At 65.4% G+C, this 57457-nt stretch carries 55 protein-coding genes (1 of these 55 running past the window's edge); 21 read left to right on the forward strand and 34 right to left on the reverse strand.

The window, feature by feature from the left end; genetic code table 11:
* Positions 1-37: 37 nt before the first annotated feature.
* The 9 genes from JGU72_RS21760 to JGU72_RS21800 all read right to left on the reverse strand — a co-directional run bounded on the left by JGU72_RS21760 (position 38) and on the right by JGU72_RS21800 (position 8748).
* Positions 38-220, reverse strand: a complete 183-nt coding sequence (locus JGU72_RS21760) for a rubredoxin (protein WP_199686185.1) — start codon at positions 218-220, stop codon at positions 38-40.
* Complete coding sequence (locus JGU72_RS21765) at positions 217-396, reverse strand: rubredoxin (RefSeq protein WP_199686186.1); 180 nt, start codon at positions 394-396, stop codon at positions 217-219. The genes JGU72_RS21760 and JGU72_RS21765 overlap by 4 nt, the downstream gene beginning before the upstream one ends.
* Positions 393-1568 carry an alkane 1-monooxygenase gene (locus JGU72_RS21770; RefSeq protein WP_199686393.1) on the reverse strand — a complete coding sequence of 392 codons (1176 nt, stop codon included), beginning with the start codon at positions 1566-1568 and terminating at the stop codon, positions 393-395. The genes JGU72_RS21765 and JGU72_RS21770 overlap by 4 nt, the downstream gene beginning before the upstream one ends.
* Before the next feature lie 172 nt (positions 1569-1740).
* Positions 1741-3231 (reverse strand): amino acid permease, encoded by a 1491-nt coding sequence (locus JGU72_RS21775; RefSeq protein WP_199686187.1) that lies wholly within the window; start codon positions 3229-3231, stop codon positions 1741-1743.
* A 98-nt stretch (positions 3232-3329) separates the two neighbouring features.
* Complete coding sequence (locus JGU72_RS21780; RefSeq protein ID WP_199686188.1) at positions 3330-4262, reverse strand: DUF808 domain-containing protein; 933 nt, start codon at positions 4260-4262, stop codon at positions 3330-3332.
* Between the two features lie 115 nt (positions 4263-4377).
* A complete protein-coding gene (gene manA, locus JGU72_RS21785) occupies positions 4378-5628 on the reverse strand; it encodes a mannose-6-phosphate isomerase, class I (protein ID WP_199686189.1) in 1251 nt (416 codons plus the stop codon).
* A complete protein-coding gene (locus JGU72_RS21790; RefSeq protein WP_199686190.1) occupies positions 5628-6773 on the reverse strand; it encodes a tobH protein in 1146 nt (381 codons plus the stop codon). The genes manA and JGU72_RS21790 overlap by 1 nt, the downstream gene beginning before the upstream one ends.
* Positions 6774-6838: 65 nt before the next feature.
* On the reverse strand, positions 6839-8203 hold the full coding sequence (locus JGU72_RS21795; RefSeq protein ID WP_199686191.1) for a phosphomannomutase/phosphoglucomutase: 1365 nt from the start codon (positions 8201-8203) through the stop codon (positions 6839-6841).
* 137 nt (positions 8204-8340) lie between these two features.
* Positions 8341-8748, reverse strand: coding sequence for a DUF3499 domain-containing protein (locus tag JGU72_RS21800; protein WP_199686192.1), 408 nt, complete (start codon positions 8746-8748; stop codon positions 8341-8343).
* 111 nt (positions 8749-8859) lie between these two features.
* Here JGU72_RS21800 and JGU72_RS21805 point away from each other — a divergent pair, with 111 nt between their 5' ends.
* Positions 8860-9348, forward strand: coding sequence for a metallopeptidase family protein (locus JGU72_RS21805; protein ID WP_199686193.1), 489 nt, complete (start codon positions 8860-8862; stop codon positions 9346-9348).
* Positions 9349-9354: 6 nt separating this feature from the next.
* On the opposite strand, the gene JGU72_RS21810 is transcribed toward JGU72_RS21805, so the two are convergent.
* Positions 9355-9636, reverse strand: coding sequence for a WhiB family transcriptional regulator (locus tag JGU72_RS21810; protein WP_307828565.1), 282 nt, complete (start codon positions 9634-9636; stop codon positions 9355-9357).
* Positions 9637-10098: 462 nt separating this feature from the next.
* On the opposite strand from JGU72_RS21810, the gene cofD reads away from it, so the two are divergent.
* The 3 genes from cofD (at position 10099) to JGU72_RS21825 (ending at position 13035) form a co-directional block, all read left to right on the forward strand.
* Positions 10099-11064, forward strand: coding sequence for a 2-phospho-L-lactate transferase (cofD, locus tag JGU72_RS21815; protein ID WP_199686394.1), 966 nt, complete (start codon positions 10099-10101; stop codon positions 11062-11064).
* Positions 11061-12413: a coenzyme F420-0:L-glutamate ligase gene (locus JGU72_RS21820; RefSeq protein ID WP_199686195.1), complete on the forward strand. Its 1353-nt coding sequence runs from the start codon at positions 11061-11063 to the stop codon at positions 12411-12413. The genes cofD and JGU72_RS21820 overlap by 4 nt, the downstream gene beginning before the upstream one ends.
* Before the next feature lie 73 nt (positions 12414-12486).
* Complete coding sequence (locus JGU72_RS21825; RefSeq protein WP_199686196.1) at positions 12487-13035, forward strand: NUDIX hydrolase; 549 nt, start codon at positions 12487-12489, stop codon at positions 13033-13035.
* 8 nt (positions 13036-13043) lie between these two features.
* Here JGU72_RS21825 and manB read toward each other — a convergent pair whose 3' ends face one another.
* The 3 genes from manB to rfbD are packed head-to-tail and all read right to left on the reverse strand — an operon-like array spanning position 13044 to position 15916.
* Positions 13044-14123, reverse strand: coding sequence for a mannose-1-phosphate guanylyltransferase (gene manB / locus JGU72_RS21830; protein ID WP_199686197.1), 1080 nt, complete (start codon positions 14121-14123; stop codon positions 13044-13046).
* Positions 14113-15048, reverse strand: coding sequence for a glycosyltransferase family 2 protein (locus JGU72_RS21835; protein WP_199686198.1), 936 nt, complete (start codon positions 15046-15048; stop codon positions 14113-14115). The genes manB and JGU72_RS21835 overlap by 11 nt, the downstream gene beginning before the upstream one ends.
* 10 nt (positions 15049-15058) lie before the next feature.
* A complete protein-coding gene (gene rfbD, locus JGU72_RS21840; RefSeq protein ID WP_199686199.1) occupies positions 15059-15916 on the reverse strand; it encodes a dTDP-4-dehydrorhamnose reductase in 858 nt (285 codons plus the stop codon).
* A 108-nt stretch (positions 15917-16024) separates the two neighbouring features.
* Here rfbD and JGU72_RS21845 point away from each other — a divergent pair, with 108 nt between their 5' ends.
* Both JGU72_RS21845 and JGU72_RS21850 read left to right on the forward strand, forming a co-directional pair.
* On the forward strand, positions 16025-17503 hold the full coding sequence (locus tag JGU72_RS21845; RefSeq protein ID WP_463315446.1) for an LCP family protein: 1479 nt from the start codon (positions 16025-16027) through the stop codon (positions 17501-17503).
* A complete protein-coding gene (locus tag JGU72_RS21850) occupies positions 17491-18207 on the forward strand; it encodes a TIGR03089 family protein (protein WP_199686200.1) in 717 nt (238 codons plus the stop codon). The genes JGU72_RS21845 and JGU72_RS21850 overlap by 13 nt, the downstream gene beginning before the upstream one ends.
* Here the strand turns inward: JGU72_RS21850 and JGU72_RS21855 are convergent.
* Entirely contained in the window at positions 18204-18581 is a 378-nt protein-coding gene (locus tag JGU72_RS21855; RefSeq protein ID WP_199686201.1) for a hypothetical protein, read from the reverse strand. The two genes, JGU72_RS21850 and JGU72_RS21855, sit on opposite strands and share 4 nt — an antisense overlap.
* Before the next feature lie 180 nt (positions 18582-18761).
* Here JGU72_RS21855 and JGU72_RS21860 point away from each other — a divergent pair, with 180 nt between their 5' ends.
* Entirely contained in the window at positions 18762-19613 is an 852-nt protein-coding gene (locus tag JGU72_RS21860) for a DUF559 domain-containing protein (RefSeq protein WP_199686202.1), read from the forward strand.
* Between the two features lie 28 nt (positions 19614-19641).
* Here the strand turns inward: JGU72_RS21860 and JGU72_RS21865 are convergent, their stop codons facing one another.
* The 4 genes from JGU72_RS21865 to JGU72_RS21880 form a co-directional block, all read right to left on the reverse strand.
* Positions 19642-20802: an acyl-CoA dehydrogenase gene (locus JGU72_RS21865; RefSeq protein ID WP_199686203.1), complete on the reverse strand. Its 1161-nt coding sequence runs from the start codon at positions 20800-20802 to the stop codon at positions 19642-19644.
* 155 nt (positions 20803-20957) lie between these two features.
* On the reverse strand, positions 20958-21566 hold the full coding sequence (locus JGU72_RS21870; protein WP_199686396.1) for a TetR family transcriptional regulator: 609 nt from the start codon (positions 21564-21566) through the stop codon (positions 20958-20960).
* 57 nt (positions 21567-21623) lie between these two features.
* Positions 21624-22133, reverse strand: a complete 510-nt coding sequence (purE, locus tag JGU72_RS21875; protein WP_199686204.1) for a 5-(carboxyamino)imidazole ribonucleotide mutase — start codon at positions 22131-22133, stop codon at positions 21624-21626.
* Positions 22126-23283 (reverse strand): 5-(carboxyamino)imidazole ribonucleotide synthase, encoded by a 1158-nt coding sequence (locus tag JGU72_RS21880; RefSeq protein WP_233532865.1) that lies wholly within the window; start codon positions 23281-23283, stop codon positions 22126-22128. Before JGU72_RS21880 ends, purE begins: the two co-directional genes overlap by 8 nt.
* Before the next feature lie 180 nt (positions 23284-23463).
* Between JGU72_RS21880 and JGU72_RS21885 the strand changes: the two genes are divergently transcribed.
* On the forward strand, positions 23464-24027 hold the full coding sequence (locus tag JGU72_RS21885) for a GtrA family protein (RefSeq protein WP_199686206.1): 564 nt from the start codon (positions 23464-23466) through the stop codon (positions 24025-24027).
* 11 nt (positions 24028-24038) lie between these two features.
* On the opposite strand, the gene JGU72_RS21890 is transcribed toward JGU72_RS21885, so the two are convergent.
* From JGU72_RS21890 to JGU72_RS21905, 4 genes are read right to left on the reverse strand one after another with little or no spacing between them, the layout of a single operon-like run.
* Positions 24039-25343 carry a sensor histidine kinase gene (locus JGU72_RS21890; protein ID WP_199686207.1) on the reverse strand — a complete coding sequence of 435 codons (1305 nt, stop codon included), beginning with the start codon at positions 25341-25343 and terminating at the stop codon, positions 24039-24041.
* Between the two features lie 7 nt (positions 25344-25350).
* Entirely contained in the window at positions 25351-26031 is a 681-nt protein-coding gene (locus JGU72_RS21895) for a response regulator transcription factor (protein WP_199686208.1), read from the reverse strand.
* 20 nt (positions 26032-26051) lie between these two features.
* A complete protein-coding gene (locus JGU72_RS21900; protein ID WP_199686209.1) occupies positions 26052-26648 on the reverse strand; it encodes a PH domain-containing protein in 597 nt (198 codons plus the stop codon).
* A gap of 57 nt (positions 26649-26705) precedes the next feature.
* Positions 26706-27503 carry a biotin--[acetyl-CoA-carboxylase] ligase gene (locus JGU72_RS21905; protein WP_199686210.1) on the reverse strand — a complete coding sequence of 266 codons (798 nt, stop codon included), beginning with the start codon at positions 27501-27503 and terminating at the stop codon, positions 26706-26708.
* A 51-nt stretch (positions 27504-27554) separates the two neighbouring features.
* On the opposite strand from JGU72_RS21905, the gene JGU72_RS21910 reads away from it, so the two are divergent.
* Genes JGU72_RS21910 through JGU72_RS21920 form a run of 3 tightly spaced genes read left to right on the forward strand, consistent with a single transcriptional unit; the run spans position 27555 to position 30150 of the window.
* Positions 27555-29195, forward strand: coding sequence for an acyl-CoA carboxylase subunit beta (locus JGU72_RS21910; protein ID WP_199686211.1), 1641 nt, complete (start codon positions 27555-27557; stop codon positions 29193-29195).
* Entirely contained in the window at positions 29192-29458 is a 267-nt protein-coding gene (locus JGU72_RS21915; protein WP_199686212.1) for an acyl-CoA carboxylase subunit epsilon, read from the forward strand. Before JGU72_RS21910 ends, JGU72_RS21915 begins: the two co-directional genes overlap by 4 nt.
* On the forward strand, positions 29455-30150 hold the full coding sequence (locus tag JGU72_RS21920; protein WP_199686213.1) for a Maf family protein: 696 nt from the start codon (positions 29455-29457) through the stop codon (positions 30148-30150). Before JGU72_RS21915 ends, JGU72_RS21920 begins: the two co-directional genes overlap by 4 nt.
* Here JGU72_RS21920 and JGU72_RS21925 read toward each other — a convergent pair.
* Positions 30116-30772 carry a helix-turn-helix transcriptional regulator gene (locus tag JGU72_RS21925; protein ID WP_199686214.1) on the reverse strand — a complete coding sequence of 219 codons (657 nt, stop codon included), beginning with the start codon at positions 30770-30772 and terminating at the stop codon, positions 30116-30118. The two genes, JGU72_RS21920 and JGU72_RS21925, sit on opposite strands and share 35 nt — an antisense overlap.
* Positions 30773-30992: 220 nt before the next feature.
* Between JGU72_RS21925 and JGU72_RS21930 the strand changes: the two genes are divergently transcribed.
* The 5 genes from JGU72_RS21930 (at position 30993) to JGU72_RS21950 (ending at position 34995) form a co-directional block, all read left to right on the forward strand.
* A complete protein-coding gene (locus tag JGU72_RS21930; protein ID WP_199686215.1) occupies positions 30993-31880 on the forward strand; it encodes a sulfurtransferase in 888 nt (295 codons plus the stop codon).
* 17 nt (positions 31881-31897) lie between these two features.
* A complete protein-coding gene (locus tag JGU72_RS21935) occupies positions 31898-32302 on the forward strand; it encodes a SufE family protein (protein ID WP_199686216.1) in 405 nt (134 codons plus the stop codon).
* 123 nt (positions 32303-32425) lie between these two features.
* On the forward strand, positions 32426-34222 hold the full coding sequence (locus tag JGU72_RS21940; protein WP_199686217.1) for an acetyl/propionyl/methylcrotonyl-CoA carboxylase subunit alpha: 1797 nt from the start codon (positions 32426-32428) through the stop codon (positions 34220-34222).
* Between the two features lie 63 nt (positions 34223-34285).
* Positions 34286-34651: a DUF1707 SHOCT-like domain-containing protein gene (locus tag JGU72_RS21945; protein WP_199686218.1), complete on the forward strand. Its 366-nt coding sequence runs from the start codon at positions 34286-34288 to the stop codon at positions 34649-34651.
* Complete coding sequence (locus tag JGU72_RS21950; RefSeq protein ID WP_199686219.1) at positions 34651-34995, forward strand: hypothetical protein; 345 nt, start codon at positions 34651-34653, stop codon at positions 34993-34995. Before JGU72_RS21945 ends, JGU72_RS21950 begins: the two co-directional genes overlap by 1 nt.
* A gap of 6 nt (positions 34996-35001) precedes the next feature.
* On the opposite strand, the gene JGU72_RS21955 is transcribed toward JGU72_RS21950, so the two are convergent.
* From JGU72_RS21955 to JGU72_RS21980, 6 genes are all read right to left on the reverse strand, one after another.
* A complete protein-coding gene (locus JGU72_RS21955; protein ID WP_199686220.1) occupies positions 35002-36027 on the reverse strand; it encodes a zinc-binding metallopeptidase family protein in 1026 nt (341 codons plus the stop codon).
* Entirely contained in the window at positions 36027-36914 is an 888-nt protein-coding gene (locus JGU72_RS21960; protein ID WP_199686221.1) for a transglutaminase family protein, read from the reverse strand. The genes JGU72_RS21955 and JGU72_RS21960 overlap by 1 nt, the downstream gene beginning before the upstream one ends.
* On the reverse strand, positions 36911-39484 hold the full coding sequence (locus JGU72_RS21965; protein WP_307828553.1) for a circularly permuted type 2 ATP-grasp protein: 2574 nt from the start codon (positions 39482-39484) through the stop codon (positions 36911-36913). The genes JGU72_RS21960 and JGU72_RS21965 overlap by 4 nt, the downstream gene beginning before the upstream one ends.
* Before the next feature lie 81 nt (positions 39485-39565).
* Positions 39566-42907 carry a transglutaminase family protein gene (locus JGU72_RS21970; protein ID WP_199686223.1) on the reverse strand — a complete coding sequence of 1114 codons (3342 nt, stop codon included), beginning with the start codon at positions 42905-42907 and terminating at the stop codon, positions 39566-39568.
* Positions 42908-43003: 96 nt separating this feature from the next.
* Positions 43004-44329, reverse strand: coding sequence for an L-lysine 6-transaminase (gene lat, locus JGU72_RS21975; protein ID WP_199686224.1), 1326 nt, complete (start codon positions 44327-44329; stop codon positions 43004-43006).
* A 66-nt stretch (positions 44330-44395) separates the two neighbouring features.
* On the reverse strand, positions 44396-44905 hold the full coding sequence (locus JGU72_RS21980; protein ID WP_199686225.1) for an Lrp/AsnC family transcriptional regulator: 510 nt from the start codon (positions 44903-44905) through the stop codon (positions 44396-44398).
* A 30-nt stretch (positions 44906-44935) separates the two neighbouring features.
* Between JGU72_RS21980 and hglS the strand changes: the two genes are divergently transcribed.
* Positions 44936-46228 (forward strand): 2-oxoadipate dioxygenase/decarboxylase, encoded by a 1293-nt coding sequence (gene hglS / locus JGU72_RS21985; protein WP_199686226.1) that lies wholly within the window; start codon positions 44936-44938, stop codon positions 46226-46228.
* Positions 46140-47714, forward strand: a complete 1575-nt coding sequence (gene amaB, locus JGU72_RS21990) for an L-piperidine-6-carboxylate dehydrogenase (protein ID WP_374101147.1) — start codon at positions 46140-46142, stop codon at positions 47712-47714. The genes hglS and amaB overlap by 89 nt, the downstream gene beginning before the upstream one ends.
* Here amaB and JGU72_RS21995 read toward each other — a convergent pair.
* The 3 genes from JGU72_RS21995 to JGU72_RS22005 are packed head-to-tail and all read right to left on the reverse strand — an operon-like array spanning position 47693 to position 49351.
* The gene (locus tag JGU72_RS21995; RefSeq protein ID WP_199686228.1) at positions 47693-48262 is read right to left on the reverse strand and encodes a histidine phosphatase family protein; all 570 of its coding nucleotides are present in this window, start codon (positions 48260-48262) and stop codon (positions 47693-47695) included. The genes amaB and JGU72_RS21995 overlap by 22 nt on opposite strands.
* Positions 48259-48672 (reverse strand): VOC family protein, encoded by a 414-nt coding sequence (locus JGU72_RS22000; RefSeq protein WP_199686229.1) that lies wholly within the window; start codon positions 48670-48672, stop codon positions 48259-48261. The genes JGU72_RS21995 and JGU72_RS22000 overlap by 4 nt, the downstream gene beginning before the upstream one ends.
* A gap of 19 nt (positions 48673-48691) precedes the next feature.
* Positions 48692-49351 carry a dienelactone hydrolase family protein gene (locus tag JGU72_RS22005; protein WP_199686230.1) on the reverse strand — a complete coding sequence of 220 codons (660 nt, stop codon included), beginning with the start codon at positions 49349-49351 and terminating at the stop codon, positions 48692-48694.
* A gap of 57 nt (positions 49352-49408) precedes the next feature.
* Between JGU72_RS22005 and JGU72_RS22010 the strand changes: the two genes are divergently transcribed.
* Both JGU72_RS22010 and JGU72_RS22015 read left to right on the forward strand, forming a co-directional pair.
* The gene (locus tag JGU72_RS22010; RefSeq protein ID WP_199686231.1) at positions 49409-53902 is read left to right on the forward strand and encodes an ATP-dependent helicase; all 4494 of its coding nucleotides are present in this window, start codon (positions 49409-49411) and stop codon (positions 53900-53902) included.
* Positions 53903-53909: 7 nt separating this feature from the next.
* Positions 53910-54662, forward strand: coding sequence for an Fpg/Nei family DNA glycosylase (locus JGU72_RS22015; RefSeq protein WP_199686232.1), 753 nt, complete (start codon positions 53910-53912; stop codon positions 54660-54662).
* A 1-nt stretch (position 54663) separates the two neighbouring features.
* Here JGU72_RS22015 and JGU72_RS22020 read toward each other — a convergent pair whose 3' ends face one another.
* Entirely contained in the window at positions 54664-55323 is a 660-nt protein-coding gene (locus JGU72_RS22020; protein ID WP_307828554.1) for a DUF3105 domain-containing protein, read from the reverse strand.
* Between the two features lie 15 nt (positions 55324-55338).
* Positions 55339-57072 carry a glycerol-3-phosphate dehydrogenase/oxidase gene (locus JGU72_RS22025; RefSeq protein WP_199686233.1) on the reverse strand — a complete coding sequence of 578 codons (1734 nt, stop codon included), beginning with the start codon at positions 57070-57072 and terminating at the stop codon, positions 55339-55341.
* An 89-nt stretch (positions 57073-57161) separates the two neighbouring features.
* On the opposite strand from JGU72_RS22025, the gene glpK reads away from it, so the two are divergent.
* Positions 57162-57457, forward strand: the 5' end (the start) of a protein-coding gene (gene glpK, locus JGU72_RS22030) for a glycerol kinase GlpK (RefSeq protein ID WP_199686234.1). The gene runs 1198 nt beyond the window's last position; 296 of the gene's 1494 nt are visible here — the first part of the coding sequence; its start codon is at positions 57162-57164; its stop codon lies beyond the right edge, outside the window.

The following is a 57457-nucleotide window of genomic DNA, read 5'->3' on the forward strand; positions in this document are numbered from 1 at the left end:
GGGAGTCCCTGGACTCGCCAACCGCGCGCGGGTCCGGTCAGGACCTTTCGACCTCGACCATGAAGAAATCGCTCTTGGCGGCGCCGCAGTCGGGGCAGCTCCAGTCGTCGGGAATGTCGTCCCAGCGGGTGCCCGGCTCGATGCCGTCGTCGGGCCAGCCGAGGGCCTCGTCGTACTCGAACCCGCACTGTGCGCACTGGTAAAGCTTGAAGTCGGTCATTTCGTACTCCCTGTCAAATTCGGTTCGAAGTCCACCTTCTCGCGGACTCCGCAGTCGGGACAGCACCAGTCGTCGGGAATCGAATCCCAGGACGTACCAGCGGGGAACCCCTCGTGGGGGGCACCGACCGACTCGTCGTACACGTAGTCGCAGACCGGGCAGCGATACGAGCTCATCGCGTTGTCTCCTCGGTAACTCCGTAGCGAGCGAGGATCTTCGCGCGCTTCTTCGGATCGATATTTGCTTTCGTGATGTCGCCGTCGTAGTGCGCAAGCACCCGCGGGTCCATCACCTTCCGCCAGATCGGCGGGAAGTACGCGATCAGAATCATGCTGGCGTAACCACTGGGCAGATTCGGGGCACCGTCCCAGCTGCGCAACGTCTGGTAGCGACGCGTCGGATACGCGTGATGATCGCTGTGGCGCTGCAGGTGGTAGAGGAAGATGTTGGTCACGATGTGGTCGCTGTTCCAACTGTGCTCCGGCGCCGGACGCTCGTAACGACCGCTCGCCAGCTTCTGCCGGACGAGACCGTAGTGCTCCAGATAGTTCACCGCCTCGAGCAGGCTGAAACCGATCAGTGCCTGCAGCAGCAGATACGGCAGTACTTCGAGGCCGAAGATGGCAGTCAACACACCGAAGAGTGCAACCGACATGAGCCAGGCGCTGAGGACCTCGTTCTTGATCGTCCACGGTCCCTTGCCGAGCCGCTGCAGACGGGTCTTCTCCACGTTCCAGCCGGACTTGAAGCTGCCCGATACCGTGCGTGGCCAGAAGGCCCAGAAGGTCTCGCCGAAACGCGAGCTGGCGGGATCCTCGGGAGTGGCCACGCGGACATGGTGACCGCGGTTGTGCTCGACGTAGAAGTGCCCGTAGAAGGATTGCGCGAGCGCGATCCGGGAAAGCCAGCGCTCCATGTCGACCTTCTTGTGGCCGAGCTCGTGCGCTGTATTGATGCCGATGCCGGCGATCATGCCGACCGTCAGTGCGAGACCGACCTTGTTGATCCAGTTCAATCCGTGGCCGTCGAAGCCGAGCCAGCTGAGGTCGTCTGCCGAGATCAGGTAGCACGCCATCACCAGCGATGCGTACTGGAACGGTAAGTACAGATAGGTCAGGTAGCGGTAGTACCGGTCGTTTTCGAGGTATTCCATGACCTCGTCGGGCGGGTTGTCACCGTCGGGTCCGAAGAAGATGTCCGCAAGCGGAATAAGGATGTAGACGAGCACGGGGCCGAGCCAGACCGGAAGCTGCGCCGCAGTGTGCCAGCCGAGCTGGTTCGGCGCCCAGATCAGGGGTAATCCGATCGTGAACAAACCCGTCGGCGCGAACAGGCCCCACAGCCACATGTAGCGCTTATGGTCTCGCCACGTGGACGGCTCTGGCGCCTGTTCGGCGCGCTGGGGATCGACGTGTGTAGACAACTTTGTCTCCGTTCAGGGTGTGAAGTGAAACACCTTTGCGGTAGACAATACGTCGAACCCTGTCATGTGTCTAGACAAACCATCATATTTGTAAAGGCTATCCGGCCCTATTTCGCTGCCCGAGCACCGAATGCCGCTGCCCGTACGCGAAGTACACGACGAAGCCCAGCGCCATCCAGACGAGGAATCGCAACCACGTTTCGACGGACAGGTTGACCATCAGCCACAGGCATGCCAGCACCGAGAGAATCGGCAGCAACGGAACCAGCGGCACCGTGAAGCCACGGGGCAGATCGGGCCGGGTGCGCCGCAGAATGATCACACCGATCGACACCAGCACGAAGGCGAACAACGTGCCGATGTTGACCATCTCTTCGAGCGTTCCGATCGGCAGGAACCCCGCCATGAGGGCACAGACGACGCCGACGAGGACTGTGATCCGCACGGGAGTTCCGTGCTTGCCGGTGTGAGCCAGGCGCCGCGGCAAAAGTCCATCTCGCGACATTGCGAACAGAACGCGTGTCTGCCCTAGGAACAGGACCATGACGACGGTTGTCAGACCGGCGAGGGCGCCGATGGAGATAATCTTCTGCGCCCACTCGGCGTCGTTGAGCGCGAACGCGGTCGCGAGCGTCGCCTTCTCTCCCGACAGATCCGTGTAGGGCACCATTCCCGTCAGTACGAGCGTCACGGCCACGTACAGCACCGTGACGATCGCAAGTGAGCCGAAGATCCCGCGCGGCAGCGCTTTCTGTGGATTCTTCGTCTCCTCGGCGGTCGTCGCGACCACGTCGAAGCCGATGAAGGCGAAGAAGACGAGGCTTGCAGCAGCGAGGAGCCCATACCAGCCGTAGGTACTGTCACCGGCGCCCGTCAGGAACGAGAACAGCGACTGGTGGATGCCGTCTTTGCCTTCCGACGGCTGCGCGGGCGGAATGTAGGGCGAGTAGTTCTCCGTCTTGATGAACGATGCCCCGACCACGACGACGAAGAGCACAACGCCGACCTTGATCGCCACGACGACGGCCGACACCCGCGACGACAGCTTTGTGCCGGTCGAGATGATCACCGTCAGGACGAGGATGATCAGCACTGCGGCCCAGTCGAATTCGAGCGACCCGATGTTGACCGTTCCCTGCAATGCCGTGAAGACCTCACCGACGTACAACGACCAACCCTTGGCGACGACGGACACCGCGAGCGCGAACTCGAGGGTCAGGTCCCAGCCGATGATCCAGGCGGCAAGTTCGCCGAAGGTTGCGTACGAATACGTGTACGCGCTGCCGGCAACCGGAACCGTCGACGAGAACTCGGCGTAGCACAGTGCAGCGAGGGCGCAGGCCACCGCAGCGAGAACGAACGCCAGTGATACGGACGGGCCTGCGACGTTGCCGGCGGTTCGTGCCGTCAACGTGAAGATGCCCGCACCGATGACGACCGCGACGCCGAAGACCGTGAGATCCCAAGCCGTCAGGTCTTTTTTGAGTTTGGTGTCGGGTTCGTCTGTGTCTTCGATCGATTGCTCGACCGATTTGGTCCGTAACAGCGGGTTCTTCGATGCACTGACGTTCGGTTCGTCGACAGACACGCCCAGCCTCCTTGCTCGGGAACAGTTGCGAGCCTAAAGGTCCAAGATCGTCAAATGTTGGATCGATTCACGATTGGTGCAAAAAAGATCGAAGTCGGTCAATGGGACTTGCGCGGCACGAAGTGCATGATCGCGACGACGATCGCGCCGACCACCAACCCGATCACGGCCGACGCCGCGGTGTTGACCATCCAGCCGAGGACGCTGCCGACGCTGGAGACCGCATCGGCGACCCCTTGCTCCCAGTGGTGGACAACCTCGTACGGCCAGTGCCAGCCGAGTTCGTCGGTGCCGACGAGCAGAATGTGCCCGCCGACCCACAGCATTGCCACGATCCCGACCGTCGCCAGAGTCGCAAGCAATTTCGGCATCGCTCGAACGAGCGCGCTACCGATCCGCTTTGCTCCCGCCGAATCGCGTTTGGTCAGCGCGAGCCCGATGTCGTCCATCTTCACGATGAGCGCGACTACGCCGTACACGAGAACGGTGATCACGATGGCGACGACGATCAAGATGAGCGCGCGCGACACGAACGGCTCGTCGGCGACCTCGTTCAAGGCGATCACCATGATCTCGGCCGACAGGATGAAGTCGGTGCGGACGGCGCCCGCGACGACGGTCTTCTCCTGCTCGGGTCCCTGCGAAGACGACGGACCGGCATCCTCGGGATGGTGACCCGATACCTTCTCCCAAATCTTCTCGGCGCCTTCGTAGCAGAGATACGTACCGCCGAGCATGAGGATCGGCGTCAGCAGCCACGGCACGAACTGGCTGAGGATCAGCGCCGCCGGAAGAATGATCAGCAGCTTGTTGCGCAACGAACCCTTGGCGATCCGGCCGATGATCGACAGCTCGCGCTCGGGGCGCAATCCGTGAACGTACCGCGGTGTCACCGCTGTGTCGTCGACGACCACACCAGCTGCCTTGACGCTTGCCCGACCTGCCGCGGCGCCGACATCGTCGATGCTGGCGGCGGCGAGCCGAGCCAAAGCAGCGATGTCGTCGAGCAGCGCGACTATGCCTCCAGCCACGGTGGCATCCTCCCTGTTGTTGTTCCAGCGAACGAAGCGCAACGAGCCGATTTGCCCACCTTAGGCGATTTGTCCTCGTGAACCGACCATGAATCGAAGTCCAGCAGTCGTCGGATCAGCGTTGCGTGTCGTTGCGAACGTCGAGCACGCCGACCGAGGCACAGAAGACCGCGGCGTTCCCGTCGACGGCCGCAACGCTCACGTCCGGATCGGACGCCGATATCCACGCCGCTGCGCCTCGCGCCAGCGCGAGCGAATCCTCGCCGCAACGCAGGTGCGCCGTGCCGCTCGTACACAGCACGATGCTCGGACCGTCGACCGAAATAGGCTGCGCCCCATTGCTTTCGTGCAGATCGAATCGCGTGAGAACGAATTCCGCGGCGGGTGTGGCGTAGGTCCGAGAACCTTCGCCGTCGACGCTCGCCACAAGCTTGGGCACCCTGACGGGCTCGAAGTCCAAGACGCGCAAGAGCTCGGGCACGTCCACGTGTTTGGGCGTCAAGCCGCCGCGCAGAACGTTGTCGGAGTTGGCCATGACCTCCACAGCGACACCGCGTAGGTAGGCATGCAAATTGCCCGCGTCGAGGAACAGGCCCTCGCCCGGCTCGAGTGTGATCCGGTTCAACAGCAACGACGCCAGGACGCCCGCATCGCCGGGGTAGGTATCGGCCAGCTCGACGGCCGTACGGGCTTCAGCGGCGAACCGCCCGTGGCCCCGGCTGGCGGCCAGGTAGTCCACGCAACCGTCGACCACCTGCGGCAACAACGACTCGAGAGCCTGCGCGGGCAGCGTGATCCACGTCGTGAACAGTGCGCGCAACCCCGACGAATCCGGTTGCCCGGCAAGCAGGCCGATGTACTTGCGTAGGCCCGGTACGGCGAGCGCCTCGAAGAGTTCGATCGTCTCGCGTGGTTCCCGGAAACCCGCAAGCGCTTCGAAGCGCTCGAGGGCGACGACCAACTCCGGCTTGGGGCTGTCGTCGCGATAGTTGCGGACCGGCGAATCGAGCGGCACCCGGGCCCGGTTCTCTCGCGCAAAACCCTCCTTGGCCTGGCGCGCGCTCGGATGAGCCTGCAGGGACAGCGGTTCTTCAGCGGCCAGGACCTTCAGTAGAAACGGCAGTCGGTTGCCGAAATCCGCGACGACCTGCTTACCCAGCTCCCCCTCTGGGTCGGCGGTCAGGACGTCCAGCAGCGAAACCGGGCTGGCGCCGTCGGCAATCAGCTTGGCGGGATCGGCGGGATGTGCGCCGAGCCAGAGCTCGGCTTCCGGGTGGGCGGAAGGCACTGGGCGCCCGCACAGTTCGGCTAGCGCAGTCCTCGAACCCCAGGCGTAGTTACGGACCGCACCCTGCAACAGTTGCACTAGACAGTCTCCGTGTCGTGCCGGCCGACGCTGCCATGTCCGCTGACAAGCGCCAGGTATGCGGCCGCCATCTCCAGCCGCAACGCGAGGACCGCCAGCTGTTCGAGCCCGTTGCTGGACCGGTTGGCCGGCGGCACTTCAGGCCCGGTTTGCTCCAGGTCTGCGATGTCTACTGTCACCAACTGTGCATCCGGCAACGCGGCGATTCGCCGTTCGGCGAGCATCCGGTCGGCTTCCGTGCTCAGCACGAACACACGGACCACATCCCGGGGCGCGGGACCGTCCAGCTGTTCGTCATGGAAGAACGGGTCGTAGTCGACAGCACCGGTCCGCGTTGGCCCGGCCAACTTTCCGGCTGCTGCAAGCACGTCACCCAGATCCGCGGCTGTCGCAACAGATCCCGCTGAACGGAGGAGGACTTCCGACGCATGGCGGGCAAGTTCCGCGGTCGCCGACGCATCACCGGCGAGAACGACATCGCGATTCTGCATTCGGGCGGCCAACGCCTTTGCGGGGTTGTGGAAGACCTCGTTACCCGGACGGTCCCGGGCAGCTTCCGCGTCGAGGACATCGGCGAGCGCATCGAGGTCGGGCATGACCGAACCCGAGCGCGCCTTGTCGACCGCGGTGAGCACGGCGACACCGATCGCGAGGTAGCGCAGCAGCGTGTTGTGATCGGGAACCCGAACCCGCGGGGGAAGTGACGACGCCCGACCGGCACCTGCGGCCCGCAACGGCCCCTCGTCCGGAGCCGCGATGACGACTTCGGCTCCCCTGCGCAGTGCGCGATCCACAGATTCTGTGAGTTTCGGATCGGCGGCGTCGTCACCGGCTACGAGGACAACATCCAGCGGTCCGACCCACGGCGGGGTTTCGCCCAGATGCAGGACAGGTAGACCGGACTGTCCGCCGACCGCCGCGACGAGCAGCGATGCCGCGCGCGATGCCCTGCCCGAACCCGCCACCAGAAGGACACTGCGCGGACGCATATCCGCGAGCCGCACGAGAGCATCTTCGTTGACCGCGGCCGCCGTCGCGCGCACCTGCGCTCCGCCGAGTGCGGCAGCACGAAGTGCGCCGTTCGAATCCGCTGCTACGAGCGAATCGACGTCGTCCAGATCGAGCACCGGAGAGGGAGCGATCATTGCAGTCGCACACCGTCCTTTCACGGTGACCAGAGGCGGCCAGATAGCTGATTCCACTATTGCAGCTACGCGCGGACGATGGTCAGTATCTCGGTCACGAGTGCATGTACTTCCTCGGCAGACCGAGCCTCGACGTTCAAGCGCAGCAAAGGTTCTGTGTTCGACGCGCGCAGATTGAACCACGCCGAGTCCGGCAGGTCCACGGTGACGCCGTCGAGCCGATCGATTCCCGTCGTCCGATCTGCAAACGCGGCGAGCACCGCGTCGGTGCGCTCTGCCGCATCCGCGACTGTCGAGTTGATTTCACCCGAAGCGGCATAAGCCGCATACTGCTCCATCACCGCCGACAGCGGACGCTCCTGCTCGCCGAGCGCGGCGAGAACATGCAGTGCGGCGAGCATCCCGGAGTCGGCACACCAGAAGTCGCGGAAGTAGTAGTGCGCGGAGTGCTCGCCACCGAAGATCGCGCCGCTCTGCGCCATCGTCTCCTTGATGAACGAATGGCCGACCCGGGTACGAACGGGTGTGCCACCCAGCTTCGTCACCAACTCCGGGACCGCACGCGAGGTGATGAGGTTGTGGATGACGGTCGCGCCGGGTTCCTTCGCGAGTTCGCGTTCCGCGACGAGTGCCGTGACCGCCGACGGCGACACCGGTTCACCGCGTTCATCGACGACGAAGCAACGGTCTGCGTCGCCGTCGAACGCGAGCCCGATGTCTGCGCCCGTCCGCCGGACGAAGTCCTGCAGATCGACGAGATTCTTCGGGTCGAGCGGATTCGCCTCATGGTTGGGGAACGTGCCGTCCAACTCGAAGTACAGCGCCTCGATCTGGAACGGCAGCGGTCCGAGCACCGAAGGCACCGTGTGCCCGCCCATGCCGTTGCCCGCGTCGACGGCGACCTTCAGCGGACGAGACTCTGCGAGATCGACCAGCTTTCGCAGATAGGCGGCGTATTCCTCGAGCAGATCCTGCTCGGTCGCGGTACCCGCAGCACCGTCGAACGGCGGCACGCCTTCGATCACTTCCCGCGAAATAGTTGCGAGTCCGGTGTCCTGGCCGACCGGCTTGGCACCCGCGCGGCACAACTTGATGCCGTTGTACTGCGCGGGATTGTGGCTCGCGGTGAACATGGCACCGGGGCAATCGAGATGACCCGATGCGAAGTACAGCTGGTCGGTCGACGCAAGGCCGATATGAACGACGTCGAGGCCCTGCGCAACGACTCCTGCTGCAAATGCCTGCGCGAGTTCGGGTGAGGACGCCCGCATGTCGTAGCCGATCACCACGCGCTGTGCGTCGGCCTTGACCAGTCTCGCGAAAGCCGCACCGACGTCGTGCACGAACTCTGCGTCGATCTGCTCACCGACAAGACCACGAACGTCGTAGGCCTTGATGACGGCATTGACGAGGTCGGCGGAACGTGGCACGGGCGTGGCCCTCCTGCTGTCGCGGCACATTTTGCGAATGCGAATGCGTCGAAGAAACGGTCAGGCGACAGCCTAGTGCCAGCGCTTTGCACGGCGGTGCAGCGCGTCGAAAGTAGCGAAACCGCTGTCGCGAGTCCCTAGGTCGGGTCGGGCAGAACGCGCAGATGCCCGCGGCGACCGGTGCGAGCGGGTGCGCCCTGCGGCGGCGGCACCGGCGTGAACTCGGTGCGCCCACGCGACCTGTCGTCGTGGTTCGAGTGCAGCTCACCGCGCGGAAGTCCGGCTTCCCGAACGGCTTCGGCCAGCGCAACGAGATCGTCTTCGTCCGGCGTGCTCGACGAAAATCCGCCCTCGTGCCGGACCATCGCCCAACCCTTCGGCGCAGACGTGCGGGACGCATGCGTTTCGCAGAGGTCCCAGGAATGCGGCTCGGCGACAGTCGCGAGCGGTCCGACGACAGCGGTCGAGTCGGAATACACGTATGTCAACGTTGCGACGGCGGGGTTCTTGCACCCAGGCCTGCAGCATCGACGGGTAGGTCTCACAACTAGGAGACTAGCGGTCGGTGCTTGGCCGACGAGCCGGGACACACCGGCGCAACAGCAGTGATTGCGCCGGTTGCGCGAAGAGTGGGGTCCACCCGTATTGTCCCCGCTATGGCACGCGCCCGACGTCGACGGCCGGTGACGGCTCGTTCGGTCACCCGGCGAGGTCGTGGCGTGCGCGGCCCCGTTCTCCCCAATTCGGTACCCGCATGGCGAACGCGAGGCGAGAAATTCGATCTCTTGGTGCTCGAGGCATTCGCGCCGGTCGACGCGCGCTGGCACGAGCGGTTGACGAAGCTGGACATCGCTGTCGATGAGGTTCCGAAGATTCGCCCCCGCGATCCGGACACGGTCACCTGGCCACCGGAAGTCGTTGCCGATGGCCCAGTTCCTTTGTCGCGCTTGATTCCTGCGGGAGTCGACCGCCGCGGTGGAGCTACCCGCGCACGAGTCGTCTTGTTTCGCCGGCCCTTGGAGCTGAGGGCGAAACAACCCGAGATTTTGGTAGACCTGCTACACGATGTGCTCGTGCAGCAGGTAGCGACCTACCTCGGGGTCGACCCAGACATCATCGACCCCGGTCTAGCAGAACCGAACTAGCGAGAGCTAGCCGATTCCGCGCTTGAGACGCCTGCGCTCCCTCTCCGACAGACCGCCCCAGATGCCGAAGCGCTCGTCATGGGCAAGCGCGTAATCGAGGCACTCGTCACGCACCTCGCAGCCCATGCAGATTCGCTTGGCCTCACGAGTCGATCCACCCTTTTCAGGGAAGAACGCCTCTGGGTCGGTCTGCGCGCAGAGGGCGCGCTCTTGCCATTGGTCCTCGGCAGCATCTTCGAATGCTTCGAAGCCGTCGACGACGAGGCTGAGCCGGGGACGTTCCGACACCACCTCATGGTCACTGCTGACGCTTAGTGCTGCGCCCGCAATGGAATCGGTCTGCGGCTCGTCGCCGACGCTCGAAGGGATGTCAAAGTCTTCCAGCTGGTAGGCCATCGGTCCGCCTCCTCACCTGTAATAGCGCAGAATTGATAAGACCAGCGAGTCGTGTGACAGGCTGGTCTGGGTTGATGTCGTGCCGAATGTCATCCTCGTTTCCCCTCGAACAAGAACACCTGTTCGAAATTCGGTCCGCTGCAGGCCATCTCGCCTCGCGAACCTGAATGACATACATGTGATTAGACACGCCGAGCGGCGCGAAGGTCAAGCTATCGAGAAAATTGCATTTAGTATCTGTCGCCCCCTCTGCGTCTGTTACCAAATCGTAGCCGAACGGTAGCTGATTCGAACTCGGAAGCGGCGCCACCTAGGCTGCCATGTGTGAGTGAGTCACGAGAATTGAACCGGCCGATCCGCGCGACCGTTCTGGTCGGCGGAGTCGGTGGCGCCCGATTCCTGCAAGGCGTCCGCGAGTTTCTCGGCGATCGCGGCCAGATCACCGCGATCGTCAACGTCGGCGACGACATCTGGCTGCACGGATTGCGCATTTGCCCTGATCTGGATACGTGCATGTACACCCTCGGCGGTGGCATCGACACCGAGCGCGGCTGGGGTCGCATCGGTGAAACCTGGCACGCGAAAGAGGAATTGGCGGCCTACGCGGCCGTACCGGATTGGTTCGGCCTCGGCGACCGCGACATTGCGACGCACCTCATCCGGAGTCAGATGCTGCGCGCCGGATATCCGCTCTCCGCGGTGACCGAAGCACTGTGTGCTCGCTGGAAGCCAGGAGTGACGCTTTTGCCGGCCAGCGACGAACGCAACGAGACCCACGTAGTCGTCACCGACCCCGAATCCGACGACAGTGAGCAGAAACGCGCGATTCATTTTCAAGAGTGGTGGGTCCGCTACCGCGCACAGGTACCGACGCACAGCTTCGCCCACGTCGGCGCCGAGCAATGCAAACCCGCACCCGGCGTGCTCGACGCTATCGGGGATGCAGACATCGTTCTGCTCGCCCCATCGAACCCGGTCGTCAGCATAGGCGCGATTCTCTCGGTGCCCGGCATTCGCGGCGCCTTGCGGACCACGCCCGCCAAGGTAGTAGGCCTCTCCCCCGTCATCGATGGAAAACCGTTGCGCGGCATGGCCGACGAATGCCTGGAAGTCATCGGCGTGGACACGACTGCAGAGGCGATCGGCACGTACTACGGCGCGCGCAGCACTACCGGCATCCTCGACGGCTGGTTGGTGCACTCGACCGATTCCGCCGACATTCCCGGCGTGGCAGTTCGAAGCGTGCCCCTGTTGATGACCGATCCCCCGACGACTGCCGAAATGGTCCGCGAGGCAATGACATTGGCGGGGGTGCTGTGAACGAAGTGCCCGACCACGCCGCGCAGTCCGAGCTACGGATACTGCCCGTGCGCGGACTGCCCGAATTCCGACCGGGCGACGATCTCGCGGAACATATTGCGCGCCAGACACCGTGGCTCATCGACGGCGACATCCTCGTAGTCACGAGCAAGATCGTCTCCAAGGTCGAAGGCCGGATCGTGCCGTCACCGACCGACCCGGACGAGCGTGACGCCGCCCGCCGCCGCTTGGTCGAGCAGGAAGCGGTGCGCGTGCTCGCACGAAAGAACCGCACACTCATCACCGAGAACCGGCTCGGCATCGTGCAGGCCGCGTCCGGCATCGACGGCTCGAACGTCGCGCCCGACGAACTGGCTTTGCTGCCAGTCGATCCCGATGCCAGTGCAGCCGCGCTGCGTGCCGCGCTGCGCGACCGCTTCGGCCTCCAGGTCGGCGTCGTCATCACCGACACGATGGGGCGCGCCTGGCGAAACGGTCAGGTGGATGCGGCGATCGGCTCGGCAGGGATCTCCGTCCTGCACGCTTACGCAGGCAGTATCGACGGGCAGGGCAACGAACTTCAGGTAACCGAGGTGGCGATCGCGGACGAACTCGCCTCGGCAGCGGACCTCGTCAAAGGCAAGCTCGGCGGTGTTCCGGTCGCGGTCGTCCGCGGCCTGCAACACGGCGACGACGGTACCCGCGCGGCGGACCTCATCCGCCGCGGCACCGACGACCTGTTCTGGCTCGGCACCGAAGAAGCACTCGCACAAGGCCGTAACGAAGCGTTACTGCTGCGCCGGTCCGTGCGGTCCTTCAGCTCGGAGCCGGTGGATCCCGAAATCGTGCGCACTTCCGTCGCCGAGGCCCTCACCGCACCGGCGCCACACCACACTCATCCGGTGCGGTTCGTGTGGATCCGTTCCGCGGAGATCCGCGCCCGCTTGCTCGACGCGATGCGCGCGGCATGGCGCGCGGACCTGACCGCCGACGGCCTGCCGGCCGACCGCATCGAACGCCGAATTGCGCGCGGCGACATCCTGTTCCACGCACCCGAGATCATCGTTCCCTTTTGTGTCCCCGACGGCGCGCACAGCTATCCCGACGAGAAGCGCCAGCGCGCCGAGGAGACGATGTTCACCGTCGCGGTCGGCGCCGCTGTCCAAGGTTTGCTGGTTTCTTTGGCCACCAAGGGAATCGGCAGCTGCTGGATCGGATCGACGATCTTCGCGGCCGACGTGGTCCGCAAGGAACTCGACCTGCCTGCAGACTGGCGGCCGCTCGGAGCTGTCGCAATCGGGCACCCACACGAACCGCTGGAGTTGCGTCCGGCCCGCGATCCGGGTTCCGAATTGGTCGAGCTGTGCTGACAACTGCACCCACAGTGAAGGAAAAGCCCCGTATTCCGGGGGTTTTCCTTCCGTCTCCGAACTGCCACACGCGATGAGCGTCACTTCGCTGCACCGGTCGGCTACCGCGGCCGTCGAATCCTGGTCTCCCGCAGCACCATCGGACGAGGCGCTACGCCAGACCCTACTGGCATTCCTCGGCTCGGCACCGCGTGGTTGCCTGCGCGAGCACGTTCCTGGCCACGTCACCGCGTCGTCGCTGGTCCTCGACCACTGCGGGGAACACGTCCTGCTGACTCTGCATCCCCGCGTCGGGCGGTGGATTCAACTCGGCGGGCACTGCGAGGAAACCGACGAGTCCATCGTTGCCGCGGCGTTGCGCGAAGCAACCGAGGAGTCCGGCATGACCGGGCTGCACATCGACCCGGCTCTGCTGTCGGCGCACACGCATGCGATCACATGCTCACTCGGCGTGCCGACTCGCCACCTGGATCTGCGCTTCCTGGTCCGTGCGCCGAAAGGTGCTGTTCCCGTGGCGAGTTCGGAGTCCGACGATCTGCGGTGGTGGCCTGTGGACGCGCTGCCCGATACCGCCGAGGCGGACACGATCGGGCACCTCGTCCGCCTTGCACAGGGACGCTGACGCCGCAGCTACACGTCCGTCGAGAACCGGATCCCGTTGTCCGGGATCTGCACGCCCGGCCACACACGCGCGCCGCGCAGCAATTCGCAGCGCGCACCGATGTCCGCACCGTCACCGATGACCGCGTCGCGGACGAGTGCACGCGGACCGATTCGGGCACCGAAGCCGAGGATCGAACGCTCGACGCGCGCCCCCGCCTCCACCTTGGCACCGTCGAAGAGCACGGCACCGTCGAGGCGCGCGCCGGCCCCGACCTCGGCGCCGCGGCCGACAACCGTTCCGCCGATGAGCAACGCGCCCGGGGCAACACCCGCACCGGGGTGCACCAGCGACTCACCGCGTTGTCCGGGGAGCGCCGGCGACGGCGCGATGCCACGGACCAGATCTGACGAACCCTGGATGAAGTCCTCGGGCGTGCCCATGTCCCGCCAGTACGACGCGTCGACATGACCGAAGATTCGTGCGCCCTCGGTAAGCAGCGCCGGGAAGACCTCACGCTCGACGGAGACCGGACGGCCCGCCGGAATCTTCTCGATGTACTCGCGGCGGAACACGTAGCAACCGGCGTTGATCTGGTCGGTCGGCGGGTCCTGTGTCTTTTCGAGGAACGCCGTCACGCGGCCCTCCTCGTCGGTCGGCACGCAACCGAACGCACGCGGGTCGCCGACCCGGACGAGGTGCAACGTCACATCCGCGTTGGTCGACTCGTGGGTGTCCAGCACGGCGCCGAGTTCGGTGCCGCCGAGGACGTCACCGTTGAAGACCATGACATTGTCTGCCCGCAGCTTCGGCAGCACGTTGCGGATGCCGCCGCCCGTGCCGAGCGGCTGGGTCTCCGTCACGTACTCGAGCTCCAGTCCGAGGTCGGCGCCATCGCCGAACTGCTCTTCGAAGACCTCGGCCTTGTACGACGTCCCCAGCACCACGTGGGTGATGCCCGCCTCCGCGATCCGCGCGAGCAAGTGGGTCAGAAACGGCAGACCAGCGGTCGGGAGCATCGGCTTGGGCGCCGACAGCGTCAACGGACGCAGCCGTGTGCCCTGTCCACCGACAAGCACGACGGCGTCGGTTCCGGAATTAGCTCCCATGTGCTTCGGTCTCCTTGTGTGATGTGACGCGCGGCTGCAGCTCCGCTCCCAGATTCTGCTCCGTCGCGCGGCTGCGTAACGCCGATCGGACGGCAATTTTGGATCTGACGGCGAGTCCGAGCTTCAAAGCTCCCCGCAGCGGCGCCTGCCACGGGCGGGGATGCCTGTCCGCCTGGAAGCGGTACGCGCTCTCGTGATGGGCGGGCAACATCAGCTCGGGGTTACGCCCGGCTGCGTGGCCCTTCGTGTGGACGACCTCGGCAGTCGGCACGTAGACGTTGTGCCAGCCGGCCTTCGTCAAGCGGTCGCCGAGGTCGACGTCTTCCATGTACATGAAGTAGCGGGAGTCGAAGCCGTTGACCGAATCGAAGGCGGCCCGGCGCAGCAGCAGGCACGAACCGGACAGCCAGCCGACCGCTCGCTCGTCGCGGGGCGAGTTCTCTCGGCGGTAGGCCCGAGTCCACGGGTTGCCCGGCCACACCGACCCGAGGATCGCGTGGCCCGCGCCCGACGCGAGGCCCGGCACCTGACGCGCAGAGGGATATACGGTGCCGTCCGGCTCGCGAATCAGCGGCCCCAGCGAACCTGCGCGCGGCCAGCGCCGCGCTGCGGCCAGCAACTCGTCAAGGGCGTTCGGGCCCCACTCGACGTCGGGATTCACGACGACCACGAACTCGATCGAGTCGTCGACCTCCGCCACCGCTCGATTGATAGCCCCGCCGTAGCCGATATTGGCACCGATATCGAGCAGCCGAACGTGGTCGTACGCCCGCGCCACAGCCTCGGGCGCGCCATCCGTCGAGCCGTTGTCGGCCAGGATGACCTGGGGTTTCTCTACCGTTGCTCCCGCAAGCGACTCGATGAAACGCTGCAAATGCTCGCCGGGAGAGTAGGTCACCGTCACGACGGCCAGCTGCGAACTCACGTCGGCAAGCCTAACGTCCGATTTCGCCCCGTTCCGACAAAGCGGCTTGCAGACCCTCGCGCCACTGTGGCAATGGCAACAATCCGGCACCGACCCACGCGGCGTCCGACAGCACCGAATAGGCGGGCCTCGGCGCCGGCCGGACGAATTGTTCGCTGGTGCAGGGCTTTACCCGGTCGGGATCGGCACCGACCGACTCGAAGACCGCACGGGCAAGCTCGTACCAGCTGGCCTGGCCGCCGTTCGTGAGGTGCATTACGTTCGGCGCCTCGGGGCGGTCCACGAGGTCCAGCAATCCTTCGGCAAGGTGCCCGGAGTAGGTCGGCGAACCGATCTGATCGACGACGACGTCGATCGTCTCGCGCTCGGATTCGAGCCGGATCATCGTGGTGACGAAATCCGTCCCCGCACCCGTGTAGACCCAGGCGGTGCGCACGATCTGCGCGGTCGGCAGGGCGTCGAGAACGGCCTGCTCCCCCGCGAGCTTCGAGCGGCCGTAGACCGTTTTGGGGGCCGGTGGGTCCGCGGGTTCGTAGGGAGCGTCGGACGTTCCGGCGAATACGTAGTCCGTCGAAATGTGGATCAGCCGTGCGCCGACCTCGGCGCAGACCTCGGCAAGCAGGCGCGGACCTGCCTCGTTGAGGGCGAATGCCGCCGCCTCTTCGCTCTCCGCGCGATCGACCGCCGTATACGCCGCGCAGTTGATCACCACGCTGCCCGGTGTGATGCCGGCACGGACCGAACGTGGGTCGGTGATATCGAATTCCGCCGAGTTGTGGCCGACGGCGGCGAGCCCGCGTCGTGTGGCGCGCGCCACCAACTGGCGCCCCACCTGCCCCGCCGCACCGGTGACAATCACCTTTTCCATGGTCCAGAGTCTGGCACGCCGAAGAAATCGCTTCAGCCGACCGGCAGCCTCGGCAAAGTAGCCTGGAATCGAATATCGCAAACGTCGGGCTAGCAGAGAGGGGGCCAGGTGGAGCAGGAGCCTGCCGGAGCACGGGTGCTTCGGTTGTACGCCCGGCCTGCCCGTGTGGTCGTTGCGATACTCGCTGTCCTCGCACTGGTGATCACCGGATTTGCTTGGCGCGGAATCGATTCCCTGCGTTCTAGTCTCGCGACCGCTGATGGCCTCGGGCTCGGCGGCGGCAAGGACGGCGCCGTCGACATACTCATGGTCGGCACCGACAGTCGGACCGACGCCCACGGCAACCCGCTGTCCCAGCAAGAACTCGACTCGCTGCGCGCCGGCGAGGAAACCGCGTCGAACACCGACACCATCGTGCTCATTCGAGTGCCCAACGACGGCACGTCGGCGACCGCGATCTCGATTCCACGCGACTCGTACGTCGAAATCCCAGGACTGGGATACCGCAAGATAAACGCGGCATACGGCGAAACAAAGGAGACCAAGCGGCTCGAGCTCGTCAACGCCGGCGAGACCGACGAAGACGCCGACGCGGAATCGACCAAGGCCGGTCGGCAGGCGCTGATCAAGACGGTCGCCGATCTGACAGGCGTCACCGTCGATCACTACGCAGAGGTAGGGCTGCTCGGCTTCGTACTGCTCACCGATGCGGTCGGCGGCGTGGACGTCTGCCTCAACGACTCCGTCGACGAACCGCTGTCGGGTGCCAACTTCCCGGCAGGCAGGCAGACCCTGCACGGCTCGGACGCCCTCAGCTTCGTCCGGCAGCGCCACGACCTCGACCGCGGCGACCTCGACCGCATCGTCCGCCAGCAAGTCTTCATGGCGTCGCTCGTGTCGAAGGTGCTGAGCGCGCAGACACTGAGCAGCCCCACGAAGCTGCAGGAGCTGAGCAACGCGGTCAGCCGCTCGGTCGTCCTCGATTCCGATTGGGACATACTAGGTTTCGCCGAGCAGTTGCAGGACCTATCCGGCGGCCAGGTGAAGTTCGAGACGATTCCGGTCGTCGATCTGAACGGCACCACCGACGCTGGTGAATCGGTGGTGCGGGTCGACCCCTCGTCCGTGGCGGATTACGTGGAAAAACTCGCGGGCGAAGGATCCGATTCGGGTGACACCGGCGTGAACCCGTCGACGATCACTGTGGACGTCGTGAACGACAGCGGCATCGACGGCCTCGCCGGCCGGGTCAGCGACGAACTAGCATCGGCGGGGTACAAGAAGGGCACGATCGGAAACAACTCGGGCACCTCGGTGGACGAAAGCCGGGTGCTCGCGAAAAGTAGTGACGACGAGGGTGCACAGGCGGTCGCGGAGGCGCTCGGCGGCCTGACGGTCGAAGCGGATTCGAGCCTGAGCGCCGGCAAGGTGAAGGTCGTCCTAGCAGCGGACTACTCGGGTCCCGGGGCCAGCGGATCCTCGACGACAACAACGACGACGGAGTCGACCGAACTGACCTCCGCAACACCGGTACCACCCGATCCCCCGATCGACGCGGGCCAGGACGGACCGAAATGCGTGAATTAGCAACCACTCTCACCGAGGCTCTGCTGGACCCGATTCTCGCGCGGGAGCCTTCTGCGCCGCGGATCACCCACTACGACGACGCCACCGGCGCTCGCATCGAACTGTCCGGACTCACGCTCGCGAACTGGGCGGCCAAAACCGCCAACTTCGTGCGAGACGAATTCGTGCTGACGCCGGGCGCCCGGATTGCGGTGTTGCTGCCCGCGCACTGGCAAACTGCTGCGGTGTTGCTCGGTGCCTGGTGGGCCGGCGCGGAAGTCGTGTTGCACGCCGACCCTGACGCCGAACTTGCGCTTGTCACTCCCGATGGACTCGACGCGGTCACCGACGTGCCCGAAGTTGCGGTGCTGTCACTCGACGCGTTCGGCCGGCCGGTGCCAGATCTGCCGATCGGCGTCACCGATTACGCCAGTTCGGTCCGCGTCCATGGCGACCAGTTCCATCCGGGCGGCGCCGGACTGGCACTCGACGGCGCAACGGTCGCCGAAGTCCTCGCGGCCGCCAAGGCATCCGCGGCCGAGCAGGGGTTCGCGCCTGGCGATCGTGTGCTTTCGACAGCGCACTGGTCCACACCGAGCGACCTCATCGCTGGGTTGCTGTCGGTATTCGTGATCGGCGGGTCGTTGGTCCAGGTGACCAACGAAGATCCTGCCACGCGCGGGCGGCGGATCGAGACCGAGCGGGTCGCGAGCCTGCGCGGTTAGCCGGTCGCGCGGTAGCCCCCGTCCGCCAACCCCGCCTCTACCTCGAACTTGTTGCGCGACTTCGGATTACGCATCTCCTCGACCAGATACCGCACGATGAACGAACTGCCGTACCGGCCCCACTGGTCCGCGTGGATCGCCTCGTGCCGAATCGACTTGCGCGCGGTGTGGTTCTTGGTGAGGTAAGCCCCGCCGATGGTTGTACCCGCCCGACCGAACCCAGAGCGCATTCCCGAGCACACGTAGATGCCGTACTCCTCGTCGAACTCCACCTTCGCGCGCCACAACTTCGCCCACCCAAGCGCAATGACGGTGACCACTCTCGACTGCCAGGATCCGCGCGAGGCGCGGCGAAGATTGGTATTGCGCGGCATGGCTAGAGGCTAGCGCCGGACTGGCTGCACACAAATCGGCGAAAGCGCCGGAAACCGGGCAAAAGTCGCGACTTGTGTGCACTGACGCCGGTTATCCCCAAGCGTCGCGTTATCCACAGCTCACTCTGTTTCCCCAGTTCGCGAAATTCGGCTCTCCGTTGGGCGCGAAACGCTTTGGCGATGGACCCCTTCGGAATTCGTACCTACCCCGAGTTGATCGCAAGCGGCGTACCGGGCAGCACAATCCATGACCGCTGCAACCAGGGCATTTACCACCGCTTACTGCCGCAGATCTATTGCCTCGGCGAACCGACTGCTCTCGCCCGCTGCGCCGCGATCACCAAGTGGGTTCCCCGAGCTGTCCTGAGCCACCGGACCGCAGGCTGGCTTCGCGGCATGTTGCCTGAGCCGGCCGTATTCGAAGCCTCGGTTCCGCGATCGACCAGCAAACGCACGCCGAGTTGGCTGAAGCTGTATCGCCGCTCGTTGCGCTCTGAACTCGTGGGCGAGTGCTGGGGCATGCCGACCGTCGAACCCGCGCGAGCGTTGTTCGATTGCGTGTCGGTCATGCCGAAGTTGGAGGCGGGCAGGCTCATCGATGAACAACTGCGCGAACGAGTCGAGCCGTGCCGCTTGCTCGAGCTGTGCGAGCTGGATTCCGGAGTGCACGGTAACCCGGACGCACGGCGGCAGCTGAAGCAGGCCGCACTGCACGCGGCCTACGAACCGGAGCGCTTGTTCGCACGGGCACTCTCCGAAAGACGCTGCCCACTCCCTGCAAACAGGCCGGTGGGCACCTTCTTTTGCGACTTCGTCGACGAGCAATCGAAGACGATCGTCGAGATCGACGGACGCGAATTTCACAGCGAACCCGAGGTCTTCCGTAAAGATCGACGCCGACAGAACTGGATCGTGCTGGAGAAGTGGTTGCTCCTCCGCTACGCGGCTTTCGATGTCTTCAACGAGCTCGATGAGATAGCCGATGAAGCGGTCGCCGTCGTGCGGCGTAGAAGGCGGGCACGTGGTGCCTGACTGCTACGCCGCAACGGCGGTCGAGTGGTTACTTCAGGAGCGCGCGAGACATGACGACTCGCTGAATCTGGTTGGTGCCCTCGTAGATCTGGGTGATCTTCGCGTCGCGCATCATGCGCTCGACCGGGAAGTCGGTGGTGTAGCCGGCGCCACCGAAGAGCTGCACGGCGTCGGTGGTGACCTCCATGGCCACGTCGGAGGCGAAGCACTTCGCGGCCGCGGAGATGAACCCGAGGTTCTTCTCGCCACGCTCTGCGCGCGCCGCGGCCGAGTAGACCATCAGGCGGGCGGCTTCGGTCTTCATCTGCATGTCGGCGATCATGAACTGAACAGCCTGGAAGCTCGAGATCGACTGCCCGAACTGCTTGCGGTCCTTGACGTATGCGATCGCAGCGTCGATGGCGCCCTGTGCGAGACCGACTGCCTGCGCGCCGATTGTCGGGCGGGTGTGGTCGAGCGTCTCGAGTGCGGTCTTGAATCCGGTGCCCTCGGCACCGATCATGCGGTCGCCCGGGATGCGGCAGTTCTCGAAGTACAGCTCGTTGGTTGGCGATCCCTTGATGCCGAGCTTGTGCTCCTTCGGGCCCACGGTGAAGCCTTCGTCATCGAGGTGCACCATGAACGACGAGATGCCGTTGGCGCCACGCTCGGCGTCGGTGACGGCCATGACGGTGAACCACGTCGAGTTGGCGCCGTTGGTGATCCAACACTTGCTGCCGTTGAGGACCCACGAGTCGCCGTCCTTCTTCGCGCGCGTGCGCATGGCGGCGGCATCGGAACCGGCTTCGCGCTCGGACAGCGCGTAGGAGGCCATCGCCTTGCCCTCGGCGAGCGACGGAAGAACCTGCTGCTTGAGTTCCTCGGACCCGTTCAGGATCAGGCCCATGGTGCCGAGCTTGTTCACTGCCGGGATCAAGGAGGACGACCCGCAGACACGCGCAACTTCTTCGATCACGATGCAGGTGGCGACAGAATCGGCGCCCTGACCGCCGTACTCCTCAGGTACGTGAATGGCGTTGAAGCCGGACGCGACGAGCGCGTCGAGCGCCTCCTGTGGGAAGCGTGCGTTCTCGTCCACCTCTTTGGCGTACGGCGCGATTTCCTTCTCCGACAGCGCACGGATGGCTGCGCGCAGCTCGTCGTGTTCCTCGCCGAGCTTGAACAAATCGAAGTCCGGGTTCCCAGCCATGGTTGGCACTCCTCGAATGTGTTGCGGTCCGTAGATCTGATCGACTTATTGCGCCTGACGCGCGGCACTCAGTGCCAGCCTGGCGAAAACTATACCCCATGAACAGGCCAGTAACCGAGAGAGTGCCGTGCCAAATGGTGACACTCAGTGTCAGATCAGTCACTCAAGGCTTTGCGCAACTCATCCGCGACCCGACGAGGCGACATGCCTTTGGAAAACACAGCGACGACGACCTCGTCCGACCCCGGCGCCGTTGTCGAGCCGTCGAAACCCCGGCGAATATCGGACAGCGCATCCCGAACCTGCTCGACAGACGTGGTCACACCGTCGCGCACCATGCGGCGGAGCAGGAAGTTGTGGGTCGCGGTCACGGCAGCGGCGAACTGGACGACTGCGAGATCATCCGCGGCAGGCATTTGGCGGCGCAGGTAGTCGACGAAGAGGCGCTCGTACCGAAACACCGTGACGATCTCGCGGTCGCGCAGCGCCGGTACCTCGTGCACGACCGCATAGCGGCGCTTCGCAATGTCACCCCATTGCGAGAACCCCTCGAAAACGAGCGCAGCGGCTGCGCAGACAGCGTCCCACGGGTCGTCGTGATGGTCGTCGAGATACGCGGATGCCCGCGCCATCAGGATTTCGTGGTCGGCGAAGACCACGTCTTCCTTCGCGCGAAACTGGCGGAAGAAGGTTCGCCGCGAAATGCCTGCCGCTTCGGCGATCTCGCCGACCGTCGTCGCCTCGTACCCCTTCTCGGCGAACATTCGCAGCGCCTCGCCGACGACCGCGAGCCGAAATTGGGCAGCGTCTGTGGGCACGACTCAGCCCAGTAACTTCCGGCGCAGAGCCGCGTCCTTCTCGGCAACCATGGTGGCAAGTCCCTCCTGGAACTTCGCCATCCGGTCGCGCAGCTCGGAATCGGACGTGCCCAGAATCCGCGCGGCGAGCAGCCCCGCATTGCGCGCGCCGCCGATCGACACCGTCGCAACGGGCACACCGGCAGGCATCTGCACGATCGACAGCAGCGAATCCATGCCGTCGAGGTACTTCAACGGAACAGGAACACCGATCACCGGCAATGGCGTCGCCGAAGCGACCATTCCGGGCAGATGCGCGGCGCCGCCTGCTCCGGCAATGATCACCCGCAGACCGCGTTCGGCGGCGTCGCGTGCGTAATCGAGCATGCGCTGCGGGGTGCGATGCGCCGAAACGACACCGACCTCGAAGCGGATGCCGAACTCCGCCAGCGCTTCCGCCGCCGCTTCCATCGTCGGCCAATCGGAGTCACTGCCCATGATCAGTCCGACGAGCGGACCTCCCCCGTCACCCATGCGGTCTCCAATCGTCCGTCCAAACGGCGTGCGAGAGAAAGTGTGCGGCCAATTCGGCCTTGTTGCGGACGGATTCGACATGATCGCCCAGCACGTTCACATGGCCGATCTTGCGCGCGCGCCGTTCGCCTTTGCCGTAGAGATGCACTTTCGCATCGGGAAACCGCGCGAAGACGTGGTGCACGCGCTCGTCCATCGTCATTTCGGGCGCATCTTCGGCACCGAGGATGTTGGCCATGACCGTGACCGGTGCGAGCGGGGCAGTATCGCCAAGCGGGTAGTCGAGGACAGCCCGCAGGTGCTGCTCGAACTGGGAGGTACGGGCACCGTCCATCCCCCAGTGCCCGGAGTTGTGCGGGCGCATCGCCAGTTCGTTGACGAGCAGCGAGCCGTCGTTCGTCTCGAACAGCTCGACAGCCATCACGCCGACCACGCCGAGCCCGAACGCGAGGCGCAGCGCAAGTTCTTCGGCTTCGGTCGCCCGGTCGTCGGGCAGGCCCGGAGCCGGCGCAATGACCACGGCGCACTGCCCGTCGCGTTGAACCGTTTCCACGACCGGCCACGTTGCGCCCTGGCCGAATTGCGAACGCGCAACCATTGCCGAAAGCTCACGGCGCAACGGCACCTTCGCCTCGACCAGCAGTGGCACTCCGTTGCCGAGTTGTTCGTCGACGACGGCCTTCGCCTCGACCGCGTCGCCCGGCATCCATACGCCGCGACCGTCGTAGCCACCACGAATCGCCTTCACGACGACCGGCCAGCCGTGCGACGAACCGAAGTCGACCACGTCGTGCACCGACCGGACCTCCGCGAACGCTGGGACAGCTATGCCCAGTTCCGCGAGGCGACGGCGCATCAGGAGTTTGTCCTGGGCGAAGATCAGCGCCTCCGGCGGCGGGGCAACGTTGACGCCCTCGGCAACGAGCACCTCGAGGTGCTCTGTCGGGACGTGCTCGTGGTCGAAGGTGAACGCGCTGGACCCCACAGCGGCCATGCGCAGCGCGGCGAGATCGAGGTGGCTGCCGAGCACGACGTCGGGGCTGACCCGGGCAGCGGGGTCTGTGGAACTCTCGGCGAGTACCCGTACGCATTGTCCGAGCGCGATCGCCGCCTGATGCGTCATGCGAGCCAACTGACCGCCACCGACCATCGTTACGACGGGCAGTGAAGCGGCGCCGCCGCGCGTACTTCCAAAGTCGGGAGAAGAACGGTTCACAGGTCCCAATGGTGTCATGTGGCGTCGCGGGCTCGGCTCGCGCACCTGTGACGTTGCTGATGATTGCCTCGATAATTGGTCAGCAGCCAGTCGGCTTTCGTACACTCCTTCGTTGTGTCCCTAGTCGACGAGGTGGTCAACCGCGTACCCCAGCCATTCAGGGACATCGCTCTCCGGCATCACGAGCTGATCAAGTTCGCGATCGTCGGCGGAACGACCTTCGTCATCGACTCGGTCATCTTCTACACGCTCAAACTGACCGTCCTCGAAGAGAAGCCAGTCACGGCGAAGATCATCTCTGGTGTCATCGCGGTAATCGCGTCCTACATTCTCAACCGCGAGTGGTCGTTCAAGCACCGCGGCGGGCGCGAGGCCCACCACGAGGCGTTGCTGTTCTTCCTGGTCAGCGGTGTGGGCGTGGTCTTGAGCTTCATTCCGCTCTACATCTCCAGCTATGTCTTCGACCTGCGCCAACCCGACGTCAGCTTCGCGACGGAAAACATCGCGGACTTCGTCAGCGCCTACATCATCGGCAACCTGCTGCAGATGGCGTTCCGGTTCTGGTCGATGCGACGGTGGGTCTTTCCCGAGGAGTTCGCGCACGGCGCGGAAGCCGGTTCGACCGACTTCGAGCCGACACCCGACGATCTCGCCGAAGAGGAGCTGGGTCACTCCTAGCCGGCGACCGGTCAGCGCGGTTCGCCGCTGCGAACCTTCGCCGATTCGTGTGCGGTTGCCAGGAACAGCGCAAACAGCGCCGGCCGCCGTCGTTGCAGTTCCAACCGACCGCCGTCGGCCTCCACCAGCGCCCGCGCCAACGCGAGGCCCACACCTGTCGAGCCTGCACCCGAGAAGCCGCGATCGAAGATATGCGGGGCCAGTTCGTTGCTGACGCCGTCGCCCTCGTCTGCTACTTCGACGCAGATGGTCGGGTCGCGGTCACCGACCCCGCGCGCCATACGGACCGAGACGGTGCACGTCCCGCCGCCGTGCATCAGCGCATTGTCGACGAGAACCGCCACTGCCTCGCGCAGCCGGGACCCCGTGACGGGCGCCCGCAAGCGCCGGTCGCCGCCGACCCGCAAAGTCCTGCCCGCATCGGCGAACGGGCGCTGCCACTCAGCAACAACCGCGTCAAGTTCCTCGACGACCGACAGGGGCAGGTTGCGTGCGGCATCGTCTGTCCGCGATGAGCGGACCAGTTCGTCGATGGCGGCCGTGAGCCGGTCGACCTGTGCCATCGCCTCTTCGGCTTCGTCGACAACCGCGGTGTCCGGATGCGTCGACAGTTCGTCGAGGCGCAGGCGAACCGCGGTCAGGCGACTCCGCAGCTGATGCGAGACGTCCGCGACGAGTGCGCGCTCCCGCTGCAGCCGGATCGCGATCTCTACCGTCGCGGAATCGAGGACGTCGGAGACGCGGTCCAGTTCCGCGATGCCGTGTCTGCGCGGATCGGGCCGGAAGTCGCCTTCCGCCAGTCGAGCCGCCCGTGCGGCGACATCGCGTAACGGGTCGGCCAAACGCCGGGCGGTCACAACGGCGACCGCCGTACCCGCCGCCATGGACGCAAGCACAACGAGGCTGACCGCACCTACCGCCTGCCACTGCCGCGATCGCATTTCGTCCGACGGCACGGAAAGCCGCAGCGAACCGTTCGTGCCCATGGACAGCGATTCGACGAGCGCATTCGGCACTTCGGCAGCGCCGATGTCGGTACGCGACGCACTGTCGGCGGGCGTCGGGTAGACGACGACGAGCTGTCCGCCATCTGGCACAAGGAGCCGGACCGCACTCGTATCCAGCGGACCCTGGACCAGCCCGCCGTCGGTCTCCTGCGCGATGATCTCGTCCGCCATCCGGCTCAACCGGGTGCGCATGTCGTTGCGCGTGATGTCCTCGACCCACAACCAGGCCGTGTACATCAGCGGTATGCCGAGGACCAGCGTCGTCAGTAGAACGACTGCGAGAACCGAGAGCAGGATGCGGCGACGCATGCGCGCGCTAGTCGGTGTTCAGGCGGAAGCCGACGCCGCGCACGGTCGCGATCCGACGCTCTGCCACCGGGCCTTCGTCGCCGATCTTCCGGCGCAGCCATGACATGTGCATGTCGAGTGTCTTCGAGCCACGGAGGTCGAGATCGCCCCACACCTCGCGCAGGATCGTGTCGCGCGAGACAACCTGGCCCGCGCGGTCGAGCAGCACCTTCAACAGCTCGTATTCCTTGTTGGCCAAGATGATCTCGCTGCCGTTCAGCAGCACACGACGCGCGGCGGGTTCGAGCCGCAGACCGCCGACCTCGATCACCGAATCTTCAGCCGGACCGCTCCGCCGCAGCAGTGCGCGGACCCGAGCCATCAACTCCGCCAAGCGAAACGGCTTGCCGACGTAGTCGTCGGCGCCCGCGTCGAGGCCGACCACGAAGTCGACCTCGTCGGTCCGGGCGGTGAGCATCAGGACGGCAAGCTCGGACCCGCGGGCCCGCATCTGCCGGCACACCTCGAGACCGTCCATGCCCGGTAGCCCGAGATCGAGGATCAGGAGGTCGTGATTGCCCTCCAGGGCACGCTCGAGGACCGCGGTTCCGGACTGTTCGACCGTGACCGTGTATCCCTCTCGCCCGAGGGCGCGCGACAGCGGCGCGGCAATGGCTTCGTCGTCTTCTGCCAGGAGAACTGCGGTCACGAGATCAAGCGTACGGGCGCTCACGAACCCCAGGAATTTCTCGGGCCGCCCGGTCCGCCGTCGTCGTAGCCACGCCTGCGACCAGGGTTGTCCGGCCGGCCGTCGTCGTTGCGATCGATCTGCATCGCGTCGAACACCTGGTGGTAGAGCAGGGAGTGGACCTTCTGCACTTTGGGAATGTCGTCGAACTCGAGCGGATCCTCCGACGCCGAGCCGATGATGAGCGTTCCCGTGCCGAGCATGCGGTCGAACAGCCCGTGCCGAAACTGCACACTGGAGATGCGGCCCATGGGAATGTCGATGCCGGTGTGGGTGAGGACGCCGTGCCGAATCAGCACACGTCGATCGGTGACGATGAAATGTGTTGCACGCCAACGAATGAACGGCGGAACTACCCGCCAGGCGACGACACCGACCCAGACGACCGCGATGGCGATCAACGCGATGAGCTTCGGGTTGTCGGATTCCACCTTGTTCTGGACCAGTCCCAACGCGAACCCGGCCAGCGCTGTGATCAGGACAAATGTCACTGCGGGCCAGAACAGCATCTTCCAATGTGGGTGCCGATGCAGAAGCAGTTGCTCGTCGCCCGCCAACGCGTCTTCGGGGTATCCCATGGTGTGGACAGTACCGCTAACCAGTGCTGCCCAAGAGCTTTCGAGCGGCGCCCGTACTCACGCCTGGGCCCGCAGATGGGTGACGTCACCCGCCGATACGGGGGTGCCGTCGATGAGCAGCCGACCGGTCTCGTCGACGTCGACAGCGATGCCGGTGATGACGTCGCCACCCGGGAGGTCCGCACGGACGCGCGCACCCAACGTGACACAGCGCTCTCGATAGGCCTTCGCCAAATCGGCCGTCGACCAGCCCGACTTCTCCCAGGTACTCAGCCGGGAAGCCAATTCGCGGGTCAGCGCACGGACCAGCGTCGTGCGGTCGGTGACCTCTGCACCGGCCAGCAACAGAGACGTCGCCTCCGGGACCGGCAGTTCCTCTTCCCGCAACGTGACGTTGATTCCGATTCCGATGACAACCGAGGGGTCCGGACCGGGCTTCGCAACCTCGACGAGGATGCCGCCGAACTTGCGCCCGTCGATCAGAATGTCGTTGGGCCACTTGAGCTTTGCTTCGACCTTTGCAGCCGCCGAGACCGCGTCGACCACGGCTATGCCCGTGACGAGCGGCAGCCAGCCGAGATCTTCCGGTGCGATACCCGGCATCTGCACCAGCACCGACATCGCGATCTGGGCCTGCGGCGGGCTGACCCAGGTCCGCGAATGCCGGCCACGCCCGCTCGACTGATATTCCGCGACAAGGACCGTGCGGTCGGAATCGGGCTTGCCAGCCCGGGCGAGCAGGTCGGCATTCGTCGAACCGGTCTCGTCGACGAGTTCGAGGCGGGCGAAGAACGGATCGAGTCCACGTCGCAGCTCCGCGAGATTCAGCGGCGGGCGCGCCAGATCGGAGTACATGAGACGACACTACTCGAGGCGCCCTCATCTTCTGCGTTAAGCTGACTCCTCATGACCAGTGTTCAGCAGAAGCCTTCACCAGAGGCGGAGTCGAAACCCGACATCCACACGACCGCGGGCAAGCTCGCCAACCTACGGGAACGCCTCGAAGAGGCGAAACATCCCAGTGGTGAAGCCGCCGTCGAGAAGGTGCACGCCAAGGGCAAGCTGACTGCACGCGAACGCATCCTTGCACTCGTCGACGACGGTTCGTTCGTCGAAATGGACGCACTGGCCCGCCACCGGAGTGTGAACTTCGGGCAGGCAGACAACCGCCCGCTCGGCGATGGCGTTGTCACCGGCTTCGGCACCGTCGACGGCCGCGACGTCTGTATTTTCAGCCAGGACGTCACCGTCTTCGGCGGCAGCCTCGGCGAGGTCTACGGCGAGAAGATCGTCAAGGTCATGGACCTCGCGGTCAAGACCGGTCGCCCGCTGATCGGCATCAACGAAGGCGCGGGCGCCCGGATCCAGGAAGGCGTCGTATCGCTCGGCCTGTACGGCGAGATCTTCCTGCGCAACGTGCAGGCCTCCGGCGTCATCCCGCAGATCTCGCTGATCATGGGCGCCGCGGCCGGCGGCCACGTCTACTCCCCCGCGCTTACCGACTTCGTCGTGATGGTCGACCAGACCAGCCAGATGTTCGTCACCGGACCCGACGTCATCAAGTCGGTCACGGGTGAAGAAGTGACGATGGAAGACCTCGGCGGTGCACACACCCACATGGTCAAATCCGGCGTCGCGCATTACGTTGCCTCCGGCGAGCAGGATGCCCTCGACTACGTCCGGGACCTGCTCAGCTACCTGCCGAGCAACAACCGGGCCGAGGCGCCGCGCTTCGCACCGACCGACCCGATCTCCGGCACGATCGAAGACTCCCTCACCGAGGAAGACCTCGAGCTGGACACGCTGATCCCGGACTCCCCCAACCAGCCCTACGACATGCACGAGGTCATTCGCCGGATCCTCGACGACGACGAGTTCCTCGAGGTCCAGGCCGAGCGCGCGATGAACATCATCGTCGGCTTCGGTCGGGTCGACGGCCGGTCCGTGGGCATCGTCGCCAACCAGCCGACCCAGTTCGCCGGCTGCCTCGATATCGATGCCTCCGAAAAGGCCGCCCGGTTCGTCCGCACCTGCGACGCCTTCAACGTTCCGATCATCACTCTGGTCGACGTGCCGGGCTTCCTGCCGGGTACCGGTCAGGAATACAACGGAATCATCCGCCGCGGCGCGAAACTGCTCTACGCGTACGGCGAGGCAACCGTCGGCAAGATCACGGTCATCACCCGCAAGGCCTACGGCGGTGCGTACGACGTCATGGGCTCCAAGCACATGGGTGCCGACGTCAACCTTGCCTGGCCCACCGCTCAGATCGCCGTGATGGGCGCGTCCGGCGCGGTCGGCTTCGTCTACCGCAAGCGCCTGCTCGAAGCCGCGAAGAACGGTGAAGACGTCGACGCCCTGCGCTTGCAGCTGCAGAACGAATACGAGGACACCCTGGTGAACCCGTACGTCGCAGCAGAGCGTGGCTATGTCGACGCCGTCATCCCGCCGTCGCACACTCGTGGCCAGATCGTCAACGCGCTGCGGCTACTCGAGCGCAAAATGGTGTCGCTGCCGCCGAAGAAGCACGGAAACATCCCCCTATGAGCGAAGAAGCCGTAAGCGAAGCCGACCTGGTCGTTCCCGATGGTGCCCCGGCGAGTCCGGTGATCCAGGTGCTCAAGGGTTCACCCGACGACGACGAAATCGCTGCTCTGGTAGCGATCTTCACCGCCGCTGCCGGTTCCGGACCCGGCCCTTCGGGACCGAAGGGACCGCCCGACATGTGGGGCACGCCGTCGCTCATGCACCGCGGTTCGCCGACGTTCGCGCCGTACGCGTTCCCGCACCTGTCCCACCTGCGGGATTGACGACGCTGATTCTCGCGTCGGCCTCGCCGGCGCGACTGTCGGTATTGCGCAGCGCCGGAATCGATCCGGTTGTGCGCGTATCGGATGTCGACGAGGACGCGGTCGCCGACTTGCTCCCCACCGATACACCGCCGCAGAACGTGGTCGTTGCGTTGGCGACCGCGAAGGCGCGCGCGGTGGCAGGCGAATTGAGTCAGGGGCTCGACGGCGTGTGCTGGCTCGAAGGGGCCGATGCCTTCGACAGCGTGGTCGTCGGCTGCGATTCGATGCTCCACATCGACGGGCGCCTGCAGGGCAAGCCACTCACGGTCGATACCGCTCGCGAGCGGTGGGCGACCATGGCCGGCAGGCACGGCGATCTGCTCACCGGCCATTGCGTGCTGCGACTGCGCGACGGGCAGGTCGTCGCGTCGGCATCCGCCTGTTCGTCGACCACGGTGTATTTCGGTACGCCGTCGCCCGACGACCTGAACGCCTACCTGGAATCCGGCGAACCGCTACAGGTTGCCGGCGCGTTCACACTCGACGGGCTCGGCGGCTGGTTCGTCGACCGGATCGACGGCGATCCGTCGAGCGTCATCGGAATCGGCTTGCCCCTGCTGCGCCGACTGCTGACCGAAGTCGACGTGACGATCGCACAGCTCTGGGACCGCCCGGTCAGGTCGTCGACAGCGCCCGAGTCGCCGAGCTGAGGCGAGCGAGACAGAGCTCCGGCTCGACGAACGGGTGCAAGCTCGCCGTGAACTGTCCCGGCTTGCTCGCGCGGTCCAGTACTTCCCGCATGAGGCCGAGGTGCACGCCGCAGACGACCTCGGAATGCGTCCGAGCCAGATCACGCAGTGGGCAGGCGGTCAGCCTGATGGTCGCCGAATCCGCATGGGGCGGGTCGTCGACGGACCGGTCGGGCGCGAAGCCGAGTTCTGCAAGTAGGTTCGTCGCAACGTCTTTCGCGTCCGAAAGCGTCTCGATCGGCCGCATGCTGTCGTCCATCTTCGCCGCCCAGGCACGCCCAGCGGTGACCGAGGCGTCGAGCCGCACCCGCGGGTCCGCGCCGAGCTGGTCCGCGAGGACCTGAGCCAGTTCCTGATACCCGACCGTTCGGGCGACCGCCGTGTAACCGATGCGTGGCCGGCCACGGCCGCGCGGGGGTTGCTGGATCTGACAGACGAGAGATTCCTTGACGAGCACCTCGAGATGGAACCGGACCGTCGTCACGTGCTGACCGGTCTCCGCGGCCAGTTCCCGGGCATCCATCGGCTCGCTCGCACGCTTGAGGATCGCAAGCAAACGGCGTCGCGGCCAAGAGTCGGACAACGAGGCCCCCTTTCGTCACGAACTTTAACGGACCGTCGTTCCGGTAAAACGGCTGATGGAGTAACAGGTTGGCAACACGGCAGCGTCCTGAGCCGGGCCGAGTGGAGTTCGAGGCCCGCCCTCCGGGGCAGAAACTCCTCCGCGCGCAAACAAGCCGAGCGGTGCGAGACAGGACACCCAGTACGATCGGGTTGCTCGGTCCCCCTAGGTAGGAGCTCACGTGCCAGTCGAGGCAGACCCACACATCGCGTTGCAGACCTACGCCCATCCCGGGCGGCTGGTGACGACGGAATGGTTGTCGTCGAAGCTCGGTGACCCGAAGGTGAAGATCGTCGAGTCCGACGAGGATGTGCTGCTCTACGACGTCGGCCACATTCCGGGGGCGGTGAAGGTCGATTGGCATGTCGATCTCAACGATCCCGTGACGCGCGACTACATCGACGGCGAGAAGTTCGCAGAGTTGATGAGCCGCAAGGGAATTACGCGCGACGACACCGTCGTGATCTACGGCGACAAGAGCAACTGGTGGGCTGCCTACGCGCTGTGGGTGTTCACGCTCTTCGGGCACGAGGATGTCCGGTTGCTCGACGGCGGACGCGATGCGTGGATGGCGGAGGACCGCGAGACGAGCTTCGATGTGCCGGTGACGACGCCGACCGACTACCCGGTCGTGGAGCGAAACGACGCACCGATCCGCGCGTTCCGCGAGGACGTGGTCGACCACCTCGGCAAGGGACCCCTGATCGACGTGCGCTCGCCTGCCGAGTACACCGGTGAGCGCACGCACATGCCCGACTACCCGGAGGAAGGCGCGCTTCGCGGCGGCCATATTCCGACCGCGGTCAGCATTCCGTGGGCGAAGGCGGCGGCGTCGGACAGTCGCTTCCGGACCAGGCCCGAGCTGCAGGAAATCTACGGCGAGTTCGGCACCGACGACGACGTGATCGCGTACTGCCGGATCGGCGAGCGGTCGAGCCACACGTGGTTCGTCCTGACGCACCTGCTCGGTTTCACGAACGTCCGCAACTACGACGGTTCGTGGACGGAGTGGGGTAACGCGGTTCGGGTGCCGATTACGAAAGGCGCCGAACCCGGCACCGCGCCCTGAAAGGGACACTTGTGAGCATGCCCCCCGCGCTTGCCGAGATCGTCGACGACTTCGCAGCCGTCGACGGTCAGGACAAGCTTGCACTTCTCCTCGAGTTCAGTCGCGAGCTGCCGGATCTGCCCGCCGAGCTCGAGACCGCGGCGATGGAACCAGTGCCCGAGTGCCAGTCACCGCTGTTTCTCTCGGTCGACTCGTCCGACCGTGCGCACGTCCGGTTGCATTTCAGCGCGCCGCCCGAGGCACCGACCACCCGCGGGTTCGCGTCGATCCTGCACCAAGGCCTCGACGGGTCGACCGCGGACGACATTCTGGCGGTTCCCGACGACTTCTACACAGCGCTCGGACTCGCCGACTCCATCAGCCCGCTACGCCTGCGTGGCATGTCCGCGATGCTCACCCGGATCAAGCGGCACTTACGCTGACGTACCCGAAAGCTACTGGCCAGTAAGCCGAAGCGGTCTCAGACGGCGTACGAACGTGGCATACACTCCGTTGGGTGCGCGGGCAGTTTGCCGCGCAAGTAGACCGCGACAACAGGAGGCTCAGTGCCCAGTCATGCCAGCGCGCACATTACGAAGGTGCTTGTAGCGAACCGTGGCGAGATTGCCGTCCGCGTCATCAGGGCAGCGAAAGATGCCGGCCTGACCAGCGTTGCGGTGTACGCCGAACCGGACGCCGATGCACCGTTCGTGCGCTTGGCCGACGAGGCATTTGCGCTGGGTGGACAGACCTCGGCCGAGTCCTACCTGGTGTTCGACAAGATCCTCGATGCCGCGAAGAAGTCGGGTGCCGACGCGATCCACCCGGGCTATGGCTTCCTCTCGGAGAACGCGGACTTCGCGCAAGCGGTCATCGACGCGGGTCTGATTTGGATCGGACCGTCGCCGCAGTCGATTCGCGATCTGGGTGACAAGGTCACCGCCCGCCACATTGCCGAGCGTGCGAAGGCGCCGATGGCGGCCGGCACCAAGGACCCGGTGAAGAACGCCGACGAGGTCGTCGCGTTCGCGAAGGAATACGGCGTTCCCGTTGCCATCAAGGCAGCCTTCGGTGGTGGTGGCCGCGGCATGAAGGTCGCCCACACGATCGAGGAGATTCCCGAGCTGTTCGATTCGGCCACCCGTGAGGCCGTCGCCGCTTTCGGTCGTGGTGAGTGCTTCGTCGAGCAGTACCTCGACAAGGCTCGCCACGTCGAGGCCCAGGTGATCGCCGACCAGCACGGCAACGTCGTCGTCGCCGGTACGCGCGATTGTTCACTGCAGCGCCGGTTCCAGAAGCTGGTCGAAGAAGCACCCGCCCCGTTCCTGACGGACAAGCAGCGCGCCGCCATCCACGCATCGGCCAAAGCGATCTGCCGGGAAGCTAATTACTACGGCGCCGGCACGGTCGAGTACCTCGTCCAGGGCGACACAGTGTCCTTCCTCGAGGTCAACACCCGCCTTCAGGTCGAGCATCCGGTCACCGAAGAAACAGCGGGCATCGACCTCGTACGCCAGCAGTTCCTGATCGCCAACGGCGAAGAACTCACGATCAAGGAAGACCCGACACCGCGCGGGCACTCGTTCGAGTTCCGGATCAACGGCGAGGACGCCGGTCGTGGCTTCCTCCCGGCGCCCGGACCGGTCGTCAAGTTCATTGCGCCGTCGGGTCCCGGCGTCCGCGTCGACTCGGGTGTCGAGTCGGGCAGCGTCATCGGCGGTCAGTTCGACTCGATGCTCGCGAAATTGATCATCACCGGCGCAACCCGCGACGAGGCTCTGCAGCGCGCGCGTCGCGCACTCGACGAGTTCACGGTCGAGGGCCTTGCGACAGTCATCCCCTTCCACCGCCACATCGTGTCGAACCCCGCGTTCATCGGTGACGGCGAGTCGTTCGACATCTACACGAAGTGGATCGAGAACGACTGGGAGAACACGATCGAGCCCTACACGGCCACTCCGGTCGACGAGGACGGCGAAGAGGCTCTGCCGCGCCAGCAGGTCGTCGTCGAGGTCGGTGGCCGCCGCGTCGAGGTTTCGCTGCCGGGCCAATTCTCGCTCAGCGGCGGTGGCGGCAGTTCGGCCAACGGCGTGGTCCGCAAGAAGCCGAAGCCGCGCAAACGTGGTGGCGCCGCAGGTGGCGCTGCGTCCGGTGATGCTGTGACCGCCCCGATGCAGGGCACAGTCGTCAAGGTTGCCGTGTCCGAGGGCCAGGAAGTCGCCGCAGGCGATCTGATCGTGGTTCTCGAGGCAATGAAGATGGAGAATCCGGTCAACGCGCACAAGGCGGGTGTCGTCACCGGCCTCACGGTCGAGCCCGGTGCTGCGATCACGCAGGGAACTGTTCTCGCAGAACTGAAGTGACCCTGCGCGCGGTAAGGGAGTCTATGGACTACCTAACCGCGCACGGCTCGCTAGGCTTGGTTCATGGCTGACGTACCCGATATTCGAGTCGGAACCGAAGAACGCGAACAGGCGCTCACCCGGCTCAGCGAGCACTTCAGCGCAGGCCGGTTGAGCGTCGCCGAGTTCGACGAGCGCAGTGGGCAGATCGCAGCCGCGACTACGCGACGTCAGATCGACGCGGTCTTCACCGATCTGCCGGACGCCATACCGGACTCAGAGACGCCGGAGAAGAAGCAACCCAAGTGGGACTGGTTCGGCGCGGTGATCGCGGCAACGCCGATCATCGCGGTCGTTCTGTTCTTCGTGCTCGGCAGTTGGCTCTGGTTTCTGCTGATTCCAGTGGTGCCTGCCGTCCTCGAAGGTGGCCGAAGGGCAATCAAGAGCTGATGGACGCAGTCGAGATCAACGCCGGCGGCTGGTATTTGCGCGCGCTGCGCAGCGACGAGCGAGTCGACGATCGGCCGGCATTGGCCGACGGCAATATCGACGATCCCGACTACGTCGCCACCCGCGCGCGGCAATGGGCCGACGACACCCGCTATTCCTGGGCGGTGTGCCAGCCCAACACCGGGGAACTCCTCGCCGAGGTAGGTCTCATCCCCCACGCCGACAACGTCGCCGACCTCGTCGGGTGGGCGCGCGCCGGCCACGAGGACGCGCTCACGACCGGTTCCGAAGCTGTCCGACGGTTCGCCGAGGGCGCGCTGGGATTCAAGGTCGTCGCAAAATAGCGACCCTCAGGTCGCGCTTGTGACCAGACGGTAGACGAAACGCATCTTCTCCAGCACAGCCGCGGGGAGAACGAACGGATACAGGTCGGGACGGCCCATCGATCGGTTGAGCTGGTTCAGCGCCCATGACAGCGGCAGCCATTCCTCGATGATCCGGTCGAAGCCGGAAGCGCCGAGGAGCTGATGATCCAGCGCGACGCCCGACCGCGCGAAGCCGAACGCCGCGGCGGTATCGACCGTGTCGCGGATGTGCAGGTAGTGCGCAAAGGTTTCGGCCCAGTCCTCCGACGGATGCATCGTCGCGTACGACGAGACAAACGTTCGTTCCCAACCTGCGGGTGCGCCCTCGCGGTAGTGCCTGTCGAGCGCATCCTGATACGACGAATCCGGGTCACCGAACAACGACTCGAACTCGGCACGAGTGTCGGCGTTCCCGACAAGGATGCCGAAATAGTAGTGCCCGATCTCGTGGCGGAAATGCCCGAGCACGGTGCGATACGGCTCTGCCATCTCGACGCGGAGCTGCTCGCGATGCACGTCGTCGCTTTCGGCGAGGTCGAGCGTGATGACGCCGTTGAAATGGCCCGTCATCACTTTCTCGCGCCGACTCGACAGCAGGTCGAACGCCAGGCCCGTTACCGTGTCCTGTTCGCGCCCGATGATCGGCAGACCCAGCTCGACCAGTTCGAAGATCAGTCGGCGCTTGGCGCCTTCGGCGTCCGCGAATGCGTCGAGTGCGGCCTTGTCCGTGTCGGACGGTCTGGTCCGAGTCAACGTGCACGACTCGCACAACCCCACCTCGTCCGATGTCTCGACCACCCAGTTGCACCGCGCCAGATGCAGGTTCTTGCACAGCCGGTATTGCGACGAATCGACGACGCCCGATGTCTCGACATCCCCCTCCGGATCGCGTCCGATCACCACCAACGTGCGCTGTGCGAGCGAAAAGCCGAGTCGGCTTCTGCAACTCAGGCACAGGGAGTTCTCGAACGTGAGCTGCTGTCCGCAGTGTGGGCAGCCGAAATCTCGCATCAAACCTCCGGTAATGGCGCGACGTCGACCGACACCGCGATCGTGCTCTTTTTCGCGTCCGTGTAGATCACACCTCGCAGTGGCGGGACGTCGGCGTAATCGCGTCCCCAGGCAACCGTGATGTAGCGCTCGTCCGCAAATTGGTCGTTCGTCGGGTCGAATGCGAGCCAGTCGGCAGTTTCCGAACCGGGCAGCCACACCGCCGCCCAGGCGTGAGTCGCATCGGCGCCGACCATGCGTTCCCGGCCCGGCGGCGGATCGGTCGCGAGATAGCCGGAAACGTACCGTGCCGCGAGACCCTGGCTGCGCAGGCAGGCGATGGCCACTCGCGCGAAGTCCTGGCAGACCCCTGACCGCTCCCGAAGCACCTCGTCCACCTGCGTCGATACCGTCGTCGAACCGGATTCGTAGGTGAAGTCGGTGTAGATCCGGTGGGTGAGTTCTGCGACGACCTCGCCGATCGGCCGGCCCGGCGTGAAAGTTGGAGCTGCATATTCATGGACCGCGTCGGTGATCTCGGGCGGCAGCAGATCGAGAACGAACTCGACGGCTGTCGCACCGAGTAATGGATTCACTCGCGGCCGGGCCGATTCCCACGGCCGTGCCTGTGCGCCGGCGCCGTCGCTCGGGCGCTCGACCTCGACGGTGGATTCGCCTGTCACCACAAGCTTTTGGTGCGCTGTCACCACGTGGAAGAAGACGTCGGAATTGCCGTAGACGTCGTGGCCCGACGACTGGTCGGACGGAGTTGGTACGACCGTGACTGCGTGGTCGAGGACCCGCTGGGTCGGCAAATCTCGAGGCGTCAGGAAGCCGCGACCGTAGGACGACGACACTGAGTCCGAGTAGCCGTAGGTCGTTCGATGGGTGACGCGGTAGCGCCTCATGGCATACGCCTGACGATGGTTGCGCCCCACAGCGGCTGCATACCGGTCGGCACCGCCATCTTTTCGGTGAGGATGTCGGACAGTTCCCGCAGCGACGCGTGTACGCCGTCGAGCAACTCCTGCAACTCGGTCCGCCGACCAGTCGAATCGGCTTCCTCGAGATCGCTCGGATCTGCGCGCCGCAGTCGTGCGCCGACCTCCTCGACCAGCCGTTCCGCTTTGCTGGACCCTGACGCGTCGGGTAGCGCACGCAGGTTGGCCCGGAGCTTGTCGAGCTGGTAGACGAGGGAGCGCGGGTTGCCGCCGTCGAACAGCAACAGCTGTGCCACTGCGCCGACCCGGACCTTGCCACGGTTGCGCCTGCGATAGGTCACCGACGACTCGGTCGCCGAAAGCACCGATTCGATGATGGCGCGCTCGGCGCTCGGCGGTTGGACGGTGGCCAACGTCGACGAGAGCAGCTTGGTCAGCTGCAGGCCGCGTTCGATTCGCTTACCGATGTCGGTCAGGTACCAACCGGCGTCGTGGACCATCGATTCTGCCGAGAGACCGGAGAGGGCGAGCATCCCACCGAGAATCGTCCGCTGCGCGTCTGCAAGGACGAGCGGGTCTTCGCTTCTGGCGGCTTCTGCGAGCGCGCGGTCGAGGCCGCTGAACACCGACCACGTGTCGTTCGACAACTGATCCCGGACCGCTCGCGAGGCTTGCTGCAATCGATCCACCGATTGTGCGAGCGAGCCGGCCCGCCTGAGGTCGATGGTCAGCACCCGCTGCTGGTTGTCGAATTCCTCGACGCCGAACGTCACGGGTCCGGAGGCAGCCGACGCGGCGATGGCGCCGAAAAGCACAGGTAGGCAATCGCTTCCACCACGACCCGGACGGTAGCGGTAGTCGGCGACCTTGTCCCTGACCGCGTTGAGGAGGCGCGCGGTGTGTTCGGCGCGCTCGCCGTAGCGGCCGATCCAGTACAGGTCGTCGAGGACACGAGGCGACGTGACCGGTTCAGCGGTCGGACCGAGATCGGGGAACGCCTCGGGCAGCGTCAGCGCACTCGGCGAACCCGCTTCGGCAGGGGTCACACGTTCTGCCGGGCGTACCCACACGTCCTTCGCGGAGGTCGAGACGATCGCACCGTCGCGGCCACGGTGCGAAATAACGGCGCCGAGACCGCCGTTGAGCGCGGCGTAGCCACCGCGTTGCGCCACGGAGAACATGCGGAACTGCACTGGTGCCGAGCTGATTGCGGACCCGGCTTCGATCGGAGCCGACGAGTGCTCGGGTAGTTCTACCCCGACCCAGAGGTGCGGCGCGGCAGCGATGCGCGCGCCGAGGTCGTCGCGCTGCTGCGTCGTGAGCGCCGCACCGAGAATGCCTGGACCACCGGTCACCCGCTCGAGCACCAGCGAGTCGAGCCGCGACAGGACATGCGACAGCTCGCTCGGATCGCCTGCCCAGTAGCGCGGCACGGACGGCAGCGCCAGGTCCTCGTCGAGCAATTCGCGACAGAGCCGGGGCAAAAGGCGTGGCAGTCCTGGGTTTTCGAGGACACCGCTGCCAAGTGTGTTGACGACGGTCACCGCGCCGCGCCGCATGACTTCCACAAGACCGACCACGCCCAACCTGGAATCGGGCCGCAGATCCAGTGGGTCGGAGAAGACCGCGTCGACACGGCGAAGGACGACGTCGACGCGTGCCAGCGTGCCGAGCGACCGCATCCACAACCGCCCCTCGCGCACGACGAGGTCCGCGCTTTCGACCAGCGGGAATCCGAGCACTGTCGCCAGATGCGCCTGGTCGAAAGCCGTTTCGGAGTGTGCGCCCGGACTGAGGACGACGACGACGGGGTCCTCGACGGCTTCGGGTGCCGCGTCGATGAGCGCGAGGCGCATGGCCTGCGCAAAACCGGACAGCGGCAGTGGCCGAACGTCGGCAAACACTGTGGGCAACGCACGCGAGATGACGCGGCGATCGGCGAGCGCGTATCCGACGCCCGACGGTGCCTGCGTCCGGTCGGCGACGACCCGGAACGAGCCGTCGGCGCCACGTGCCACATCGGCACCGTGCAGGAACAGCTGATGCCGGGCAGGAACCGAGATACCGTGTGCCGCACGGACATAACCTGGGTCGGCATAGATCAGTTCGGGCGGTACGAGTCCGCGCCGAATCGTGTGCAGCGGTCCGTAGATGTCGGCAAGCAGCGCGTCGAGCAACCGCGACCGCTGCACAAGGCCGGCCTCGAGTGGTGCCCAATCCGTGGCAGACAGCACAAGAGGTAGCGAGTCGAGCAGCCACTGACTCGGCGCTGTGACCGGCGTGCCGTCGTCGGCCTCGCTGACCTCGTTGTACGTAATCCCGTCGTTCTCCACCAGCTGGTGGACGCGAGCCCGCAACGGAGACAGAGCAATGGGACCCGTCGACTCGGCGAGCTCACGCCATTGCTCGCGCACGTGACCGTCGGCGTCGAGCAGTTCGTCGTAGCGCGCCTGTACGCCCGCCGCGCCGGACTCCAGCGCGGCAGGAGCCAGCGTCGAGCGGTACGCGCTGATGACATCCTCGAGAACGCTACTCACCAAATATGCGACACCCCGAAGGCCGTCATCCTCCCGTCAGCGACAAACAGAACCTGCGAGATGATTATCGAACGCCACGCGTCAACGCAGCACCGAGTTCACTCGCCGAAGGTCAAGGATGCCAGGCGCACCGATATCCGTAGCGATTCGGGCTCGCATTTCCAGCAGCCGATCCGTGTCGATCGCACCCGTCGAGAAACCGTTTTCGTCGAAACGCCTGCTCCGGCGTGACTCGGCCGCGACGGCATTGATCGGCGGACCCTCGTAGGACCGTCCGCCCGGATGCACGACGTGGTAAGTGCAGCCGCCACGCGACTGACCGCGTGCGAGGTCCACGAGATCGAAGACCAACGGGCTGTGCACCTCGATGCTCGGGTGCAGTGCGCTCGGGGGCTGCCAGGCCCGATACCGGATACCCGCCACCTGGACGTCGGCAGTGCCCGTCTCCTGCAGCGGCACCGGGATACCGTTGACGGTCAGCGCATACCGCCCGCGATCCGCACCGACGACGCGTACCTGCAATCGCTCGACCGACGAGTCGACGTACCGCGCGGTTCCCGTCCCGGTTGCCTCTTCGCCGAGCACGTTCCACGGTTCGATAGCACCGCGGAGTTCGATCTCGACGCCGTTGCGCACAACCGTTCCGATGCGCGGGAAGCGGAACTCGGTGAACGGGTCGAGCCAGCTGGTGTCGAAGTCGATGCCGAAATCACGAAGATCCGCCGCAACATCGGCAATATCCGCGATCACGTAGTGCGGCAACAGGTATCGCCCATGCAGATTCGCGCCGTGCCTGATCAGCGGTGCGCGCAGCGGCCGCTCCCAGAATCGTGCGACGAGTGCGCGCACGAGCAGCGATTGCACCATTGCCATCTGCTGGTGCGGCGGCATCTCGAAGCCGCGCAGTTCGAGGAGACCCAGCCGGCCACGCGCAGAATCCGGGCTGTAGAGCTTGTCTATGCAGAACTCGGCGCGGTGGGTGTTTCCGGTGAGGTCGGTAAGCAGGTGCCGCAACGCGCGGTCGACCAGCCACGGCTGCGCTTCGTCGCTGTCGGCGGTCAGCCGGTCGATCTCGGCGAACGCGATCTCGAGTTCGTAGAGCGATTCCTGCCGGCCTTCGTCCACTCGCGGTGCCTGGGACGTCGGACCGATGAACCTGCCCGAGAACAGGTACGACAACGACGGGTGGCGCTGCCAGTAGGTCAGCAGGGACACCAGCAGGTCGGGCCGCCGCAAAAGAGGCGAATTCTTGGGCGTGACGCCACCCAACGTGATGTGGTTGCCGCCGCCCGTGCCGCCGTGGGTGCCGTCGTGATCGAAGGACTCGGTGCTCAGCCGAACGAGCCTGGCCTGCTCGTACAGCGTCTCGAGCAAAGCTGCCTGCTCCGCGAACGAGGCCGTCGGCTGCACGTTCACCTCGATCACGCCGGGATCGGGGGTGACGCTCAGGCTTTGTAGCCGTGGATCGCTCGGCGGACCGTAGCCCTCGATGACGACCGGCGTTCCGGCGTCGGACGCCGCGAGTTCGATCTGGCCGAGCAGTTCGGCGAACGATTCCAGGTCCGGCAACGGCGGCATGAAGACGTACAGGATGCCATCGCGCACTTCCGCGACGAGTGCCGTCGTCGGAACGAAGTTGTCAGGTTCGGTTACTGCAGCTGTGGACAGCGCGGGGACCGCCTTGGCCGCGAGCGGCAGCGGATCTTTGTCGATCGTCGGATCGGACTCGAAGTCCGGCTCCGGCGGGTCCCACGAGATCGAGTCGAGCGGCAAGCGCAAGCCGGCGGGAGAATCGCCGTCCAGCAACACGATTCGACCGCGGCGCAATCGCCAATCCGCGCTCTCCCAGGCATCGCCGGCTTCGCTGCGATTAATCGGCACGACGAACGCAATGGGCTCAGCGACCGGCGTCTCGTACGCCTGCAGCAGCCGCTCGCGGGCAGCGACAGTGTCCGATTCAGGTTCGAGGTCGGGTGTCGTCGAACGTTCGATCGGCGCGCCGGCAGGCATTCGCAGCGCGGTATGCAACCTGCCGACGGCGTCCTCGTACGCGGGCCTGACCTGGCTGAGCGGCAAACCGAGTTGCGCGGCAACAGATTCGGCGAGCTCCTGGGCGTCGTGTGTGGACGCCGGTTGGGGACGGCGCCCCCACGGGTCGGCGAGTAGCTTCTCGTCGGTCCAGAGGGCCTCGCCGTCGGTGCGCCAGTAGATCCCGATCTGCCAGCGCGGCAGGGGTTCACCCGGATACCACTTGCCCTGGCTGCGCTGCACGTACCCCTGCGGTGCATAGATTCGCTTGAGCCGCTCGGCCAGTGCGCTCGCGCGCTCGCGCTTCTGCGGTCCGTCGGCCGCAGTCGTCCACTCGGCCGCTTCCTGGTCGTCGATCGAGACGAAGGTGGGTTCGCCACCCATCGTCAATCGCACATCGCCGTCTTCGAGGCGCTTGTCGACCGTCGCGCCGAGCGCGGTGATGGACGTCCACTGCTTTTCCGTGTACGGCAGGGTGACGCGCGGGTCCTCGTGGATCCGTCGGACGGTGTTGGAAAAGTCCAGCGTCGCTGTGCATTTACCCGTCGCGCCAGTGATCGGCGCGGCCGAGGCGGGATGCGGTGTGGCGGCGAGCGGGATGTGCCCCTCCCCCGCGAACAGCCCGGACGTGGGGTCGAGGCCGACCCAGCCTGCGCCGGGAAGGTACACCTCGGTCCAGGCGTGCAGATCGGTGAAATCCGCCGCGGGTCCGGACGGCCCGTCCAGCGCGGGGGTATCGGACGTCAACTGCACCAGGTAGCCCGACACGAAGCGCGCCGCGAGACCGTACTCCCGCAGGATCGACACGAGCAGCCACGCCGAATCCCGGCAGGAACCGATCCCGGAGGTCAAGGTGTGGTCCGGCGTCTGCACTCCGGCTTCGAGGCGGACGTTGTACGCGACGTCAGCGAGGACGGCATTGTTCAGTTCGACAAGGAAGTCGATGGTCCGCACACCGGCGGCAACGTCGCGTTTCTTCACCCACTCGCGCACGACCGGGCCCGGTCCACCGCCGCCTTCGGACATCTCGTCGACCGGCCGGAGGTAGGACTCGAGGTCCGCGGCAAGTTCGGGCGTATAGGCGAACCCGAAGTATTCGGCATAGTCCTCGACGAAGAAGTCCAGCGGATTGATCGACTCCATGTCGGCGATCAAACCGACCGTTATGGACAGCGACCGAGTCCGTTCCGGAAACACCAACCGCGCCATGAAATTTCCGAAGGCATCCTGCTGCCAGTTCAGAAAGTGCTCCGCGGGTTCCACCTGCAACGAGAACGCCTCGATCGGCGTGCGCGAGTGTGGGGCCGGCCGCAGCCGAACCACGTGCGGGTAGATCTCGACCAGCTGATCGAACTCATAGCTGGTGCGATGCTCCAGCGCGACCTTGATGCCCATACGCGTCGCCCTTCCCGTCGATGTGAGAGAACAAACGCTACAGCCGTTGCGGGGTTCCGGCAGGCCGACAGGGGGTGACGTCGACCGGCGATGCAGCTATTGTTCCCGCGCGAGCACGCGGTCCAAAGCGTCGACGGCGATGTCGAGCTCGTCGACGGTGACGGTGAGGGCCGGGCGGAATCGGATGCCCCGATCGCCGGTTCCGAGAATCAGAACCCGCTCGTCGGTGCGAAGTGCATTGACAATCCGATCACGCAGTTGCGTGGACGACAACGATACGGCACACATCAGGCCGCGCCCGCGCGCGTCCGAGACTGCGTCATGGCGAGACTCCAGCCACCGCAGCCTGTTCTGCAGGTGCTCGCCGAGAACTGCGGCCCGCGCGATCAGACCGTCGCGTTCGATGACCTCGAGGATCCGGCGCGAGCGCACCATGTCCGTGAGGTTGCCGCCCCACGTCGAATTCAGTCGCGAACCGACGTGAAAGACGTTGTCTGCGATCTCGTCCACTCGCCGGCCCGCCATGATCCCGCAGACCTGCGTCTTCTTTCCGAAGGCGACGATGTCGGGCACGACAACACCCAGCTGCTGATAGGCCCACGTGGTACCGGTCAGGCCGACGCCGGTCTGCACCTCGTCGAACACGAACAACGCGTCGTGTTCGTCGCACAACGCGCGCATCGAAGCGAAGAACTCGGGCCGGAAGTGATGATCGCCGCCCTCACCCTGAATCGGCTCGGCGATGAAGCATGCGATGTCGTGCGGATGAGCGGCGAACGCCGCGCGGGCCTGCGCCAGCGCGTGGGCCTCTGCCTCCTCGACGTCGCGTCCCGGTAGCAGATACGGCGCTTCGATGCGCGGCCAATCGAACTTCGGATACCGCGCAACCTTGTTGGGGTCGGTGTTCGTCAGGGACATCGTGTATCCGGTTCGGCCGTGGAAAGCCTCGGTCAGGTGCAGCACCTTGGTGCCGAGTTCGGCATCGAGCCCGTGCGCAGCGTTCCAGCGGCTCTTCCAGTCGAATGCGACCTTCAGGGCGTTCTCGACGGCAAGTCCACCGCCATCGATGAAGAACAGGTGCGGCAACCGCGGATCGCCGAGCACGCGCGCGAACGTATCGACGAAGCGAGCCATCGGCACGGTGTAGATATCCGAGTTGCTCGGTTTGTTCACCGCGGCGGCCGAAAGTTCGCGCATGAAGACCTCGTCGTCGGCCAGCGCCGGATGGTTCATACCGAGCGCTGACGACGCGAAGAAACTGAACATGTCCAGGTAGGTCGTGCCGTCACGGTGATCGACGAGGTGCGAGCCACAGGATCTGTCGAGGTCGAGGATGAGATCGAACCCATCGACGAGCATGTGCGTCGACAACACTCGGCGCACGTGTTCGGCAGTGATGCCAGGCTGAAGTACTGCGGTCATATCCCGAGGGTACGGGCAATCTTGTCGGCGTGACAGCGACAAATCAGTAAATATTCCGTTACGCGGCTAACGCTCGTAGAATGTTTGCAGGATGATGGTGCTTCGGGTGTTGACGTTGGCCGTCTGCCGAATCTCGTGCAGCAACTGCTCGAGATGGCGCGGCGACGACACCCGGACCATCAGGACATAGCTGTCGTCACCCGCGACCGAATGGCAGGACTCGATCGCCGCGATGTGCTGGAGGCGATTGGGGGCATCGTCGGGCTGCGACGGATCGAGAGGAGTGATCGCGACAAATGCCGACAGCATCTGACCGAGCGCTTCGGGGTCGACATGGGCCGTGTATCCCCGGATCACTCCGCGCGCTTCCAGGCGACGCACCCGCGACTGCACAGCCGAAACAGACAGACTCGCCTTCTCCGCGAGGTTCGACAAAGTCGCCCGTCCGTCCGCGACGAGCTCGCGAATCAGCAACCTGTCGACCTCGTCGATCACCAATCGTGGCGACTCGGCTCGCGCATTGTTCGACCGCGAAGCGAGCGGACCCCCGAGAACCGGCCGTGGTGTTTCTGCCATCAAGGAAGGCTAGCTCAGTGGTGGCCATCCATGGCTGAAACTTGGGAGCTGCGCGCCCGATTTTCAAGATCACTCTCGCGCATGTACGCCGCCGAAGTCCCCGCCTACTCGACGCTCGTCGAGGTGACGAACCTCGTCAATCAGGACTTCGCCCGTGCCCATCCGGAGCAGGCCGAGCGCCTGGGCTCGACAGCTCGGGTGAGCGCGGAGCGCCACGGCGCGATCCGCGTCGGAACGCCCGACGAGCTTGCGCAGGTCACAGCCATTTTTGCGGCGTTCGGGATGCTGCCGGTCGGGTTCTACGATCTTCGCGAGGCCACCACACCGGTTCCGGTCGTGTCCACGGCTTTCCGCCCGACCGATCCCGGCGAACTGGCCCGCAACCCGTTCCGGGTCTTCACGTCGATGCTCGCGACAGGCGATCGGCGCTTCTTCGACCCCGACCTCGCCGGCCGAATCGACCGTTTCCTGGCACGACGCTCATTGTTTGCTCCAGAGCTGCTGGAGCGTGCCCGGAAGGCGATCAGGGACCGTGGAGCGACCGAAGCGGACGCGTCACGCCTGGTCGAATTGGCGACCACCGCGTTCGAATTGTCCACGGCCGCGATCGACCACGCGTGGTACGCAGAACTCGCGGCAATCTCCGACGTCGCAGCCGATATTGCCGGCGTGGACAGCACCCACATCAACCACCTGACCCCCCGGGTCCTCGATATCGACGAGCTCTACCGCCGGATGACCGACCGTAAAATCGCGATGATCGACCGCATCCAGGGGCCACCCCGGCTCGTGGGTCCGGACGTGCTGCTTCGCCAGACGTCGTTTCGCGCGCTCGCAGAACCCCGGCGGTTCCGGCACCCGGACGGATCGGTGCGCGCGGGGAGCCTGCGTGTGCGCTTCGGCGAGGTGGAAGCGCGCGGCGTCGCCCTCACCCCGAAGGGTCGCGCCCGCTACGACGAGCTGGTGGCCGACAACGCGGACCACGCCACGTGGAATCGGAACTTCCCTTCCGAGTCCGCCCTTGCCGAGAACGAGCTCGCATATTTCACGTATCGACCGGCGCGCGGGAAACTCGTCGCAGAGCCCATCGTCTACGAGGATTTCCTACCGGCCTCGGCCGCCGGCATATTTCAGTCGAACCTGACCTCGACGGGCAGATCCAGAGTCGACGTGGGCGAGTCTCCGGACTACAGCCGCGAATGGCTCTCCGCCGCAATAGGCTTCGACGTCGCAGATCCGTTCGAGCTCTACCGTTCCCAGCAGGAAGCCACACGTCGCGCAGCGACGAAACAACTCGGGAGGTCCAGTGTCGACACTCGCTAGGCGGGCAGCTGACGCCCTCGCCCGGATCGGAGCGAACGTCCCCGATTCCGGCGATCTGCCGGCACGGTCGCCGATCACCGGCGAAGTGCTGTGTCTGGTCGAGGCGTCCAACACCGCAGCCGTCGATGCCGCGATTACCGCTGCCCACAACGCTTTCCGGAATTGGCGGACGGTCCCGGCGCCGGTGCGCGCGGCGGTTGTCCGCCGCCTGGGCGGGCTTCTCGCCGAACACAAGGACGACCTCGCCGAACTCGTGACCCTCGAAGCCGGAAAGATCACGTCCGAGGCACGCGGCGAAGTGCAGGAGATGATCGACGTCTGCGAGTTCGCGGTCGGTCTGTCCCGCCAGTTGTACGGCAAGACAATGACTTCGGAACGGCCCGGCCACCGGCTCATGGAAACGTGGCACCCGCTCGGCGTGGTCGGCGTGATCTCCGCGTTCAACTTCCCCGTCGCCGTCTGGTCCTGGAACACGGCGATAGCACTGGTCTGTGGCGACACTGTGGTCTGGAAACCCTCGGAGGCAACGACATTGACAGCGATCGCGTGCACCGCGCTGCTTCGGCGCGCATGCGCCGACGAGGGCGCCGACCCCGATGTGCACCAGCTCGTGCTCGGTGCGGCTCCGGTCGGTGAGCAGTTAGTGGAGGACTCCAGGGTCGCGTTGCTCAGCGCCACAGGCTCGGTCCGCATGGGCCGTACCGTTGCGCCGCGAGTCGCGGCACGCTTCGGCCGCTGCCTGCTCGAACTCGGCGGCAACAACGGTGCAATCGTCACTCCGTCCGCCGATCTCGACCTCGCTGTCCGCGGCATCGTCTTCGCCGCCGCCGGGACCGCTGGGCAACGCTGCACGACTCTGCGGCGGGTCATCGTCCACGAATCGGTCGCCGACGAGCTGGTCGAGCGCATTGCGAATGCGTACAGGCAACTCCGCGTCGGCAATCCATTCGACGAGGGAGTGCTGGTCGGCCCGCTGATCAGCAGCGACGCGTATGCGGCAATGGCGGGCGCGCTGGAGAAGGCCGGTTCGGACGGCGGCGAATTGATCTGCGGCGGAGACCGAATCGACGTCGAAGGCGACTATTCCTTCTACGTCACCCCGGCGGTGGTCAGAATGCGCGCGCAAACTTCCGTCGTTCGCGAGGAGACGTTCGCGCCAATCCTGTACATCCTCACCTACAACGATTTCGATTCTGCCATCGAATTGCACAACGCAGTGCCACAGGGTCTTTCATCCGCGATCTTCACCACCGACGTGCGCGAGGCCGAGCGCTTCATCGCGGCTGACGGCTCGGATTGTGGAATCGCGAACGTCAACATCGGCACGTCCGGCGCCGAGATCGGCGGCGCGTTCGGCGGCGAGAAGGAAACCGGCGGCGGTCGCGAATCGGGATCGGACTCGTGGAAGGCGTACATGCGCCGCGCGACCAACACGATCAATTACTCGAATCAGCTGCCGCTGGCTCAGGGCGTCAACTTCGGGTAGTCGTAGCCGGTCTGCCGCAACATCCAGCGGCCGCGCCAGTGCAGCCGTGTGATGCCGAGTGGTGCAACATCGATGCGCCAGAACGATTCCGGCGGAGAATCGAGCGTGACCAGCACGGCTGCACGGACGACGGCGGGGTGGGTGACGGCCAGCGTGCTCACCGGCGACTCGGTAATTCCGTTCAGCCACTGCCTGACTCGTTCGATCAGCGCCACGATCGATTCGCCGCCGTGCGGTGCTGCCGCAGGCTCGGTGAGCCACACGGCCAGTTTTTCCTGCGGCACGTCGTCCATGCGTTCGCCACGCCACGCCGCGTAGTCGAGGTCGCGCAATGCGGCGTCGACCGTCGGCGTAAGACCCAGTGCCGCAGCGGTTTGCGCGGTCCGCGCTTCGGGCGCAACGAGGACCCGGTCCGCCGTCATGACCGCACATCTCTCGACTTCGCGCCTGCCGACGCCGTTCAGCGGCTCGTCTGCGGGAAACCTGGCTTCGCGCGTCGCGTCGGTCGCCGCGTGGCTGACCAGCGCGAGCCGGAGCACAGCGCTCAAGGTCGGGACGTGATCTGCTGGACTGCCCAGCCGTTTCCGTCGGGGTCGACGAACGGCAGGAAGCCGACGTTGTTCAGATCCGCATCGTCGGGCGCGGGCGTGAAACCACCCGGACCCGCAATCTGCACTTCCCCGACTTCCACACCACGCGAAAGCAATTCCGCACGCGCGGCCCGAACATCGTTGACGACGAGCTGCAAGCCCTGCTGCGAGCCGGGAACCATTTGATTGACGCCCTTGCCGACGACGATCGAACACCCCGAACCGGGCGGCGTGAGCTGAACGAAGCGGAGGTCCGCACTGATCTCCGTGTCGTGGTCCACGTTGAAACCCAGCTTCTCCGCGTAGAACGCCTTCGCGCGATCCACGTCGGAGACCGGAACGATTACGACTTCGAGTGTCCAGTTCATGGTTTCCGAACCTAGTGGGTTACGGCTCGAGGTGCGTCCGGAAGAAGGAGAAGACGCGCGCGAACGCGTCGTCCGTCGCCTCTTCGTTGTAGCCGAAACCAACGATGCGCGCGAGGCCCTGTGCCGGCATGACATTCGCGAAGCTGTGCCCTACGCCGGGATAGACCTTGATGTCGTTCTCGATCCCGCGCCGATCGAGCGACTTTCGCAGTCGCGCCGCATTGCCGGGGTTCAGCGGATCGCGGGCGCCGAAGCTCGCGACGACCGGGCAGGCACCCTCTACGAGCGTGTCGTACATGGGAAGTACCGACGGATAGAAGGGAGCGGCCGCGTCGAAACCCTTCGGCGCGACGAGAAGCGCGAATCCGCCGCCCAGACAGAACCCGACGACACCGACCTTGCCCGAGCAATCCGGGTGTTCCGCGAGTGTCCGGCGAGCGGCGAGAATGTCGCCGACGGCCTCGTTGTCCTGTGCGACGACTTCCCGGACGACCGCTCTGATGCACTTGGCGGGGCTGCGGCCGGCAAAGAGGCTCGGCGCCGTCGCCAAGAATCCGTTGTCGGCGAACCGCCGGGTGATGTTCTTGATGTCCGAACTCACACCGAGCGCATCGTGCAGAACCACCACACCAGGCCACGGACCCGTGCCTGCAGGCTTTTCCAGAACCACATTGTTCATGATGCGAGGCTAACCCGCCGGGCTTGGAAGTGTGTCGGTGGGCAGGGGCAGTATGAAGTGGTGCAGTTCTCACCGCCCACTCGTGCCTGGTTCGACGGCGCCTTCACGGCACCGACGGCCGCGCAGTTGGGTGCGTGGGATTCGATCGCTGCAGGCATGCACACGCTGGTCGTGGCGCCGACCGGGTCCGGCAAGACGTTGTCGGCATTTCTCTGGGCCATCGATCAGCTCGCGACGCACGGGAGTTCGGGCAAGACCAAAGTCTTGTATGTGTCGCCACTGAAGGCGCTCGCGGTCGATGTCGAGCGCAACCTGCGGTCGCCGCTCGTCGGTATCACTCAGACGGCGAAGCGGATGGGCCTGGAACCGCCGGAGATCTCGGTCGGGGTGCGCTCGGGCGATACGACACCTGCCGACAGGCGCCGGCTCATCACCAAACCGCCCGACATCCTGATCACGACCCCGGAGTCGCTGTTCCTGATGCTCACGTCGTCGGCTCGGGAGACTCTGGACGAGGTCGAGACGGTGATCGTCGACGAGGTCCACGCTGTCGCGGCAACAAAGCGCGGGGCCCACCTGGCGTTGTCACTGGAACGTCTGGACGGGCGCTTGGCGAAACCCGCCCAGCGCATCGGGCTGTCGGCGACAGTCCGCCCGCGCGAGGAGATCGGCCGTTTCCTGGCAGGCTCCGCGCCTATCACGATCGTCGCTCCCCCTGCACCCAAGACTTTCGATCTCTCGGTGGTCGTGCCGATTCCGGACATGACCGAGCTCGGTGTGTCGGCGACCGGCGATACTGCAGATGCGGGCTCCATCTGGCCGCACGTCGAGGAGAAGATCGTCGATCTCGTGCTCGAGCATCGTTCGTCGATCGTGTTCGCCAACTCCCGACGGCTGTCGGAGCGCCTCACCGCGCGACTCAACGAGATCTACGCCGAGCGAAACGGCGAAGGCGTATCGACGGAGCACAAACCGCCGTCGTTGATCGGTGCCTCGTCCGAGGTGATCCACGGAGCCGAAGCGTTGCTCGCGCGTGCGCACCATGGTTCCGTGAGCAAGGATCAGCGCGCACTGATCGAAGACGATCTGAAGTCGGGACGCCTGCGCTGCGTCGTCGCGACGAGCAGCCTCGAACTCGGAATCGACATGGGTGCAGTCGATTTGGTTATTCAGGTCGAGGCCCCACCCTCGGTGTCGAGCGGACTGCAGCGGGTCGGGCGAGCCGGTCACCAAGTCGGCGAAATTTCGCGCGGTGTGCTGTTTCCGAAGCATCGCACCGACGTCATCCGCTGCACCGTCACCGCGATGCGTATGACCGCAGGCGAGATCGAGCATATGAAGGTGCCACCCAATCCGTTGGACATTCTCGCTCAGCAGACCGTCGCGGCCTGCGCCCTGGAGCCGATCGATGCCGCGGACTGGTTCGATGCCGTACGCCGAACGGGCAACTTTGCGACGCTTCCCCGTTCGGCCTACGAATCGATCCTCGACCTCCTTTCCGGGCGCTACCCTTCCGACGAATTCGCAGAGCTGCGGCCGCGACTGGTGTGGGACCGCGACGCGGGAACACTCACGGGCCGGCCCGGTTCGCAACGACTTGCCGTCACCTCGGGCGGCGCGATCCCGGACCGCGGACTCTTCGCGGTGTACATGGTCGGCGAAAAGCATTCGCGCGTCGGCGAACTCGACGAAGAGATGGTGTACGAGTCCCGCGTCGGCGACGTATTCGCCTTGGGCGCAACGAGTTGGCGCATCGAGGAGATCACGTTCGACCGCGTGCTCGTCAGTCCGGCGTACGGGCAGCCCGGCCGGCTGCCGTTCTGGCACGGTGACGGTGTCGGCCGCCCCGCCGAACTCGGTGAGGCGCTCGGCGGCTTCTTGCGCCAGGCCTCCTCGACAGAGCGCCCCGAGGTCGAAGAGCGTTGCCGGACCGCTGGTCTCGACGAGTACGCCATCGGCAATCTGTTCACGCTCGTCGACGAGCAGAAGTCCGCGACAGGGCAGGTACCAACTGATCGAACCCTGGTTGTCGAGCGGTTCAAAGACGAACTCGGCGATTGGCGGCTCGTGCTGCACTCGCCCTATGGGCTTCCCGTTCATGCGCCCTGGGCGCTGGCAGTCGGTGCACGTCTGCAGCAACGCCATGGAATCGATGTCGCGCCGCAAGCCAGCGACGACGGCATCATCGTCCGATTGCCGGATACCGAGGACCAGCCGCCCGGCGCTGAGCTGTTCGTGTTCGAGCACGACGAGATCGACGACGTGGTCACCGAGCAGGTCGCTGGGTCGGCGCTTTTCGCTTCGCGGTTCCGCGAATGTGCCGCACGCGCCCTGCTGCTGCCGCGCCGCGATCCTGGGAAACGGTCGCCCCTCTGGCAACAGCGCCAGCGCTCGGCCCAACTCCTGGACGTCGCGCGGAAGTATCCGACGTTCCCGATCCTCCTGGAGACGGTCCGCGAGTGCCTGCAGGATGTATACGACCTGCCGGCGCTGCGAGAGTTGTTCGTGCGCATGGCCCGTCGGCAGGTGCGGATCGTGGAGGTCGAGACAGCATCGCCCTCGCCGTTCGCGAACTCGCTGCTGTTCGACTACGTCGGCGCCTTCATGTACGAGGGCGACAGTCCGCTCGCCGAACGGCGCGCGGCGGCACTCTCGCTCGACTCGACTCTGCTCGCCGAGTTGCTCGGCCGCGTCGAACTACGAGAACTGTTGGACGCCAAGGTCATCGAGCAAACGGAGCTGGAGTTGCAGCGCCTCGTCGATGAGCGGAAAGCGCGGGACATCGAGGGCGTAGCAGACCTGCTTCGACTGCTCGGCCCGCTGACGACCGACGAAGTGCAACAGCGGGCACAGTGCGATGCGCAGGAGGTGCTGACCGAACTCGTCGCGGCGCGGCGCGCACTGGAGGTCTCGTTCGGCGGGAGCTCGTGGTGGATCGCGATCGAAGATGCAAGCCGCATGCGCGACGCGCTCGGCGTCCCACTGCCGATCGGTACACCGACTGCCTTCGTCGAACCGGTCGCCGACCCCTTCGGCGACTTGGTCGCCCGCTTCGCCCGTACACACGGACCCTTCACGACGGCGCAGGTCGCGGACCGATTCTCGGTCGGCGTTGCCGTAGCCGGTGCGGTACTGCGCCGGTTGGCCTCAGAAAAACGTGTGGTCGAAGGTGAGTTTCGGCCGGGCACCACCGGGAGCGAGTGGTGCGACGCCGAGGTTCTCCGACGGTTACGGCGCCGGTCGCTCGCCGCAGCCCGCGAAGAAGTCGAACCGGTTCCGACGGCAGCGCTGGGCCGGTTCCTGCCTGCATGGCAACACGTCAACAGCTCGTTGCGCGGCATCGACGGTGTCGCAACGGTGCTCGAACAGCTTGCGGGTGTGCCGATTCCGGCATCGGCTTGGGAATCGCTCATCCTGCGCTCGCGCGTGGTCGACTACTCGCCCGCGATGCTGGACGAACTCACGTCCACCGGCGAGGTCGTGTGGTCGGGCCACGGCGCGATCACCGCGACCGACGGCTGGGTGTGCATGCACCTTGCCGATCAGGCGCCGCTCACGCTCGCGCCTGCGACCGAAATCGATCTGTCGGACCTGCAGGTGCAGATCATCGCCACACTCAACGGTGGTGGCGCATTCTTCTTCCGCCAGTTGTCCGACGCGGTGGGCACCGAGTTGGGCGCGATCGAGGACACTGCGCTCACGACTGCACTATGGGAACTCGTGTGGGCCGGATTCATCGGGAACGACACGTTCGCACCGGTCAGGGCGCTGATGTCAGGAACCACGCGGACGGCGACGGCACATCGCTCGCCTCGGTCGACGCCACGCGCACGCGGCTACGGGCGCATCCCCCGGCCTTCCCTGCCCACCCGAACCGGTCCGCCGAGTGTTGCCGGACGTTGGTCTCTTGTCCCGCAACCCGAGCCCGACCCGACCGTTCGCGCGCACGCCACTGCCGACCTGCTCCTCGAACGGTACGGCGTCGTGACGCGCGGACCCGTTGTGAGCGAGGGTATTCCCGGCGGGTTCGCGCTGATGTACCGCGTGCTCACCGGTTTCGAGGATTCCGGTCGCTGCCGGCGCGGGTACTTCATCAATGGTCTCGGCGGGGCACAGTTTTCGACGTCCGACGTGGTCGACCGGTTGCGTCAGCATGGCGGGTCCGACGACGACAGGCGCGAGAAGTCGGCCCTTGCGCTCGCCGCTACCGACCCGGCAAACCCGTACGGCGCTGCCCTCCCGTGGCCGCCGGGAACCGCTGAGGGACATCGCCCCGGGCGCAAGGCGGGAGCCTTGGTCGTCCTGGTCGACGGCGACTTGGCGATGTACCTCGAGCGCGGCGGCAAGACCGTGCTGACGTTCACAGCCGACGAGGCTGTTCTGACAACGGCCGCAACGGCGCTGGCGGGATTGGTCAAGAATCGACGGGTCGACAAGATCGTCGTCGAGAAGGTCGACGGTGAGAGCATCCACGGCAATGCTTTCGCGGCAGTCCTGGTTGTCGCGGGATTTTCGCCCACACCGCGTGGTCTTCGGTTGCGGTCGGGATAAGCGCGCGATGCCCGAGGGAGACACGGTCTTTCGAGCGGCCCGGCGCCTCGACGCCGCCTTGACCGGAAAGACTTTGACCGGCTGCGACATTCGCGTGCCTCGCTATGCGACGGTGAATCTCACCGGCAAGACCGTGGACGAGACCGTCAGTCGCGGCAAGCATCTGCTGACACGGATCGACAAGGTCAGCATCCACACCCATCTGAAGATGGAAGGTGTGTGGCACGTGTACGAACCCGGCCAGCGCTGGCGTCGCCCAGGTTTCACGGCCAGAATCATTCTGTCGACAGATTCTGCTGTTGCCGTGGGTTTCTCGCTCGGCAAGGTCGAGGTCCTACCGCGCACCGGGGAATCCAAGGTTGTCGGCCACCTCGGCCCTGACCTACTCGGCCCGGACTGGGATGCCGAGGAAGCGGTGCGCCGGCTGAAGCAAGATCCGTTGCGTCCCATCGGCATTGCGTTGCTGGACCAACGAAACCTCGCCGGCATCGGCAACGTATTCAGAAGCGAGGCCTGCTTCCTCGCGGGTGTCGATCCGCGCGTTCCCGTGGGTGAGGTCGCGGACCTCCCCGCCTTGGTCGAGACCGCCCGCACGATCCTCACCGACGGTGCGTACAACCCGCCTCGTCGTGAAGTTGTCTACGGTCGCAGCAACAGGCCGTGTCCCCGTTGCGGGCACGGGATCCGCTCCGGCATCTTGGGCGACGGGACGGATCCGGAGCGGAAGATCTACTTCTGCCCGAACTGCTTGAGCAACTGAGCTATCCGACCGGCACGGCGTCGGCAGGCAGCGGGCTCGAGTCGAACGGCGGCGGATTGTCGGGATCGAAGGCACCCGGGTACGCCGCACACGACGCACCGGGTTCCGGCGCCGTCTCGCGATTCATCCGGAACTCTTCGATGAAGGCGTCGATTCTGGGATCGTCGGCATTGTCGAGCTTCAGCCTCCGACCCCAGGCTTGCAGCGAGATCGGCGCGTCGAGATCGGGATACGGCGACAGCAGCGTGTACGGCGTTCCGTCGACACGGCCTGCCAAAGATTCGAGGTCCGAGCCGGACACATCGTCAGGGTTGTAGGCGATCCAGACAGCGCCATGTTCGAGCGAGTGGACAATGTTCTCGGTTCGTATCGCCTCGGGATACACGATTCCCGTGCACGCTGCCCACACCTGGTCGTGCGGACCACCGAACGGCGGACTCTCGTCGTAGGCCACACGCTGAGTCGGCTCCACGTGCTTGCCTGCCGGGTAGTCCTTGACCTCCAGACCCTCGATGTCGCCCGAGCCGGCATCGGCATCGGTCGAGTGCGACGAATGGTCGGCAGACGGCTCCCCGTCGGTGTTGCTACATCCCAACGCAGTCGCGACGACGACCAGCAGCGGGATCATGTGGCGGAAACGGACAAATTGCGATCGGCTCACGGTGCCAAGATACCGTCACCGCCCGAGTGGAACCGGCTCCAGCAGTTGACCGCGTGCTTCGGGCGCGGCGGCGCGCAACGCGTCGGCCGACTCGTCGTCGGGTTGCGCCTGCGATCGGACCTCTGCGTCGACGCGCGCGAAGTAGGTTTGCAACTCGCGGTCGACTTCGCGCTCGTCCCAGCCGAGTACCGGCGCGACGAGTTGCGCGACCTGCTCAGCACAGTTGGCGCCTCGGTGTGGGTACTCGATCGCGATGCGGGTGCGCCGGGCCAGAATGTCCTCGAGATGCAGCGCCCCCTCTGCGGCCGCGGCGTAGACAACCTCGACCTGCAGGTACGACGGCGCGTCGGTCAGCGGTTGCAGCAGCTCCGGCTGTGCCTTGCCGAGTTCGAGCACTTCGTCGATGAGCGAGCCGTACCGGTCGAGCAGATGCTTGATGCGGTAGGGGTGCAGGTTGTAGATCTCGCTGAGGTGCAACGTCTGGTTGACCAGCGCAAAGTATCCGTCGGCTCCGAGGAGCGGCACCTTCTCGGTGATCGACGGCGAGACGCGCGCCGGTATGTCTTCTGCCGCCGCCTCGACGGCGTCCTCTGCCATCACGCGGTACGTCGTGTACTTCCCGCCGGCGATCGCGACAAGGCCCGGAGCCACGCGCGCCACAGCGTGTTCGCGCGACAACTTCGATGTCTCGTCGCTCTCCCCCGCCAGCAGCGGACGCAGGCCCGCGTAGACACCGTCGATATCCGCATGGGTGAGCGGCGTGACCAGTACCTGGTTGACCCTGGTCAGGATGTAGTCGATATCCGCCTTCGTCGCGGCCGGGTGGGCAAGGTCGAGATTCCAGTCGGTGTCGGTCGTTCCGATGATCCAGTGCGTACCCCACGGAATGATGAACAGCACCGACGTCGCCGTCCGCAGAATGATCGCTGCGTCGCTGACGATCCGATCGCGCGGGACGACGATGTGGACGCCCTTCGACGCGCGTACCCGGAAGCGACCTTTCTGCCGCGAAAGCGCCTGGATCTCGTCAGTCCAGACACCCGTTGCGTTGATGACGACGTGGCCGCGGATCTCGGCCGACCGGCCGTCCTCCGAATCGTGCACCCGCACGCCCGACACCCGATCCGCTTCGCGCAACAGCCCGACGACCTGCGTCGATGTACGCACAACAGCACCGTAGAACGCCGCGGTACGGGCGACGGTCATGGTGTGGCGGGCATCGTCGACGACGGTGTCGTAGAACCTGATTCCGCCGATCAATGCGTTCCGCTTCATTCCCGGCGCGAGGCGCAGTGCGCCCGATCGCGTGAGATGCTTCTGCGCCGGTACGGATTTCGCGCCGCCGAGCTGGTCGTAGAGGAACATTCCCGCTGCCACGTAGGGCCGCTCCCAACCACGATGGGTCAACGGGAAGAGGAACTGGAGCGGCTTGACGAGATGCGGCGCCAACGTCGTGAGCGACAGTTCACGCTCGCGCAGGGCTTCACGGACGAGGCCGAATTCGAGTTGTTCGAGGTAGCGCAATCCACCGTGGAACATCTTCGACGAACGGCTCGACGTTCCTGATGCAAAGTCACGGGCCTCGACGAGCGCCACTTTGAGTCCGCGAGTTGCCGCGTCCAACGCGATACCCGCACCGACGACGCCGGCACCGATCACGACGACGTCGAACTGCTGCTTCTGCAACTCTTCCCAGGCACGGTCACGCTGTTCCGGGCCGAGAAAATGCGCACCTGGCTGCTTCGTCAACGCCGCGCTCCTGTCAATAGGTGACGGATCGAATCCAAGGCTAGTAGCTTCAGTGACCAACCGAGCGAATCGACGGGAGTTTTTCAACTGTGGGCCAGTACATTGCCGCGATCGATCAGGGGACGACGTCGAGCCGCTGCATAATTTTCGACCACGACGGTCGGGTTGCGGGCTCCGGTCAACGCGAGCACGAGCAGATCCTGCCGCGAGCCGGCTGGGTCGAGCACGACGCCGAAACGCTGTGGACCAACACGGCGGAGGTAATCGAAGACGCGCTCGAAAACACCGGCCTGGCGCGCGAAGACATTGCGGCTGTGGGTATCACGAACCAGCGTGAAACGACAGTCGTGTGGGACCGTTCGACCGGTCGACCGATCCACAATGC

Source organism: Antrihabitans auranticaus (genome assembly GCF_016481275.1).
In the GTDB taxonomy this organism is placed as follows: Bacteria; Actinomycetota; Actinomycetes; order Mycobacteriales; family Mycobacteriaceae; genus Antrihabitans.

Bases quoted from the DNA above. Each gene is read 5' to 3' on its own strand.
- JGU72_RS21760 (WP_199686185.1), bottom strand. From the start codon at position 220: ATGACCGACTTCAAGCTTTACCAGTGCGCACAGTGCGGGTTCGAGTAC.
- JGU72_RS21765 (WP_199686186.1), bottom strand. From the start codon at position 396: ATGAGCTCGTATCGCTGCCCGGTCTGCGACTACGTGTACGACGAGTCG.
- JGU72_RS21770 (WP_199686393.1), bottom strand. From the start codon at position 1,568: ATGTGGCTGTGGGGCCTGTTCGCGCCGACGGGTTTGTTCACGATCGGA.
- JGU72_RS21790 (WP_199686190.1), bottom strand. From the start codon at position 6,773: ATGATCGCTCCCTCTCCGGTGCTCGATCTGGACGACGTCGATTCGCTC.
- JGU72_RS21805 (WP_199686193.1), top strand. From the start codon at position 8,860: ATGGCACGCGCCCGACGTCGACGGCCGGTGACGGCTCGTTCGGTCACC.
- JGU72_RS21825 (WP_199686196.1), top strand. From the start codon at position 12,487: ATGAGCGTCACTTCGCTGCACCGGTCGGCTACCGCGGCCGTCGAATCC.
- manB (WP_199686197.1), bottom strand. From the start codon at position 14,123: ATGGGAGCTAATTCCGGAACCGACGCCGTCGTGCTTGTCGGTGGACAG.
- rfbD (WP_199686199.1), bottom strand. From the start codon at position 15,916: ATGGAAAAGGTGATTGTCACCGGTGCGGCGGGGCAGGTGGGGCGCCAG.
- JGU72_RS21850 (WP_199686200.1), top strand. From the start codon at position 17,491: ATGCGTGAATTAGCAACCACTCTCACCGAGGCTCTGCTGGACCCGATT.
- JGU72_RS21855 (WP_199686201.1), bottom strand. From the start codon at position 18,581: ATGCCGCGCAATACCAATCTTCGCCGCGCCTCGCGCGGATCCTGGCAG.
- JGU72_RS21860 (WP_199686202.1), top strand. From the start codon at position 18,762: ATGGACCCCTTCGGAATTCGTACCTACCCCGAGTTGATCGCAAGCGGC.
- JGU72_RS21865 (WP_199686203.1), bottom strand. From the start codon at position 20,802: ATGGCTGGGAACCCGGACTTCGATTTGTTCAAGCTCGGCGAGGAACAC.
- JGU72_RS21870 (WP_199686396.1), bottom strand. From the start codon at position 21,566: ATGTTCGCCGAGAAGGGGTACGAGGCGACGACGGTCGGCGAGATCGCC.
- purE (WP_199686204.1), bottom strand. From the start codon at position 22,133: ATGGGTGACGGGGGAGGTCCGCTCGTCGGACTGATCATGGGCAGTGAC.
- JGU72_RS21880 (WP_233532865.1), bottom strand. From the start codon at position 23,283: ATGGTCGGTGGCGGTCAGTTGGCTCGCATGACGCATCAGGCGGCGATC.
- JGU72_RS21890 (WP_199686207.1), bottom strand. From the start codon at position 25,343: ATGCGTCGCCGCATCCTGCTCTCGGTTCTCGCAGTCGTTCTACTGACG.
- JGU72_RS21900 (WP_199686209.1), bottom strand. From the start codon at position 26,648: ATGGGATACCCCGAAGACGCGTTGGCGGGCGACGAGCAACTGCTTCTG.
- JGU72_RS21905 (WP_199686210.1), bottom strand. From the start codon at position 27,503: ATGTACTCCGATCTGGCGCGCCCGCCGCTGAATCTCGCGGAGCTGCGA.
- JGU72_RS21910 (WP_199686211.1), top strand. From the start codon at position 27,555: ATGACCAGTGTTCAGCAGAAGCCTTCACCAGAGGCGGAGTCGAAACCC.
- JGU72_RS21915 (WP_199686212.1), top strand. From the start codon at position 29,192: ATGAGCGAAGAAGCCGTAAGCGAAGCCGACCTGGTCGTTCCCGATGGT.
- JGU72_RS21935 (WP_199686216.1), top strand. From the start codon at position 31,898: ATGCCCCCCGCGCTTGCCGAGATCGTCGACGACTTCGCAGCCGTCGAC.
- JGU72_RS21945 (WP_199686218.1), top strand. From the start codon at position 34,286: ATGGCTGACGTACCCGATATTCGAGTCGGAACCGAAGAACGCGAACAG.
- JGU72_RS21950 (WP_199686219.1), top strand. From the start codon at position 34,651: ATGGACGCAGTCGAGATCAACGCCGGCGGCTGGTATTTGCGCGCGCTG.
- JGU72_RS21955 (WP_199686220.1), bottom strand. From the start codon at position 36,027: ATGCGAGATTTCGGCTGCCCACACTGCGGACAGCAGCTCACGTTCGAG.
- JGU72_RS21960 (WP_199686221.1), bottom strand. From the start codon at position 36,914: ATGAGGCGCTACCGCGTCACCCATCGAACGACCTACGGCTACTCGGAC.
- JGU72_RS21970 (WP_199686223.1), bottom strand. From the start codon at position 42,907: ATGGGCATCAAGGTCGCGCTGGAGCATCGCACCAGCTATGAGTTCGAT.
- lat (WP_199686224.1), bottom strand. From the start codon at position 44,329: ATGACCGCAGTACTTCAGCCTGGCATCACTGCCGAACACGTGCGCCGA.
- JGU72_RS21980 (WP_199686225.1), bottom strand. From the start codon at position 44,905: ATGGCAGAAACACCACGGCCGGTTCTCGGGGGTCCGCTCGCTTCGCGG.
- hglS (WP_199686226.1), top strand. From the start codon at position 44,936: ATGGCTGAAACTTGGGAGCTGCGCGCCCGATTTTCAAGATCACTCTCG.
- JGU72_RS22000 (WP_199686229.1), bottom strand. From the start codon at position 48,672: ATGAACTGGACACTCGAAGTCGTAATCGTTCCGGTCTCCGACGTGGAT.
- JGU72_RS22005 (WP_199686230.1), bottom strand. From the start codon at position 49,351: ATGAACAATGTGGTTCTGGAAAAGCCTGCAGGCACGGGTCCGTGGCCT.
- JGU72_RS22015 (WP_199686232.1), top strand. From the start codon at position 53,910: ATGCCCGAGGGAGACACGGTCTTTCGAGCGGCCCGGCGCCTCGACGCC.